The 45,289-nt window shown below is 74.0% G+C and carries 43 protein-coding genes, 1 tRNA gene and 1 pseudogene; 23 read left to right on the forward strand and 22 right to left on the reverse strand.

Translation table 11 applies throughout. The features are described from left to right. The 14 genes from AB0B41_RS25820 to AB0B41_RS25885 all read left to right on the forward strand — a co-directional run. Positions 1 to 754: alpha/beta fold hydrolase (locus tag AB0B41_RS25820; protein ID WP_358207675.1), on the forward strand; the 754-nt coding region annotated here is incomplete at its 5' end. A 228-nt stretch (positions 755 to 982) separates the two neighbouring features. Further along, positions 983 to 1,882, forward strand: a complete 900-nt coding sequence (locus AB0B41_RS25825) for an AAA family ATPase (RefSeq protein WP_358207677.1) — start codon at positions 983 to 985, stop codon at positions 1,880 to 1,882. Beyond that, positions 1,879 to 2,706, forward strand: coding sequence for a segregation/condensation protein A (locus tag AB0B41_RS25830; protein ID WP_358207680.1), 828 nt, complete (start codon positions 1,879 to 1,881; stop codon positions 2,704 to 2,706). Before AB0B41_RS25825 ends, AB0B41_RS25830 begins: the two co-directional genes overlap by 4 nt. Further along, positions 2,681 to 3,322 (forward strand): SMC-Scp complex subunit ScpB, encoded by a 642-nt coding sequence (gene scpB / locus AB0B41_RS25835; RefSeq protein WP_358207682.1) that lies wholly within the window; start codon positions 2,681 to 2,683, stop codon positions 3,320 to 3,322. Before AB0B41_RS25830 ends, scpB begins: the two co-directional genes overlap by 26 nt. A 40-nt stretch (positions 3,323 to 3,362) precedes the next feature. Further along, positions 3,363 to 4,142 (forward strand): pseudouridine synthase, encoded by a 780-nt coding sequence (locus tag AB0B41_RS25840; protein ID WP_358207684.1) that lies wholly within the window; start codon positions 3,363 to 3,365, stop codon positions 4,140 to 4,142. A gap of 10 nt (positions 4,143 to 4,152) precedes the next feature. Continuing rightward, entirely contained in the window at positions 4,153 to 4,515 is a 363-nt protein-coding gene (aroH, locus tag AB0B41_RS25845) for a chorismate mutase (RefSeq protein ID WP_037038527.1), read from the forward strand. 200 nt (positions 4,516 to 4,715) lie between these two features. After that, the gene (gene cmk / locus AB0B41_RS25850; RefSeq protein ID WP_358207761.1) at positions 4,716 to 5,390 is read left to right on the forward strand and encodes a (d)CMP kinase; all 675 of its coding nucleotides are present in this window, start codon (positions 4,716 to 4,718) and stop codon (positions 5,388 to 5,390) included. Beyond that, positions 5,387 to 6,064 carry a lysophospholipid acyltransferase family protein gene (locus AB0B41_RS25855; protein ID WP_358207687.1) on the forward strand — a complete coding sequence of 226 codons (678 nt, stop codon included), beginning with the start codon at positions 5,387 to 5,389 and terminating at the stop codon, positions 6,062 to 6,064. The genes cmk and AB0B41_RS25855 overlap by 4 nt, the downstream gene beginning before the upstream one ends. Continuing rightward, complete coding sequence (gene der, locus AB0B41_RS25860; RefSeq protein ID WP_358207689.1) at positions 6,064 to 7,518, forward strand: ribosome biogenesis GTPase Der; 1,455 nt, start codon at positions 6,064 to 6,066, stop codon at positions 7,516 to 7,518. The genes AB0B41_RS25855 and der overlap by 1 nt, the downstream gene beginning before the upstream one ends. Positions 7,519 to 7,575: 57 nt before the next feature. Then, complete coding sequence (locus AB0B41_RS25865; RefSeq protein WP_358207691.1) at positions 7,576 to 8,241, forward strand: response regulator transcription factor; 666 nt, start codon at positions 7,576 to 7,578, stop codon at positions 8,239 to 8,241. After that, a complete protein-coding gene (locus tag AB0B41_RS25870; RefSeq protein ID WP_358207693.1) occupies positions 8,242 to 9,441 on the forward strand; it encodes a histidine kinase in 1,200 nt (399 codons plus the stop codon). A 60-nt stretch (positions 9,442 to 9,501) separates the two neighbouring features. Then, a complete protein-coding gene (locus AB0B41_RS25875) occupies positions 9,502 to 10,374 on the forward strand; it encodes a (2Fe-2S)-binding protein (protein ID WP_358207695.1) in 873 nt (290 codons plus the stop codon). A gap of 239 nt (positions 10,375 to 10,613) precedes the next feature. Further along, positions 10,614 to 10,687 (forward strand) — tRNA-Pro (locus AB0B41_RS25880). Between the two features lie 399 nt (positions 10,688 to 11,086). Beyond that, entirely contained in the window at positions 11,087 to 11,938 is an 852-nt protein-coding gene (locus AB0B41_RS25885; protein WP_358207697.1) for a hypothetical protein, read from the forward strand. Positions 11,939 to 12,272: 334 nt separating this feature from the next. Here the strand turns inward: AB0B41_RS25885 and AB0B41_RS25890 are convergent, their stop codons facing one another. The 3 genes from AB0B41_RS25890 to AB0B41_RS25900 all read right to left on the reverse strand — a co-directional run bounded on the left by AB0B41_RS25890 (position 12,273) and on the right by AB0B41_RS25900 (position 16,463). Then, positions 12,273 to 14,237 carry a serine protease gene (locus tag AB0B41_RS25890; RefSeq protein ID WP_358207699.1) on the reverse strand — a complete coding sequence of 655 codons (1,965 nt, stop codon included), beginning with the start codon at positions 14,235 to 14,237 and terminating at the stop codon, positions 12,273 to 12,275. Positions 14,238 to 14,325: 88 nt separating this feature from the next. Continuing rightward, entirely contained in the window at positions 14,326 to 15,321 is a 996-nt protein-coding gene (locus tag AB0B41_RS25895; protein WP_358207701.1) for a DNA/RNA non-specific endonuclease, read from the reverse strand. A 329-nt stretch (positions 15,322 to 15,650) separates the two neighbouring features. Continuing rightward, positions 15,651 to 16,463, reverse strand: a complete 813-nt coding sequence (locus tag AB0B41_RS25900) for a hypothetical protein (protein WP_358207704.1) — start codon at positions 16,461 to 16,463, stop codon at positions 15,651 to 15,653. Between the two features lie 204 nt (positions 16,464 to 16,667). On the opposite strand from AB0B41_RS25900, the gene AB0B41_RS25905 reads away from it, so the two are divergent. Next, the gene (locus AB0B41_RS25905; protein WP_358207706.1) at positions 16,668 to 17,276 is read left to right on the forward strand and encodes a sigma-70 family RNA polymerase sigma factor; all 609 of its coding nucleotides are present in this window, start codon (positions 16,668 to 16,670) and stop codon (positions 17,274 to 17,276) included. Between the two features lie 8 nt (positions 17,277 to 17,284). On the opposite strand, the gene AB0B41_RS25910 is transcribed toward AB0B41_RS25905, so the two are convergent. Beyond that, entirely contained in the window at positions 17,285 to 20,050 is a 2,766-nt protein-coding gene (locus tag AB0B41_RS25910; protein WP_358207708.1) for a peroxidase family protein, read from the reverse strand. Positions 20,051 to 20,462: 412 nt separating this feature from the next. Between AB0B41_RS25910 and AB0B41_RS25915 the strand changes: the two genes are divergently transcribed. Continuing rightward, positions 20,463 to 22,175: a helix-turn-helix domain-containing protein gene (locus AB0B41_RS25915; protein ID WP_358207710.1), complete on the forward strand. Its 1,713-nt coding sequence runs from the start codon at positions 20,463 to 20,465 to the stop codon at positions 22,173 to 22,175. A 17-nt stretch (positions 22,176 to 22,192) separates the two neighbouring features. Here the strand turns inward: AB0B41_RS25915 and AB0B41_RS25920 are convergent, their stop codons facing one another. The 10 genes from AB0B41_RS25920 to AB0B41_RS25965 all read right to left on the reverse strand — a co-directional run bounded on the left by AB0B41_RS25920 (position 22,193) and on the right by AB0B41_RS25965 (position 32,024). Next, positions 22,193 to 22,867, reverse strand: coding sequence for a DUF6766 family protein (locus tag AB0B41_RS25920; RefSeq protein WP_358207712.1), 675 nt, complete (start codon positions 22,865 to 22,867; stop codon positions 22,193 to 22,195). A gap of 85 nt (positions 22,868 to 22,952) precedes the next feature. Beyond that, positions 22,953 to 23,312 carry a hypothetical protein gene (locus AB0B41_RS25925; RefSeq protein ID WP_358207714.1) on the reverse strand — a complete coding sequence of 120 codons (360 nt, stop codon included), beginning with the start codon at positions 23,310 to 23,312 and terminating at the stop codon, positions 22,953 to 22,955. 128 nt (positions 23,313 to 23,440) lie between these two features. Then, positions 23,441 to 23,977, reverse strand: coding sequence for a nuclear transport factor 2 family protein (locus AB0B41_RS25930; RefSeq protein WP_358207717.1), 537 nt, complete (start codon positions 23,975 to 23,977; stop codon positions 23,441 to 23,443). Further along, positions 23,974 to 25,254: a cytochrome P450 gene (locus tag AB0B41_RS25935; RefSeq protein WP_358207719.1), complete on the reverse strand. Its 1,281-nt coding sequence runs from the start codon at positions 25,252 to 25,254 to the stop codon at positions 23,974 to 23,976. Before AB0B41_RS25935 ends, AB0B41_RS25930 begins: the two co-directional genes overlap by 4 nt. Before the next feature lie 27 nt (positions 25,255 to 25,281). After that, the gene (locus tag AB0B41_RS25940) at positions 25,282 to 26,124 is read right to left on the reverse strand and encodes an SDR family NAD(P)-dependent oxidoreductase (RefSeq protein WP_358207721.1); all 843 of its coding nucleotides are present in this window, start codon (positions 26,122 to 26,124) and stop codon (positions 25,282 to 25,284) included. Between the two features lie 25 nt (positions 26,125 to 26,149). Continuing rightward, positions 26,150 to 26,725, reverse strand: a complete 576-nt coding sequence (locus AB0B41_RS25945; RefSeq protein ID WP_358207723.1) for a (2Fe-2S)-binding protein — start codon at positions 26,723 to 26,725, stop codon at positions 26,150 to 26,152. A gap of 1 nt (position 26,726) precedes the next feature. Then, entirely contained in the window at positions 26,727 to 29,042 is a 2,316-nt protein-coding gene (locus AB0B41_RS25950) for a xanthine dehydrogenase family protein molybdopterin-binding subunit (protein ID WP_358207725.1), read from the reverse strand. A gap of 410 nt (positions 29,043 to 29,452) precedes the next feature. After that, complete coding sequence (locus tag AB0B41_RS25955) at positions 29,453 to 30,430, reverse strand: LLM class flavin-dependent oxidoreductase (RefSeq protein WP_358207727.1); 978 nt, start codon at positions 30,428 to 30,430, stop codon at positions 29,453 to 29,455. Further along, the gene (locus AB0B41_RS25960) at positions 30,427 to 30,810 is read right to left on the reverse strand and encodes a limonene-1,2-epoxide hydrolase family protein (protein WP_358207729.1); all 384 of its coding nucleotides are present in this window, start codon (positions 30,808 to 30,810) and stop codon (positions 30,427 to 30,429) included. Before AB0B41_RS25960 ends, AB0B41_RS25955 begins: the two co-directional genes overlap by 4 nt. Continuing rightward, positions 30,807 to 32,024, reverse strand: coding sequence for a cytochrome P450 (locus AB0B41_RS25965; RefSeq protein WP_358207731.1), 1,218 nt, complete (start codon positions 32,022 to 32,024; stop codon positions 30,807 to 30,809). The genes AB0B41_RS25960 and AB0B41_RS25965 overlap by 4 nt, the downstream gene beginning before the upstream one ends. 217 nt (positions 32,025 to 32,241) lie before the next feature. On the opposite strand from AB0B41_RS25965, the gene AB0B41_RS25970 reads away from it, so the two are divergent. From AB0B41_RS25970 to AB0B41_RS25985, 4 genes are read left to right on the forward strand one after another with little or no spacing between them, the layout of a single operon-like run. Further along, positions 32,242 to 33,468: a cytochrome P450 gene (locus AB0B41_RS25970; protein ID WP_358207733.1), complete on the forward strand. Its 1,227-nt coding sequence runs from the start codon at positions 32,242 to 32,244 to the stop codon at positions 33,466 to 33,468. Continuing rightward, positions 33,465 to 33,689, forward strand: a complete 225-nt coding sequence (locus AB0B41_RS25975) for a (4Fe-4S)-binding protein (RefSeq protein WP_358207735.1) — start codon at positions 33,465 to 33,467, stop codon at positions 33,687 to 33,689. The genes AB0B41_RS25970 and AB0B41_RS25975 overlap by 4 nt, the downstream gene beginning before the upstream one ends. A gap of 13 nt (positions 33,690 to 33,702) precedes the next feature. Then, positions 33,703 to 34,449, forward strand: coding sequence for an SDR family oxidoreductase (locus tag AB0B41_RS25980; RefSeq protein WP_358207737.1), 747 nt, complete (start codon positions 33,703 to 33,705; stop codon positions 34,447 to 34,449). Between the two features lie 11 nt (positions 34,450 to 34,460). Then, positions 34,461 to 35,672, forward strand: a complete 1,212-nt coding sequence (locus AB0B41_RS25985; protein WP_358207739.1) for an MFS transporter — start codon at positions 34,461 to 34,463, stop codon at positions 35,670 to 35,672. Here the strand turns inward: AB0B41_RS25985 and AB0B41_RS25990 are convergent. Together AB0B41_RS25990 and AB0B41_RS25995 are read right to left on the reverse strand one after the other, a co-directional pair. Next, positions 35,669 to 36,700 carry an amidohydrolase family protein gene (locus AB0B41_RS25990; protein WP_358207741.1) on the reverse strand — a complete coding sequence of 344 codons (1,032 nt, stop codon included), beginning with the start codon at positions 36,698 to 36,700 and terminating at the stop codon, positions 35,669 to 35,671. The two genes, AB0B41_RS25985 and AB0B41_RS25990, sit on opposite strands and share 4 nt — an antisense overlap. Beyond that, on the reverse strand, positions 36,693 to 38,051 hold the full coding sequence (locus AB0B41_RS25995) for an amidohydrolase family protein (protein WP_358207743.1): 1,359 nt from the start codon (positions 38,049 to 38,051) through the stop codon (positions 36,693 to 36,695). Before AB0B41_RS25995 ends, AB0B41_RS25990 begins: the two co-directional genes overlap by 8 nt. 199 nt (positions 38,052 to 38,250) lie before the next feature. Between AB0B41_RS25995 and AB0B41_RS26000 the strand changes: the two genes are divergently transcribed. Together AB0B41_RS26000 and AB0B41_RS26005 are read left to right on the forward strand one after the other, a co-directional pair. Further along, on the forward strand, positions 38,251 to 39,051 hold the full coding sequence (locus AB0B41_RS26000; RefSeq protein ID WP_358207745.1) for an SDR family NAD(P)-dependent oxidoreductase: 801 nt from the start codon (positions 38,251 to 38,253) through the stop codon (positions 39,049 to 39,051). A gap of 60 nt (positions 39,052 to 39,111) precedes the next feature. Then, positions 39,112 to 39,993: a helix-turn-helix domain-containing protein gene (locus AB0B41_RS26005; RefSeq protein WP_358207747.1), complete on the forward strand. Its 882-nt coding sequence runs from the start codon at positions 39,112 to 39,114 to the stop codon at positions 39,991 to 39,993. A 12-nt stretch (positions 39,994 to 40,005) separates the two neighbouring features. Here AB0B41_RS26005 and AB0B41_RS26010 read toward each other — a convergent pair whose 3' ends face one another. The 4 genes from AB0B41_RS26010 to AB0B41_RS26025 are packed head-to-tail and all read right to left on the reverse strand — an operon-like array spanning position 40,006 to position 42,845. After that, a complete protein-coding gene (locus tag AB0B41_RS26010; RefSeq protein WP_358207749.1) occupies positions 40,006 to 40,497 on the reverse strand; it encodes an alcohol dehydrogenase catalytic domain-containing protein in 492 nt (163 codons plus the stop codon). A gap of 39 nt (positions 40,498 to 40,536) precedes the next feature. After that, entirely contained in the window at positions 40,537 to 41,295 is a 759-nt protein-coding gene (locus tag AB0B41_RS26015; RefSeq protein ID WP_358207751.1) for an SDR family oxidoreductase, read from the reverse strand. 1 nt (position 41,296) lies between these two features. After that, positions 41,297 to 42,157, reverse strand: coding sequence for a TIM barrel protein (locus AB0B41_RS26020; protein ID WP_358207753.1), 861 nt, complete (start codon positions 42,155 to 42,157; stop codon positions 41,297 to 41,299). Further along, complete coding sequence (locus tag AB0B41_RS26025) at positions 42,150 to 42,845, reverse strand: ThuA domain-containing protein (RefSeq protein ID WP_358207755.1); 696 nt, start codon at positions 42,843 to 42,845, stop codon at positions 42,150 to 42,152. The genes AB0B41_RS26020 and AB0B41_RS26025 overlap by 8 nt, the downstream gene beginning before the upstream one ends. A 229-nt stretch (positions 42,846 to 43,074) precedes the next feature. On the opposite strand from AB0B41_RS26025, the gene AB0B41_RS26030 reads away from it, so the two are divergent. Further along, positions 43,075 to 43,368 (forward strand): hypothetical protein, encoded by a 294-nt coding sequence (locus AB0B41_RS26030; RefSeq protein WP_358207757.1) that lies wholly within the window; start codon positions 43,075 to 43,077, stop codon positions 43,366 to 43,368. 6 nt (positions 43,369 to 43,374) lie between these two features. On the opposite strand, the gene AB0B41_RS26035 is transcribed toward AB0B41_RS26030, so the two are convergent. Continuing rightward, positions 43,375 to 44,760 (reverse strand): GAF domain-containing protein, encoded by a 1,386-nt coding sequence (locus AB0B41_RS26035; protein ID WP_358207759.1) that lies wholly within the window; start codon positions 44,758 to 44,760, stop codon positions 43,375 to 43,377. A gap of 131 nt (positions 44,761 to 44,891) precedes the next feature. Then, positions 44,892 to 45,289 (reverse strand): annotated as a pseudogene (locus tag AB0B41_RS26040) (hypothetical protein); the annotation flags it as partial.

Genomic DNA, 45,289 nt, shown 5'->3' on the forward strand with positions numbered 1-45,289 from the left:
CGACGAGCACCCAGGTCGCGCGCGCGGGGTAGTCCAGCTCGCCGGTGTCCGGGTTGGCCCCCGCACCCCGCGCCCCCGCCCCGACGCGGACCTGCTACTGGTCTGCCTGCCGCACGCCGGGGGCGCGGCGAGCGCCTTCCGAGGCTGGGCCGGGGCCGTCCCGGCCGGGGTGGAGCTGGTGACCGTGCAGTACCCCGGCCGCGAGGACCGGATCCGCGAGGAGCCGTGGACGGACGCCCTCGCGATGGCCGAGGCCCTCGTGGCACTGCTCGCCGCGGACGCGCGTCCCCTCGTGCTGTTCGGGCACAGCCTGGGGGGCACGCTGGCCTACGAGGTCGCCCGGCGGCTGCCGCGGCCGCCGGAGCGGCTCGTCGTCTCCGCCCGGATCGCCCCGACGGTTCCGCCCGACCCCGTCTTCCGCGGCGGGACCGACTCCGAGCTCGCCGCGGAGCTGTGCCGGCTGGGCGGCACGGACGCCGCCGTCCTCGCCCACCCGGAGCTGCGCGCCCTCGTCCTGCCGGCCTTCCGCGCCGACCTGAGGGCCGCCGACGGGTACGTCCACCCGCCCGGCCCCCCGCTGCGCTGTCCGGTCCGCCTGCTGCTCGGCGCCGACGACCCCGCCGTCGATCAGGCCGACGCCCTGCGCTGGGCCGAGGTCGCCCCCGTCGGCTTCGCCCACCGCGTCCTCCCCGGCGGGCACTTCTACCTGCACGAGCAGCGTGACGAGGTGCTCGCCGAGATCCTCCGGCCCTGATCATGGGCCCGTCGCCACCGGTTCCCGACCCACCCGGACGGACGCTGCTCCTTGTGGGCTAGCGTGCCGTGAGTTCGACCGGAAGTTCGACCCGCCCGGGCGTGGCGCGTTGCCGTGCCCGGAAGTGGTTCCTAGTCTGCGCCCGAGGTAGACCCGGCACGGGAGACGGCAGGAATCGACGCCCGAGGGATCGACACCGGATTTCGACACGAGGAGACCGGAGCCCGCATGGACACAGCACCCGACGGGGACGGTGCGGGGCCCGACTACGACCCGACCGTCGAGCCGGGCCTGGAGGACACCCCCAGGCCGGGCGGACGGCACCGGGTGGGCGCGCCGCAGCCGGCCCCGCTCACCGAGCACGGGCCCGCCCGCGTGATCGCCGTGGCCAACCAGAAGGGCGGCGTCGGCAAGACGACGTCGACGATCAACCTGGGGGCCGCGCTCGCCGAGTACGGGCGCCGGGTGCTGCTGGTCGACTTCGACCCCCAGGGCGCGCTCTCGGTGGGCCTCGGCGTGCAGCCCCACCAGCTCGACGCGACCATCTACAACCTGCTGATGGAGCGCGGCGTCGAGCCGGACGACGTCATCCTCAAGACCTCCGTCGCGGGCATGGACCTGCTGCCCAGCAACATCGACCTGTCGGCGGCCGAGGTCCAGCTGGTCACCGAGGTCGGCCGCGAGCAGGCGCTCGGCCGGGCGCTCAAGAGCGTGCTGGACCGCTACGACGTCGTGCTCATCGACTGCCAGCCCAGCCTCGGCCTGCTCACGATCAACGCGCTGGCCTGTGCCGACAGCGTGCTCATCCCGCTGGCCTGCGAGTTCTTCAGTCTCCGCGGCGTCGCGCTGCTCATGGACACGATCGACAAGGTCAAGGACCGGCTCAACCCCGACCTCGACCTGATCGGCATTCTGGCCACGATGTTCGACTCACGGACGGTGCACACCCGCGAGGTCCACCAGCGCGTGATCGAGGCCTTCGGCGACCTGGTGTTCGACGCCGTCATCAACCGCACGATCCGCTTCCCCGAGACCACGGTCGCGGGCGAGCCGATCACGACGTGGGCGCCCAGCTCCAGCGGCGCGGAGGCCTACCGCATGCTGGCCCGCGAGGTCATCGCCCGGTGACCCTGGCCGACGACCGACCCACCGCCGGGACCCCGGAGGTCAGGCCGCGCTTCACGGTGCGCCTGGTCAACTTCGAGGGCCCGTTCGACCTGCTGCTGCAGCTCATCGGCAAGCACGAGCTCGACGTCACCGAGATGGCGCTGCACAAGGTCACGGACGACTTCATCGCCCATCTCGCCGCGTTGGGGGACGACGCGGACCTCGACGAGACCACCGAGTTCCTCGTCGTCGCGGCCACGCTGCTGGACCTGAAGGCCGCGCGCCTGCTGCCGGCCGCCGAGGTCGAGGACGAGGAGGACCTCGCGCTGCTCGAGGCGCGGGACCTGCTCTTCGCCCGGCTGCTGCAGTACAAGGCGTACAAGCAGGTTGCGGGTCTGTTCGCCGAGCTGGAGAAGACGGCGCTGCGCCGGTTCCCGCGGTCGGTGGCGCTCGAGCCGCGGTTCGAGGGCCTGCTGCCCGAGGTCCTGCTCGGGATGGACGCCGGGGCGTTCGCCGAGCTCGCCGCGAGCGTGTTCCGGCCCAAGCCGCCCCCGGTCGTCGGCACCGACCACATCCACCAGCACGACGTCTCGGTCCCGGCGCACATGGCGATCCTGCGCGAGCGGCTCGCCGAGCTGGGGGAGGCGACCTTCGCGGCGCTCACCGCGGACTGCGTGGCCCCGATCGAGATCGTCGCCCGGTTCATGGCCGTGCTGGAGCTGTACCGGGAGCGGTCGATCGAGGTGGAGCAGCCGGAGCCGTTCGGGGAGCTGACCGTACGCTGGACCCCCGCCCAGTCCCTCCCGAGTGAGCCGATCAGTGAGCCTGCCGAACCCGGAACCTGACCCGGACGCCGACACCGCCGCCGACATCGCCGACCTCGCGGCCGCCGACCTGGAGGTCGACGCCCTCCCCGGGCTGTCCCGCGAGGACGAGCTGACCGCGGCGCTGGAGGCGTTGCTGCTGGTCGTCGACTCCCCGACGGACGAGCAGGCCCTCGCCGCCGCCCTCGACCAGCCCGTCGGCCGGGTGGAGCGGGCGGTGCGCCGGCTCGCCGAGAGCTACCGCGAGCAGGGCAGCGGCATCGACCTGCGCCGGGTGGGGGAGGGCTGGCGGTTCTACACCCGCGACCTCTACGCCCCGTACGTCGAGCGCTTCCTGCTCGACGGGCAGCGGGCCAAGCTCACCCGGGCCGCGCTCGAGACCCTGGCGGTGGTCGCGTACCGGCAGCCCGTCACCCGGGCGCGGGTCGCGGCGGTCCGGGGTGTGAACTGCGACGGGGTGCTGCGTACGCTGCTCACGCGCGGTCTGGTGGAGGAGGCCGGTGTGGACGGGCCCACCCAGGGGACGCTGTTCCGCACCACCGAGCTCTTCCTGGAGCGGCTGGGGCTGTCCTCGCTGGAGGACCTGCCGCCGCTGGCCCCGCTGCTGCCGGACATCGACGCGATCGACGAGCTGTAAGAGAAGGACCCGTGAGCAGGACCCCGAGAAGGACCCCCGCATGAGCCGCCCCACCGGCCCCGACTCCTCCGCGCAGGCCGAGGGGGTGCGGCTGCAGAAGGTGCTGGCCCAGGCCGGCGTGGCCTCGCGCCGCGCGGCCGAGGAGCTGATCGCCGCCGGCCGCGTCTCGGTCGACGGCGAGGTCGTGCGCGAGATGGGCCGCCGCATCGACCCGGACACCGCCGTGGTGCACGTCGACGGCTCGCGCATCCAGCTGCGGGACGACCAGGTGTACCTGGCGCTGAACAAGCCCGCCGGGATGCTCTCCACCATGTCGGACGACCGGGGCCGGCCCTGCGTCGGCGACCTGGTGATGCAGCGGACCGAGCTGCTCAACCAGGCCGGGCGGCTGTTCCACGTCGGGCGGCTGGACCAGGACACCGAGGGCCTGCTCCTGCTGACCAACGACGGGGAGCTGGGCCACCGGCTCATGCACCCGTCGTTCGAGGTGGAGAAGACCTACGTCGCCGAGGTGATGGGCCAGGTCGCGCGGGACGTCGGCAAGCGGCTCCGCGAGGGCATCGAGCTCGAGGACGGTCCGGTCCGGGTGCACTCGTTCCGGCTGGTCGACTCCCTGCCCGGCCGGTCGATGGTCGAGCTGGTGATCCACGAGGGCCGCAAGCACGTCGTCCGCCGGCTGCTCGACGAGGTCGGGCACCCGGTGCAGCGGCTGGTCCGCACCGCGATCGGCGAGGTCCGCCTCGGCGACCAGCGGCCCGGCAAGCTCCGCCCCCTCAACCAGAACGAGGTGGGTTCGCTCTACAAGGCCGTCGGGCTGTAGGGGGCCGGCGGTGGCGGTCCGGGCGATCCGCGGCGCGATCCAGGTCGACGGCGACTCGCGCGAGGAGATCCTCGAGGGCTCGGCCGAGCTGGTCGGCGCCGTGCTCAAGCGCAACGAGCTGACCAGCGACGACGTGATCTCGATCCTGTTCACGGCCACGCCGGACCTCACGGCGGAGTTCCCGGCCTACGCGGCCCGCCTCCTCGGGCTCACGGACGTCCCGCTCATGTGTGCCACCGAGATCGCCGTGCCCGGGGCGATGCCGCGGGTGCTGCGGCTGCTCGCGCACGTCGAGACCGACCTCGCCCGGGCCGACCTGCGGCACGTGTACCTGCGCGGGGCCGCGGCCCTGCGCCGCGACCTGCCCTCCTGACGGCCCCGCGGGGGTGCGCCGCGCCCCGCCAGGCACAATGGTCGGTGGCCCGTGCCCGGTCGTCAGCCGCCGGTGGAGGGTTTTCCGAACATCTGCGCGAGGGGTGAGGCATGACCGGGCCGACAGCGTCCACGGCGTCGACCGGGTCGACGGGGCCGACGGATCCGACGGGGGACGGCGTCCTCAACGACGTCGTCGCGATGGACGGGCCCTCGGGCACCGGCAAGTCGACCGTCTCGCGGCGGCTGGCCCGCACGCTGCACGCCGCCTACCTCGACACCGGCGCGATGTACCGGGCCGCCACGCTGGCCTGCCTGCGGGCCGGGCTCACCGCTGACAGCGAGCCCGGCCGGATCGCCGCGGTCGCGGTGACGGCGGAGCTGGAGTCGGTCACCGATCCGTCCGCGCCGCGGATCCTGCTGGCGGGCGAGGACGTCGAGGCCGAGATCCGGGACGAGCCGGTGACCAAGGCGGTGTCCGCGGTCTCGGCCGTGCCGGAGGTGCGGGCCGCGCTCGTCGCCCGGCAGCGGGAGCACATCGACCGCGCCCTCGCCCGGGGCCGCGGGATCGTGGTCGAGGGCCGCGACATCGGCAGCGTGGTCGCGCCCGAGGCGAAGCTGAAGGTCTACCTGACCGCGTCGGAGGAGGTCCGGGCCGCGCGCCGGGGCCGCCAGGACGCCAAGGCGGGCCGCCTCAGCGACCCCGCGACCACCCTCGCCGACGTCCAGCGCCGGGACCGGCTGGACTCGACCCGCAAGACCTCGCCGCTGCACGCCGCGGCCGACGCGCTCGTCGTCGACACGGACGAGCTGTCCGTCGACGCCGTGCTGGTGGAGCTCCTGCGGCTGGTCCGGGAGCGTGGGCTCGTCAGATGAGCACCACCCCGGTCGACGGCCCGGCCGACCTCCCCGGCGGCGCCGACCCGAGGCTGCACGACCTGGCCCGCTGGATCGGGACGTGGTGCTTCCGCCCCGTGCTCCGGGTCCACGTCCACCACCGCGAGCGGATCCCCGCGACCGGCCCCGTGGTGCTCGTCGCGAATCACAGTTCGCTGGTCGACGGGCCGCTGATCTTCGGACTACTCGGGCGGCGTTCGGTGTTCCTGGTCAAGGAGGAGATGTTCACCGGCATCCTGGGGAGGGGGCTGCGCGGGATCGGGCAGCTGGCCGTGCGGCGCGGCGAGCCCGACCGGGCGCCCCTGACCGCGGCGCTCGGCGTACTGCGCGGGGGAGGGCTCGTGGGGGTGTTCCCCGAGGGCACGCGCGGCAGCGGCGACGTCGCGGCGGCCCAGCAGGGCGCGGCCTGGCTGGCCCGCACCTCCGGCGCGCAGGTCCTCCCGGTCGTCTGCCGGGGGACCCGACGGCCGGAGGGGAGCGGGCGGCGGTGGCGCCCGCGGGTGGACGTACTGGTCGGCGAGCCCCTGCCGGCCCCCACCGGGAGGGGCCGCGCGGAGCTCGCCGCGGCCACCGAGACCGTCCGCGGCGCCCTCGTCGCGCTGGTCGCGGACCTCGACGCGATACGAGCCACGAACATTCGGAGTAGTGCCTGATGGACGACACGATCACCGGCGGCGACCGCGCCGCCATGGCGGAGCTGGGGCTCGACCCCGACGAGTTCGCCGAGGCCGACGACGAGTTCGGCGAAGGCGGCGACGGCGCCGCCGAGCAGGGTCCGGCGCCCGTCCTCGCCGTCGTCGGGCGCCCCAACGTGGGCAAGTCCACGCTGGTCAACCGCTTCCTGGGCCGCCGCGAGGCGGTCGTGCAGGACATCCCGGGCGTCACCCGCGACCGGGTCTCCTACGACGCGCTGTGGAACGGGCGGCGGTTCACCGTCGTCGACACCGGCGGCTGGGAGCCCGACCCGCAGGGCCTGCAGAAGGAGGTCGCCGCGCAGGCCGAGCTGGCCATGCGCACGGCCGACGCGATCCTGCTCGTCGTCGACTCGCGGGTGGGCGCCACCGAGGTCGAGCAGGCCGCCGCCCGCGTGCTGCGCCGCTCCGACCGGCCGGTCCTGCTCGCCGCGACCAAGGTCGACGACGAGCGCGCGGTCGCCGACACCGCGGCGCTCTGGCGGCTGGGGCTCGGCGAGCCGTACCCGGTGTCGGGCCTGCACGGCCGCGGCTCCGGCGACCTGCTCGACGCGGTCCTCGAGGCCCTGCCCGAGACCCCGCGGGAGACCTTCGGGGCGACCGCCGGCGGGCCGCGCCGCGTCGCCCTGGTCGGGCGGCCGAACGTCGGCAAGTCCTCGCTGCTCAACCGGGTCTCCGGCGAGCTGCGCTCCGTCGTGCACGACGTCGCCGGCACCACCGTCGACCCGGTCGACTCGCTCGTGGAGCTCGACGGCGAGATCTTCCGGTTCGTCGACACCGCCGGCCTGCGCAAGCGGGTCAAGACGGCGTCGGGCATGGAGTACTACGCCTCGCTGCGCACCCAGGCCGCGATCGAGGCGGCCGAGGTCGCCCTCGTGCTGCTCGACGCCAGCGAGCCGATCTCCGAGCAGGACCAGCGCGTGCTGACCATGGTCGAGGAGGCCGGCCGGGCGCTGGTGATCGTGTTCAACAAGTGGGACCTCGTCGACGAGGACCGCCGGCTCGCGATGAAGCGCGAGCTCGAGCGCGACCTCGTCCGGGTCCGCTGGGCGGAACGGATCAACATCTCCGCGCTCACCGGGCGGGCGACGTCCCGGATCGCGCCCGCGATGCGGACCGCCCTGGCCTCGTGGGACCAGCGGATCCCGACCGGCCGGCTCAACAGCTGGCTGTCCGAGGTGATCGCCGCGACCCCGCCCCCGGTGCGCGGCGGCAAGCAGCCCAAGGTCCTTTTCGCCACCCAGGCCGGCACCCGCCCGCCGACGTTCGTGCTGTTCACCAGCGGTTTCCTCGAGGCGGGGTACCGCCGGTTCCTGGAGCGGCGGCTGCGCGAGGAGTTCGGGTTCGAGGGCTCGCCGATCCGGCTGTCGGTCCGCGTCCGGGAGAAGCGGGAGCGCAAGGGCAAGCGGCGCTGACCGGCCCGGCAGGGTGAGTCCTCCCTCGGACGATCCCCGACCGACTACCCTCCTCCCATGGCCGTTGACTCCCCCAGCGGTCCCTCCGGACCCGTTCGCGTCGTCCTGGCGGACGACGAGTCGCTGCTCCGGGCGGGTCTGCGCACCGTGCTGGAGGCACGGGGGACCGTGGCCGTGGTGGGGGAGGCGGCCGACGGCGACGGGCTGATCGCCGCCGTCGACGCGCACCGGCCGGACGTCGTGCTGGCCGACGTGCAGATGCCGGGCCGCTCGGGGCTCGACGCGCTGCGGGTGCTCTGCGCGCGGCCCGACGCCGTGCCCGCGGCCGTCCTGACGACCTTCGACCTCGACGAGTACGTCACCGAGGCGCTGCGGATCGGGGTGCAGGGGTTCCTGCTCAAGGACGCCGAGCCCGACGCGCTGATCCGCGCCGTGCTCGACCTCGCGGCCGGGGGCGCGGTGCTGGACCCGCGGATCACCGCCCGGCTGCTGCCGCGGCTCGTCCCCGAGCCCGCGCCGCGGCCGCCGCGCCCGGCCGACCTGACCCTGCGCGAGACGCAGGTGCTGCGGCTGCTGGCCGACGGCGAGTCCAACGCGACCATCGGGTGCCGGCTGGGGCTGGCCGAGGCGACGGTGAAGAAGTACGTGTCGGCGCTGCTGGTGAAGCTGGGCGCGGAGAACCGGGTGCAGGCGGCGCTGCTCGCGCAGAGCTGGGGGGCGTGAATGCCGCAGGGGGGCGCACGGCGGGTGGTCCGGCGGGGTGGGCCGGCCTGGCGGGCCGGGAGCGAGGTCCTCGCGGTCGGGGTCCCGGCGGTGTTCGTGCTGCTCGCTGCGCCCGGCCCGTACGTGTGGTCCGTCACCGCGGGCCTGGTCGGCTGCGCCCTGCTGCCGCTGCGGCACGTGCGGCCGTGGCTCGCCGTCGTCGGGTCGCTGTGGGCGATCTGGGGCGGGCTGGGCTGGCCCGCACAGATCGTCGCGCTGTTCGTGCTCGGCCGCCGGACCCGGCTCGGCGCCACCGTGCCCTGGCTGGTGGTGGTCGTCCTCGCCGCGGTGGTGCCGGTGCTGCAGCGGGAGGCCCTCAGCTGGCAGTCGGTGATCCTCACGGTGGTGTTCGCCGTGCTCTCGGCCGGCAGCCCGCTCGGGTTCGGCCTGCTCACGGCCACCCGGGAGCGGCTGACGACGAGCCTGCGCGAGCTGGAGGACGCCCGGGAGGCCACCGTCGCCGCCCGGGAGAGCGCCGCGCGCGCCGAGGAACGGGCCCGGATCGGCCGCGAGGTGCACGACGCCGTCGGCCACCACGCCACCCTCATCGCGGTCGGGGCGGCCGCGCTGTCCGCTTCGACCGAGGAGCAGCGCACGCGCGAGGCCGCGACGCTGCTGCGGACGCACGCCAAGGAGGCGCTGGCGGAGATGCGCAGCGCGCTCGGGCTCGTCGGGCCGGCCCCGGCCGGTGCGGCCGGGCTCGGCGGGCTCGTCGACCGGGCCCGCGAGACCGGTCTCGACGTGGAGCTCGTCGCCCTCGGCACCGCCCGGACCCTGCCGGTGGCGCCCGACCAGGCCGTCTACCGCGTGGTGCAGGAGGCGCTCACCAACGCCGCCCGGCACAGCCCCGGCTCGGCCGTGCGGGTGGAGGTGGACTGGCGGGGCACCGACCGGATCCGCGTCGAGGTCGTCAACGGGCCGGCCGGGCGCCCGGTGCGGAGCACCTTCGGCACGGGTGGAGCAGGGCTCGCGGGTCTCGCCGAGCGGGTCGGCGCCGCCGGCGGGGAGCTCGCGAGCGGGCCCGACGCGGGCGGCTTCCGGGTGTGCGCGGTGCTGCCGCTCGCGCCGGAGACGCCGCCGACGGGGGAGCGCCGGGTCGAGCTGCCGGACCGTCCCCGGGCCGGGCGGGGCACGGACACGGGGCCGATCCCCATCCCCTGACCGGGTCGCACCCCGATCACCACGGCGCGTCGCGGCGGAGCGCGTGCCTACGCTGGCGGCGTGCCCGAGGACCGTCCCGCCGATCCCCTCGCGGAGACCGCCGCGCAGCTCGACGCCGTGCACCCCCGCTTCGGGTTCGACCCCGGAACGCCCGCGGGCCCGGAGTGGCACCGGTTCGACACCCTCACCGACGGACGGCTCGCCGGGTGGGCCGCCGAGCTGACCGGGGAGGGCCGGGCGCCGTCCGAGGTCGCGATGTCGCTCCTGAGCGGGATGACCGGGCCCGTCGTGCGTCCCCTCGCCGTGGCCTCGATCCTGTTCGCGCGGCTCCCGCTCGTGACGTCCGCCACGGTCTGGGTGCGACGCCGCGGGCGGATCACCGACCGCGCCGCGCTGACCTGCCCCGTGGCGGTCCTGGCCGACGACCCGCTGGCCGGCCGCACACCCGTCGTCGCCGATCTGCGGGCCGAGCTGGCCGAGCGGCTCGTCGGGCTGTGCGCCCCGGTGGTCGACGAGCTCCACCGGGCCACCCGGTACGGCCGCCGCAACCTCTGGGGCGGCCTCGGCGACGTCCTGTCCTCGCACTCGCTGTGGGCAGGGCGACACCGCGGCGACGACCCGGACGCCCTGGTCGACCTGTTCGCCGAGGTCCAGGGTGTGCTCGACCGGGTCCGGGACCGGATCGGGGTGAACTTCGACCGCCCGGTCCCGTTCCCGCTGCGGGGCCACGGGCGCGCGACGCTCGCCCAGGTCCGCGGCACCTGCTGCCTGCACTACCGGATCCCGAGCCGCACCCACGCCGACGGCAGCCCCCGCTACTGCGGCACGTGCCCCTTGATCGACGACGAGGAGCGCCGCGTCCGGCTGCGCCCCCTCGTCGAGCCGGCGGCGACCGCCGCCCGCACCGCCCACCTCGGCACGCCCACCGGCTGACGCGCTGGTCGGAACGTGGTTACCGGCGGGTACCCACGAAAGTCGCCTGCACGGGGCGACCGACGGCGGTGGTGTCGCCGGGACGTCCGAACCAGACTGACGGGGACCGTCACGGTGGTGCCCCACCGTGTGGCCCTCGGCGGGTTCGTTCGCGGACGAGTTGGGGGGAGCGAGGTCCGGGTCGGTGCAGGGAGTCGATCGGTGGTGCGGTAGGCTGATCGAGCCCTCACGGGGGCGGCCGGGACGTGGCGCAGCTTGGTAGCGCACTTGACTGGGGGTCAAGGGGTCGCAGGTTCAAATCCTGTCGTCCCGACGGTCGACGGAGGCCGGTGTCCATTCGACGGGGACACCGGCCTTCGTCGTTTCTCCCTGCGGCCTCGTGGCTGTCGGCCCCTGCTGAGCGGACGTGCGGGCACCCGCCGCCCGCGCTCAGATGATCGTCGACTGCATGCTCGAACCTCCGTGGTCAGTGTGCCGCTGATCTCGCATCGAGCCAGCAGCGATACACCTGTCCGGCGACGTGGGCGGACCGGCAAGTGCAAGCCAGGCGGGCCAGGCCGCGCGAGATCGACCTGCATCGCCGCGTCCGTCGATCGGGGGACAGCAGGACCCTCCGGCCAGAGGTCCGGTCGACCGACGGTGCGAGCGCACAGTGACGCCCATCCTTCAGAGGACCGGGGAGACGCCCCGGGAACCGAGGAGGAGAGATCCGATGGACGCAGCCACAACCCCCACCGACGACACCACCGCGACCAGCCAGGATGCCGAGCTCGGCGCTGCCACCACCGCTGTGGACCGCCTCACCGTCATGGCCGACCGGAGCACGGGTGAGCACACCCGCAGCGGGGACGTCTTCGGGCACGAGCAGCAGGAGCACCGCGCCGAACTGGACCGCGAGCGGGAGGAGCAGCGCGAGCGCGAGTACCGGGAGCGGGAGCGGGAGGAGCACCGCGAGCGCGAGTACCGGGAGCGGGAGCGCGAGGAGCACCGCGAGCGGGAGGAGCACCGGGACCGCGGGGAGCACCGCGGGCGCGAGTACCGCGAGCGGGGGGAGCACCGCGAGCGGGGGGAGCACCGGGACCGCCGGGAGCACCGCGGGCGCGAGGAGGGCCGCGGGCGCGAGGAGTACCGCGGGCGCGAGGAGGGCCGCGGGCGCGAGGAGTACCGGGACCGCGGGGAGCACCGCGGGCGCGAGGAGCACCGCGAGGGGTTCCGGGGCGAGCGCCAGGACCGTGGGGAGCACGGCCGGCACTTCGAGGGCACCCGGCGTGAGGGCGACGAACACCGCGACCGTGACGAGTACCGCGGCCGCGACCGTGACGACCAGCGGACCCGGGACGAGCACCGCGACGGCACGCGCCGGGACGACACACGCCGGGACGACATGCACCGCGACGACATGCACCGCGACGACATGCACCGCGACGACCAGCACCCTTACGAGCACCAGGACGTCCGCTCCGGGCACGACGAGCGCTACGACCAGCCCCGGACCGAGGACCGTGGTCACGAGGAGCACCGCGGCATGGAGGGGTCGCACGACGTCGGGACCGAGCACGTCTGATCCGTAGGTAGCTGGGGTTCACGGGGGCGCAGGTTCACATCCTGTCGTCCCGGCGGAGGCCGGTGTCCGTTCGACGGGGACACCGGCCTTCGTCGTTCTCGCCTCCCGGCGGTCGTTCACCTCCGCTCGGCCGGGTGATCGACCGTTGTGGTCACGCCCGGTTCACCGGCCGTCGAGCGCTCCCTGCGGACCCGGGTGCCGGCCGACGCCGAGGGTGCCCTCGGCCGCGGAGATCCCGCCCCGTCCGCCGCCCCGGCCCCGCAGGACGTACGCGAAACCCTGCGACCAGGGTCAGGCCGGCAGGGGAAGTCAACGAACCGGCACGCCGGCTCCGCTACCTCACCGATTGGCCGATCATCTCCGCCACCGCGGGGTCCGCCAGATATTCGGCGATGTCGTGCGCCCGGTCCTTCGGGTTGCTCGTCCGGACGTCGTGCACAGCGGGCCAGTCGTCGTTCAGGGGACAGCCGATCGACACGGCGTCGGCCGCGGCCCATGCATTGACCCATGTCCCCACACGCTGCGGACGCACCGGGCCACCGGCGAGCAGCCGCTTCTGCACGGCGTCGAGGCCGAGTGGACTACCGGCGGTCACGAGGAGCGGCACGTCGACCCGGTCGGGGAGCTGCGTGAGCAGGTCCATCGCGACGACGCTGCCGAGGCTGTGGCTGACCAGCACCCACTCACCGTCGACGGGCAGGTCGGCTCTGACCGCATCGAGCACCGCGGAGCGGACCGACTCGCGGTCGAGATAGGCGGCGACGTCGTGGAAGAACGCCGCGATCGCGAGGTCGTCCAGACCGCTGCGGTCGGCGAGCCAGGACAGCGGGCCCTGCAGCGCGGCAACCAGGCCGCCGAGGAACCCGGCTTCCTGTGCCGCCCGGCGCTCCTCGGGTGGCATCCCGGCACGGGCGGCGGCCTGGTCGATCAGCTCCGCGTAGACCGCCCGGGTCGAGGCCTGCACGGGTGCCAGGGCCTCGGCGGCACACGCCGCGGACGCGGCAGCGTCGGCGCGCTCCGGCTTGTCGAGGGCGGCGACGAGCGCGTCTCCGTAGACGGGGAACCACGCAGCGGTGGCGTCGAGCGGAGCCTGCTGACCGATCGCGAGACCGCGGGCGAGTCCACCCGCCCACGCCGCACGCAGCTGAACGGGATCGTGGCCTTCCTGACCACGGCCGTGGAGGAAGACGACGGCCCGCTGCCCGATGAGCCTGCCGGTGAGACCGGCCGTCCTCGTCTCGTTCGGTGCGATGCGCGTCGTGCCGAGCGCGCCGGGGCGGGGGCTCACGACGACCGGGGGCACCTCACGGCGGATACCCACCTCGACCGGAGCGACGTCGCTGGGCATCGCCTGGGAACCGAGTTCGGTCAGCACGGTGCGCTGGGCCGGGGACAGGTCCGACCCGGCGAGATGAGCGAGAAGCACGCTGACACGCACGCCCTCGTTGGCGATCCAGCTCTGCCCGTCCGGACCGGGCACGCCGGCGTGGTGCAGGGCCACGACCTCCCACTGGTCGTTGAAGACCGGCGAGCCGGAGTTCCCGGGCTCGGTGTCGGTGCGGTAGTGCAGAAAGTCCGGCAACTGGTTGAGCAGGGCGTTGTCGCGGACCGCGACTTCCTTGGCCCTGCCGTTCGGATGCCCGACGATGTTGACCGGCTCCCCGATGACGATCTTCCCCTGGTTGGCGATCAGCCGGTGCCAGCCGTGCACCGAGCCGGGCCTGCGGCCTCCGTCACCGTGCGCGACCGCCACGAGGGAGAAGTCGAGATCGACGTGTGTCACGAACAGCGTGGCAGGGTCCAGGTCGTACCGGTCGGTCCGCTTCGTCACGCCGTCGACGTCGAGCTCGAGATCGAACTCGACGAACGACGACGTCGCGGTGTCGGGATCCGGGAGGACGTGGTTGTTCGTCAGGAGGAGCCGCTCGCCCACGAGGAAGCCCGTGCCGAAGCCGGCGAGTCGCCCGGACTCCAGGATGGAGATCCGCCCGACGGCGCGCGCCGCGCGCTCCCCTCGGGCGAGGAAGTTGACGCTCTGCAGTTCGCTCGCGACCCCGAGGATCCGTTCGAACAACACCGTGGGCCGCAGTGCGTGCCCGTCGGAGAGGGCGTGGGAGAGCGCGCTCGCACCGACCTCGCCGTTGGCCAGCAACCGGGAGGCGCGGGCGCGAAGCTGCTCCTCGTCGTCGACGACGACCGGAGTACCGGCTTCCTCCTGGCGGCGCCGGATCTCCTCCCGTTCGGCGGTCGTCCGCCGGTATCGCTCCGCCACACGCTCCTGCTGCTGTCGCACATCCATCGGTGCCTCCCGAACGGACAGGAGCCGGTGAGGCCACACCGGCCTGACGATCCCGGTGGCGCCCGGCGCAGAAGCGGGGCGCCCACTCCTAGAGGACGACGTTGCTGAAGTCCTCGTGAATACGTACGCGCTCCGGAGCGGTCTCCCAGCCACCGGAGGCGAGGGGCAGCTCGTGCGCCTGCAGGTGGGCGAAGTCCAACCCGGTGCTGCCGACGAGGTGGCTGAGGCGGACCCGGTAGACGCCGGCGTCGAACGCCGCCTCCCTGCCGAGCATGTCCTCGATGAGACGGGTCTGGTCGAGCAGATACCCCGCAGCGGCGAGGCCGTTCCGGCCCTTCAGGTAGACGAGGATCTTCCAGAACGCGAGGGGCAGCCGGACACCCTTGTAGAGGGGGTCCTGTTCACCGAGCACCGGCCCGGTGAACACGGTGACCTTCCGCTCCTCGGCGTCGGCGTGCTCGAGGATGTAGTCCTCCAGACCCTGCCACAGCTCGTCGGACTGGTTGAACCGCTCGTGCTGAGGGGAGCAGTTGGTGAAGTGGAAGGTGTCGTCGTTGCCGCGACGTGCCTGCGGACCCCACACGGGGTCGAGCCGGCGGACGAGGTGGCCGCGGTCCAGCGCGTTTCGCGCGTACAGTCCTTCACCGATCTGCTCGGACTCGGCTATCCGCGGGTCGAAGTACCATTTGTCACGGCCGCGCTCGAGCTTCTCGGACTGTGCACCGTCGATGTTGACCGCTGTGTAGTAGGCGAGCTGTCTCCGTCGATTCATGACCAGGCTGAAATGCGTGTACGGCAGGACCGCCGGATCTGCCCCGTCAGTGGCGAGGACGTTCTCGGCTGCGTTCTGCCGCTGCTCGGAACTCAATGTCGGCAGTGGCACCGGCGTCCCGAGGAAGTCCGCCGCGTAACCGATGTAGCCGGTGTAGTAGTCCAAGGGACGTGCGGCCTCCAGGCCGGCCGGCGCGATCTCCGGAGCGACCCGGATGCTGTCGACGACTCCGGCGGTCTCCGCCGGATCGGGCGGACCGAGCCGAACCGAGACCTGCAGGGGGATCGACAGCGTGATCTCGTGGGTGGTCATCGGGCCACTGCTTCGCTCGTCCGGTCCGTGTGCTGACCGCTCCCGTGTTCGTTCCTGTCGATCGACAGCATGCTGCACCGTCGTTCTCCTCGTGCGGACCCGCCTCGTCATTCCTGCACGATCTGCGCCGCGGACGTCTCGATCCATTGTGCCCGGCGCTCGGGGAGCCGCCTGTACGCACGTCTACGTATTGACGTCGTGGCGCGCCGTCGATCGGAAGCGCTGCTCCCCCTGCGCGTCCAGTGCGATCACGCCGCGGCGTGGAGACGGTGATCGGAATTCGTCGAGGCGGCCGGCGCGTCGATTGTGCCACGCATTCCGCGATCCATTCACGAACCGGGCTCGGCGAGGTTTTCCGCGTTGAGGAAGAGAGTGGGCATCATCGCACGGATCGCTCCCACGACCACGCTGTCGCCGGACGAGAGGCTCGCCACCGCCCCCATCGCCATGCCTCGCACCCTCGCTCCGTCCGCGACGGCGTTGAACATCTCGGCGACGTCGAGCCAGGTCACGCCGGGGCGCAGGCGCAGGTCGTACCGGGCCGCCAGCTGCTCGTAGGTCGACGCCCACGCGGCGATCCACTGCTCGTACCGGGCCTTCAGATAGCGCTGGACCCGCGGATGGCTGGGCAACGCGACCCAGACGATGGTCTGCAGACTCCAGAGCGGGTCCCGCATCGTCGCTGTCATCACGGCGTCCGCCAGGTGCCGTGCGAGCAGCGGGAACGGCAGGTCCGAAGGCAGGTTCAGCGCGGCCTCCCGGAGCTCGTTCATCGTCGTCTCGGTGAGCGACGGCCGCATGAGGTAGGCGATGAGGTCCTCGGTGTACCGGCTCTTGTAGCGCCACCGGTCGCGGAACATCCCGACCGTGAGCATCGCGGGTCGGTCCTCGCCGGCCGCGATCCGCTCGGCGCGCTCGATCAACCGTGCCTGGGAGAGCCCGGCGAACAGCCGGGTGCCGGCGTCGTGCTCGTCGAGCATGTCGGGGCCCCGGTGGTCCAGGAGGTCGTCCCGCAGCAGCTGCAGGCCGATCTCGAGGAACGCCCGGGTCTCCGGGCTGTTCGCGATCTTCGCCCGGGTCGTCGGACGGGCGTCCGCCGCGACGTTGGACAGGATGGTCGACAGGTCCTCGTCCCGCTGCATCGTCTCCTCGCACGAACCTCCGGACCGCCACCTCCAGCGTAGGACCTCCAGGTCTGGAGGTACCAGGCTCGACCGCACGGTCTCGCGGTTCCGCGCCCGCGTGGACGCTCTCGCCCCCGCTCCCGAAAGGGCTTGGACGTGCTCCTGCCCGGGCTCCGAAAGTGGTCCTGACCAGCACTTCCGGCACCTGAGAAGGGCAACCCGATGCCCCCACGTGACGTGTACCCGCCGTCGACCTCCCCGCCGGGTCCTCCCGCGCCGGTCCCGGACGTCCGGTCCGTGGTGATCGCCGCCGCGGCCGGTGACGAGGCTGCGTGGCGCGCCCTGGTCGAACGCTACGGCCCGGTGGTGCGCCGCGTCGCCCGGGGCTACCGGCTCGACGAGCGCGACACCCAGGACGTCAGCCAGACGGTCTGGCTGCGGCTCTGGGAGAACCTGACGTCGATTCGCGAGCCCCGGGCCCTGCCGGGGTGGATCGCGACGACGACCCGCCACGAATGCCTCCGCGCCCTGCGCGGCCGCCTCCGGATCGTCCCGCTCGACGAGCCGGGCACCGAGGCACCGGCCGACCATCCCGATCCCGACGACGCCCTGCTCCGGGCCGAGGCCGCGGAGGCCGTGCGCCACGGGCTCGCCGAGCTGCCGCCCGTCCAGCGTGAGCTCCTGGCCCTCCTGGCGGCCGAGCCCGACCTGACCTACCGGCAGATCGGCCGGCGGCTGGGCATGCCCATCGGCAGCATCGGTCCGACACGGGCACGCGGGCTGGCCCGGCTCGGGGCCACGACGGCCGTCCTGCGGTATCGGACGGGCTGAGGACGGGCTCACGACCAGGGCGCGAACACCGCCCTGCCCTCCGGCACGGCGCCGATCAGCTCCGGGCAGTGCCGCCGGATCACGTCCGCCATGCCGCCCCGCTCCACCCAGTCCAGGCCGAGCTCGGTGTAGATCTCGGGCCGGTAGTCCACCGTGAGGAAGCGGTCGCTCTGGAGCCGTCGGGAAGCCATGAGGAGGAAGATGCGGAACGCCGTGTCGCTGAAGCCGAAGCCGGCCGGGGGCTGCTCGGCGAGCAGCCCGACCACGGTGTCCACCTGGTCGACCTCGCCGTACAGCTCGGCGAGGGCGGTCCGGGTCGAGTGGTCGTCCGTCAGCTCGGCGAAGCTGCGCACGGGCGGCATGTGCAGGGCGGCACGGAACTCGTTGTACCGGGGAACCCGACGGGTCCGGGTGCGGACGACGTCGACCACCGCGAGATCGACCATCTCCCCGTCCCGCTCGAACGCCCGCAGCGCGTTCGGGAAGTTGTGCAGGGAGACCGCTCCGGGGCTCGCGTTGCCGAACGAGAACACCGCGTCCGGCAGGCCGATCCGGCGGTGGACCTTCTCGGCACCGAGCCCCTGGATGTCGAGGAACTCCGTGCGTTCCCGCTCCCGGCCGGACGCGTGGTCGAGGAACACGTAGTCGTCCGGGATGAGGGGGTGCATGCGATAGACGGTGACGAACTCCTCCGTGAGCGCGAACGGCACCCCGTCGTGCCCGGGCGCCGAGCCGGGGATGCCGTGGACCGCGCGGGGATCGAGCAGCCGCAGTCCGAACCGGGTGAGCAGACGGTTCTGCGCGCCCCGCCAGTTCACGTTCAGCGCCTGGTCGATCACGTCGGTCGCGAGGACGGCCGGGGTCCACTCCACAGTGTGGATCTTGGCGATGAGCGCGGAGACCACCAGGCGGGCGATCTGGTACGTGCGCTCGGGCCCGAGGCCGGGGTACTCCTGTTCGAGCGCGTCGCACACCGCGTTGTGCTCACGGGCGAACAGCGTCTGCACGATGCTGAGCCCGAGCCACCAGCTGTCCGAGAAGCCGGTCAGCGGGAGGCCGCGGTCGAGCGGCAGGTGGCCCCCGTCGAGGACCAGGCGCGCACCCGCGCCCCCGTCCTCCCGCAGCTCGTGGGCGCGCTCCGCGTTCGCGCCGTAGACCTCCGAGCCGTCCCACCAGTGCGAGGTGTCGTTGATCCCGGCGTCCGCGTCCCGGGCGATCAGCATCTCGCGATCGGGCGGGCCGTCACCGGGGCGGTTCCGCCACGGCCGGCCGGGAGGGAGGGGAAGCCTGATCGGGTCGTCCGTGAGGGGCCTGCGCCGATGGTTGACCCAGTCGTGGACCTGGAACTGGATCCAGGCGGCGGCCAGGACGTTCAGCGAGGGTGCAGGGATGAACCGTGTGCGGGCCATCAGCCGATCGGCGACCGTGATCGGGTCGGGCGATCCGAGTACCCCCGGCCCGTCCGGCATGTTGCGGCCGAACACGGTGCCTGTCGAGCCCATCGCGGGCTCGGACAGATCGTTGTCCCGCCCCGTGTAGGTCCGTCGGCGGCGGGCCTCCGCGGACGGGTTCGCGGGCGCCCGCACCTCCACCGAGTCCGGTGCTGCCGGGTCGATCAGGTTGTGCTGCCGTAACCGCCGTCGCATGAGCGCGAGATTCAGCAGGGCGAGCGGCGTCGGGAGTCCGTGCCACGGTCGGACCCGGTCCACCAACCGGAACACCGTGCCCGCCGCCGCGGCGGCGACCGCCTGCACCGGAGGCTCGTCCTCGGGGTACCGCTCCGCCGAGCGGTACGCGCTGCTCGCCTCGTAGGCCGCCCGCCGGGCTCGGTTGAGGTTCCCGAGGGGGCGGAAGTCGGCCGTCGTGTTCCAGGGGTTGAAGGCGAGGCGTTCGACCCGGTGCTCGGCCAGCACGGACCCGGCGCTCGCGCACTCCCGGCGCGGCAGCACGAGCCGGGCGACGGGTTCCCACGGTGCGTCCCAGCGCTTCGCCGTGTTCTCGACCGGGGTCCGGCGCTCCGAGACGTACCGTTGGACCTCGAACGCGAACACCACCTCGCCCGCGCTCAGCCGTCGGACGAGGTCTCCTCGCAGCCGAGCCGGACCGTCGACCTTCGGTGTCGGGGGTGAGGCGAGCGGTCGCAGCCGGTACCGGACCGGGCGGGCCGTGCCCCACGCGATCGCCCCGCGCGACCAGTAGGTCTCCTCCGCGAGGCTGTCGACGGCGCGGTTCGATCTCGCGAGGTTGCGCACGATGCGCACGGTCGCCCGCAGCCCGACGCGCAGCGGCAGCCTCGTCACGAGCCCGACGAGTTTGCCGGCTCGGGAGGTCCGGCCGGCCGTGGCGACGGCCATCGCCACGAACTCGCGTGCGTTCGCCGCCGGGGAGACCTCGAAGTTGGTCATGAGCAGGTCGTGGCTCACGTCGTCCGCGTGCACCCTGAGCGCGATGCCGTACAGGTCGGGCTCGGTGTCGGGATGCGCTATCCCGCTCGCAGCGGACAGCCTGACCGTGACCGGCCACGTGGCACCGGGAAAGAAGCAGCCCTGGCGTAGGCCCGGGTCGAGATCCGGCGAGACCTCCAGACGGGCATCCTCGACGCCCAGCAGTGCGCGGGAGTGGAAAGCCCGACGCACCGACCGGTCTCCGGCCCGACGCCGGTTCCGTTCCTGGACCCGCATGATCTCCCGGGCCATCGCCTCGAAGACCGGGATCTCGGCGGCCGGAGAACCGCCCTCGTACCGTTCGTAGCGGCTGGTGCGCACAGTGTCCATGAGGCGGTCCTTCCGATCGGAGCCCGTCTCCCGGTGGGAGGCAGAGCCGTTCGGACCTGATACCGCCGGACGTGCGGACGGCTGCGGACTCGCGCTGGACATCGTCCCACGAACGGGTCCACACGACGAGGCGCCGGCCGGTCGAAGGGCGTCCCGACCGGCCGGCGCCTACCTGGCTGCCTGGCGAGTATCTCGACGGACACCACCTCCTCGCGGGGGCCGGCGGCCCGGGTACGGCCGCGACACGACAAGGGTCGCCCCGGCTGTCCCGGCCGGGAACCGGCCCCGCGACGCCAAACCGCGGACCGGGCCTGGGCCCGGCGGGACGGTGCGCGATCCCGGCCCGCGATCCGCGCATGATCCGCCCCGCCCGGGGGTAGGCGGACCTGCTGCCGTGGTGAGGAGGCGCGAGATGCCGTGCTGCCGTACCGACCGGGCGTTGCGCCGGGAGAACGCGAACCTGCGGCGGCTGATCACTTTCTCCTCGGCCCTGACGGAGCTGGTCGACGTGGGCGAGATCGTCGACCGCGCCATGGCCGCGGTGGCCGCGCTGACCTCCTGCAGCCCGGTCGTGACGCTGCTCGACGCGGGCCGCGGGGGCGTGCGCTCCCCTGACGGGCGCCGCGTCGACCGGCCGGACCTGGCCGCTCGTCTGGCCGAGCTCGGCGACGCCGACGGCGACGTCGCGGCCCAGGCGGGCACCGGCTGGGCCAGGGCGTACGCGTTGCGTGCCAGAAACATTCACGAGGGGCACCTCGTGGTGGCCTGCGGCCACGCCCCACCCCGGGAACACCTCGTGGTGCTGCGGATCCTCGTGCAGCAGATGAACCACGCGCTCGGCACCGCCCGGTTGCGCGGGCGCGAGCACGCCGCCGCCAGCGAGCTGCGCCGGGCCAACGCGTCGCTGGCGGAGGCGAACGCCGGGCTCACCGCCGCCGTCGCCGATCTGCGCCGCCGTCGGGACGCTCATGAGCGGCTCGCCGCCGCGGTCGCCGCGGAGTCGGGGGAGGCGGGCATCGCGGCCGAGGTCCACCGGCTGACCGGCCTGCCCGTGGCCGTCGAGGACGCCGTCGGCGGGCTGCGGGCCTGGGCCGGGCCGGGGCGTCCCGAGCAGCCCTGCCGTGCCGAACGCCGACGGCGCGCCGCCCTCCTCGACGCGGCCTCCCGCAGCCCGACCCCGGTGCGCGACCGCGACCGCCTGGTGGCCGTGGCCCGGCCGCGCGACGAGGTGCTGGGCGTGCTCGCGCTGGTCGACCCCGACGGCGGCGCGGGGGAGTACGAGGCCTTCGTCCTGCAGCACGGCGCTCTCATGCTGACCGTCGAGCTCAGCCACCAGCGCAACCTGGTCGAGACCGAGCTGCGGCTGCGCCGCGACCTCGTCGACGACCTGCTCGCCGGGACCGACGACGCCGGTGCCCGGGCCCGGGCCGAGGCCCTGGGGCACGACCTCACCAGCCCGCACCGGGTGCTGGTGCTGCGCTGGCCGGCCGAGGAGGGCCTGGTCGGCGCCGTGGAGCAGGCCACCCGGGCCGCCCTCGGGGATACGGCCCTGCTCACCCGGCGCCCGGACGGCATCGTCCTGGTGGCACCCGAGCCCGAGGAGCCGAACGGGCGGTGTCCCTGGGAGGAGCTGCACCGGGCCGTGACCGACGGGCTGCCCGCAGGTTCCGGGAGCGGCGTAGGCGCGATCGGCGTCGGCGCGGTCTGCCGCGACCCGGCGGGACTCGCCCGCTCCTTCCTGGAGGCGCAGCGAGCGCTCACCGTGCGCCTCGGCTCCGGCCGGCCCAGCGGGGTGACCCGGTACGAGGACCTCGGCATCTATCGCGTCCTCACCGTCGACGGCGACGACGGCGAGGTGCGCGGGTACGTCCGGGAGTGGCTCGGCCCGCTGCTCGACTACGACTCCACGAACGGCGCCGAGCTGGTCCGCACCGTGTGGCAGTACCTCGAGCAGGGCGGAAACTACGACGCCACCGCCCGCGCGCTCCTGATCCACCGGAGCACGCTGCGCTACCGGCTCCGGCGGATCAGGGAGATCAGCGGGCTCGACCTGGGTGCCGTGGACACGCGGCTCAACCTGCACGTGGCCGCGCGGGCGTGGCACCTGCTCCACGGGGTCGTGTGAGTGGCCGGGAGGACCGCTCAGCCGCTGTCGGCGGTGGCGTCGTGCGCCGCGCCCACCCGCTTCGACTCCGGTGAGCCGCGCTCGCGCAGGAAGACCGCCAGCACGGCGAACGACCCGACGGCGAGCAGCTCGGACTGCCAGTTCTGCAGCGTGCGGTTCCAGAAGTCCGGCTCGACCAGGTAGCCGGCCCAGGACACGGTGTCCTGACGCTCCGCGAGCTGTTCGGCGTTGAACGCGGCCCACCCCGCGACGGACTGCGCGGTCCACGAGGCCAGGAACACGAGCCCGACGACCAGGCCGAGCGAGCGGGAGTACAGCCCGGTGCGCAGGCCGCCTGCCGCGGCCGCAGGGGGTGAGTCGTCCCGGGTGTGCCGGCCCACGGCCTGCTCCTCGTCCGACTCGCGGCCCGCGTCCCCGAGCGGCTTCGACTCCGGCGAGCCGCGCTGCAGCAGCCACACCGTCGCCATGGTGTAGAGGAAGAACTGCAGGTACTCGGACTGCCAGTTCTCGGCGACGTCCACCCCGAAGCTCGACGACGTCACGTACGTCCCGAAGCCGACGGCCTCGCCGCCCGAGCTCAGCTGCTGCTGGGTGAAGTCCGCGTACCCGACGACGGCCTGCCCGCCGAGCACGAGCAGGAACCCGAGGCCGAACGCGAGGCTCAGGGCGTTCTCCCGGAGGAAGCGCATCATCGGTGGAGCACCCCCGCGGCCGTGAACCAGGCCAGTCCGAGGGCGAGGAGCAGCAGGTAGGTCAGGAAGATCGCCCGGGTGCCGCTCATGGTCCCTCCAGGGTGCAGACGTAGGGCGCCTCGCCGCGCGGGACGCACCCGGCGGCGGCGACGCGCCAGCCGCCGGACGTCCGGGTGAGGAAGAGGGTGTCCGCGGTCGTCCGGACCTGCGCCCGGTCGGCCCACTCCTCGGCACCCACGACCGTGCCACCCGGCAGCGCGACGCGGGCCAGCGCCGTCTCGCACGGGCCGCCGCGCTGGTGCTCCAGGGTGTCGCGCGTCGCGGGCGCCAGCAGGTCGCACTCGGTCCGGACGTCGCCCGCCACCGACGCGCCGACGAACTCCCGGGCGACGGTCTCCGCGCCCGAGGACACCGTGCGGCACCCCATCAGGAGGAGCGGAGCCACGATCAGGGCCGGCACCGCCGCCGCGGCCCGGGGACCGACCCGCCCGGCACCCGCCGGCGAGCGAGACCTCATGGTCCGGTGTACCCGCGGGCGTGCCGTCCACACAGGAAGTCGCGAGCGGCCGACACCTACAGCGACATGCGGTGCCGCTCCCCGGTCGCCCACCCCTCGGCGAGCGGCACCGAGTACCAGATCTCCAGCGTGACCGAGGCGAAGAGCCACTCGCCGTCGACCCGGGCGTAGGTGTCGGCGAACCGGCCGGAGAACAGGAAGCTCGTGCCGTGGTAGATCGGGGTGGCGAACAGGTGGCTGGTGCCGGTGGCCGTGTCCCCGGCCGCCCCGTCCACCTCGACCGAGTGCCCGTGCACGAACTGCCGCACGAACGGCGCCCCCGCGTCGGCGGGGAGCAGCCGCGGGATCGCGGCGAAGAACTCCCCGACGGCCGCGCGGCCCGACGCGCGGCCCAGGTAGTCGTAGTCGAGCTCGGCGTCCTCGGTGAACAGCCCGCCGATCTCCGCCCACCGGTCCGTGTTGACGAAGTCGTGGAAGCTGTTGCGCAGCCGCCGGATCCGGTCCTGGGACTCCAGGACGTCGACCCTCCGCCGCAGGGCCGCGAGCTCCGCGACGAGGTCCGAGGCGACGTCGGGGGCGAGGTCGGAGCTCATCGGGCCCGGAAGGTGAGCGGCAGCGACTGCATCCCGTGCATCACGTAGCTGGGGTCGTAGCGCGGGACGAACCCGGGCTCGGCGAGCGCGATGTCGTCGAGCCGCTCGAGGAGCACCTCGAACCCGATCCGGGCCACCGCTCGGGCCAGCGGTGCGCCGATGCAGGAGTGCGGCCCGTGCCCGAACGCCTGGTGCGAGCGGAGCTTCTCCCGGTCGGCGTCGTACTCGTCCGGGCGGTCGAAGACCTCGGAGTCCCGGTTGCCCGAGGCGTAGACGACCCAGACGTGCGCGCCGGCCGGGATGGGGACCCCGCCCAGCTCGGTGTCGGCCGTCGCGACCCGGAACAGGCCCTGCACCGGCGACTCCAGCCGCAGGCCCTCCTCCAGGCACCGCGGAAGGTCCTCGGGGTGCTCCCGCACCCGCGTCATCAGCGCCGGGTCCTCGCAGAGCATCAGCATGAACGACGAGATCAGCTTGGTGGTGGTGTCCGCGCCGGCGCCGATGAGCTGGCTGAAGAACCCGACCATCTCGTTGGGCGTGAGCGGTGCGTCGCCCTCGTTGCGGGCCTGGACCACCGCGGTGATCAGGTCGTCCTTCGGGTGGAGCCGGCGGTCCTCGACCTCGTTCTCGAAGAACGTCCAGAACTCGATCTGCGTCTCCAGCGTGCCGAGCAGCTCCTCGTCCGTCATGGAGGTGCCGATCGTGGAGTTGATCGCGTCCGCCCAGCGCCGGAAGTCCCCGGAGCTCTCCACCGGCACGCCGAGCAGCGTGGCCAGCGCGTGGATCGGGGCGGGGGAGCAGAAGGCGGGGACGAGGTCGACCTGCCCGTCGCCGGCGAACCGGTCGACGAGGGCGTGGCACATCTGCCGGATCTGCGGCTCGATGCGGGCCACGGACCGCGGGGTGAGCGCCTTGTTGAGGATCCGCCGGTGCCGGCTGTGGTGCGGCGGGTCCTGGGTGAACAGGACGTCGCCGCGGCTCATGACCACCCGGACCCGCTCGGCGAACTCCGGCGTCACGTCCGTCATCGCCCGGGTGATCGCCGCGATCGCGCCGGACACCGTGGGCCCCATGGGGTTCTGGCTCGAGAACAGCCGGGGCCGGGTGTTGACCTTCTCGATGTCCGCGTGCCGGGTCACCACGTAGATGTCGTACTCCGGGTCGTGGAAGACCGGGGCGGTGCGCCGCAGCTCCGCGTAGTGCGGGTACGGGCAGCGCATCGCCTCCTGGTCCTGGTCGAAGACGGGCTTTGTGGGTCGGTTCTCCGTGGTGGTCATGCGCGTCCCCCGACTGCGGTGGTGGTCCTACTTGGCTCCCTGACCCGCGTCGACACGCAGGACGTGGCCGGTGATCTGGTCGGCGTTGTCCGACGCGAGGAAGAGCACCGCGTCGGTGATGTGCTGCACCTCGGTGCGCCACTTGGCGCCGGGCATGTTGCCCGCGGCGGAGAACATCTCGTACGCGTCGTCCGGCGTCATGTCGACCTCGCCCGCGAGCCCGAGCACCATGCCGGACCCCTGGCCCTCGCCCGGCCGGATGGTGGCCGGCGCGATGCAGTTGACGTTGATCCCGAACTCGGCGAGCTCGAAGGCCCACGCCGAGGTCAGGCCCTCGATCGCGTGCTTGGCCGCGACGTAGTGCGAGAGCTGGGCGTGCCCGGACCCGGTGACGCCCGACGAGATGTTGACGATCTTGCCGGCGCCCCGGCCGATCATGTTCGGGACCACGTACTTCGCCACGTACATGTGGCCCTTGACGATGGTGTCGATCACGGCGTCCAGGACGTGCGAGCGCATGCCCTGGATCGAGTCGAGCGCCGCGACGCCGGCGTTGCACACCAGGACGTCGATGCGGCCGTCGAAGAAGTCCAGCGCCTTCGCGACGGCGGCCTCGACCTGGGACTCGTCGCGGATGTCGCAGGGCAGCGGGATGATCCGCCGGTCCTTCTCCTCGATCGCCCGCACGGTGTCGTCGAGCATCTGCGTCGTGGCCAGCGGGTAGATGTCGGTGATCGGCTCGGTGATGTCGAGGGCGGCGATGTCGGCGCCGGCGTCGGCGAAGGCCTTGGCGTGGCTGAAGCCCTGCCCCTTCGCCGCTCCGGTGATCAGCACGTTCTTGCCCTCGAGCCCGCGCAGGACTGCGGCCATGGGGTCCTCCTCAGGTGACGGGTCGTCAGGGGGTGACGACGGGGGCGGGCTGCGAGCCCGACGGCGCGGGTCCGGCGTCGTCGGGAGCGAGGGCGCCGCCGCCGTGGAGGTGCCGCGACGCGGCCTCGCCCGCGCCGCCGTTCGCCGCCGCCCACCGGACGGAGTCGACGATCATGTCGTAGCCGGTGCAGCGGCAGAGGTTCCCCTCGATGCCCTCGCGAATCTCGGTGTCGTCGGGTGCGGAGTTCTCGAGCAGCAGCCCGGTGGCGGCCATGACCATGCCGGGGGTGCAGTAGCCGCACTGCAGGCCGTGGCACTGCCGGAAGCCCTCCTGCACCGGGGACAGCTCACGGTCGCCGGCGAGGCCCTCGACGGTGAGGACGTCCGCGCCGTCGGCGGCCACCGCCAGCACGGTGCAGGACTTCACCGTCCTCCCGTCGAGCATCACCGTGCAGGCCCCGCAGTTGGAGGTGTCGCAGCCGACGTGGGTGCCGGTGAGCCCGCGCGTCTCGCGCAGGTAGTGCACCAGCAGCAGGCGGGACTCGATCTCGTCCTCGCCCGCGGTGCCGTTGACCGTGATCCGGACCTTGTGGTGGGACATCTCAGCTTCCGTTCTGCTGGAGGACCCGCCAGACCTTCTGGGGGGTGCACGGCATCTCGACGTCCCGGACGCCGAGGTGGGACAGCGCGTCGACCACCGCGTTGACCACGGCCTGCGGCGCGGCGGTCGCCCCCGACTCGCCGAGCCCCTTCGCCCCGAGCGGGTTGAAGCTCGTCTTCGTCACGAGGTGGTCGGTCTCGTAGTGGGGGAGGTCGACGGCGCTGGGCAGCGTGTAGTCGACGAGCGTGCCGGCCAGCGGCTGGCCGTCCGGGCCGTAGGAGACCTCCTCGAGCAGGGCCTGGGCGATGCCCTGCGCGACGCCGCCGTGGATCTGCCCCTTGGCCATCAGCGGGTTGATCACCGTGCCGCAGTCGTCGACGGCGACGTACCGGGCGATCCGCACCTTGCCGGTGTCGCGGTCGATCTCGACCACGCAGCAGTGGGCGCCGGACGGGTAGGAGAGGTTCTGCGGCTCGTGGAAGGCCGTCTCGTCGAGGCCGAGGTCGAAGCCGTCGGGCAGCAGGTGGGGCTTGAACGCCCGCACCGCGACCTCGCCCATACCCACCGACTTGCCGGGGGCGCCCTTGACCCGGAACGTCCCGTCGACCAGCTCGATGTCGGACTCGTCCGCCTCGAGCATGTGCGCGGCGATCCGCGCCGCCTTGTCCCGCACTTTGATCGCGGCCTTCATCACCGCGGAGCCGCCGACGGGCACGCCGCGGCTGCCCATCGTGCCGATGCCCTCCTGCACGGTGGCCGTGTCGCCGTGGATCAGGGTGATCCGGTCGAAGTCGATCTGCAGCTCGTCCGCGACGATCTGTGCGAAGGCGGTCTGGTGGCCCTGCCCGTGCGGGCTGGTGCCGACCTTGATCACCGCGGACCCGTCGACGTTGAGCCGGACGTTGGCCGACTCCCAGCCGCCGACGTAGCCGAACTGCTCGAACAGCGGGGTGGGGCCGAAGCCGCCCATCTCGACGAAGGTGGAGAACCCGATGCCGAGCAGCGGCGCCGAGGGGTCGTCCCGCCGGACGGCCTGCTCCTTGCGCAGCTGCGGGTAGTCGACGTGCTCGAGCACCTTGTCGAGCGCGCCGGGGAAGTTCGCCTCGTCGTAGACGATGCCCTCGAACTGGGTGGCGAACGGCATCTCGCCGGGCTGGACGAAGTTGCGCCGCCGCACGTCGAGCGGGTCCAGCCCGAGCTCGGCGGCGACGTGGTCGACCACCCGCTCGATCATGAACGACGCCTCGGGGCGGCCGGCGCCGCGGTACGAGCCGACCGGGGTGGTGTTGGTGACGACCGAACGGAAGCTCGGCGCGATGACGGGGATCTTGTAGCAGCCGCCGGACATGAACGAGGTGAGCGTGGGCAGCCCGATGCCGGTCGCGTCGGGCCAGCCGCCGCAGTCCTGGGTGATCCGCACGCGCAGGGCGAGCAGCCGGCCCTCGTCGTCGAAGCCGACCTCGACGTCGTGCTCCTGGGCCCGGCCGTGGACCATCGAGGTGAGGTTCTCGCTGCGGGTCTCGACGTACTTGACCGGGCGCCGCAGCCGCCGCGACAGCTCCGCGGTGAGGATGAACTCGGGGTAGCAGGAGGCCTTGGCGCCGAAGCCGCCGCCGACGTCCGGCGCGACGACCCGGACCTCCTGCTGGGAGAGCCCGAACATCTGCGCCATCTCGTTGCGCATGTGGTGCGGGGTCTGCGTGGTGGCGTAGATCGTGAGGCCGGAGCTCTGCCAGTCCGACAGGCACACGGTCGGCTCCATCGGCACCGCGGCGCAGCGCTGGTTGCGCAGGTGGATCGCGAGCCGGTGCGGGGCCGCGGCGAGCTCCTCCTCGGCGTCCGTGGCCGAGAGGACCTGCTCCAGCACCACGTTGGAAGCCGTGCCCTCGATGATCGGCACGGCGTCCTCGGCGGTCGCGGCCGCGATCGACGCCATCACCGGCAGCTCCTCGTACTCGACGAGGACCGCCTCGGCGGCGTCGGCGGCGAGGTAGCGGTCCGTCGCGACGACGACCGCGACGCACTCGCCGACGAAGTGCACGCGGTCCTTGGCCAGGCACGGCCGCTCCATGCCGGGCACGGAGCGGTTCGGCGGCAGGCCCTCCAGGTCGGCGTTCGTCCACACGCCGAGCACACCGGGCATGCCCGCCGCCTCGGTGGTGTCGACCGAGAGGATCCGCGCGTGCGCGAGGTAGGAGCGCACGAAGGCCATGTGCACCGTGCCGGGGAGCCGGACGTCGTCGACGTACGTGCCGCGCCCGGTGAGCAGGGCCGGATCCTCCTTGCGGACCACCGCCGCGCCGACCATCGAGCCCATGATCCGGACCTCCTCGTCCTGTGCCTACCGGCCGTGCGGTGGGTGGCCGGGAGCATGTGCCCCCGGTCACGATCGACCGACGCTAGGAACCTAACGTCGGGTGCCCGCCGTCGCAAGGGGATCGGCACGCCGGCCATCCGCCGTCGTCCAGCAGGTGGACACCCGTGACGAGCCGCGCCATGCCCGCCCCGAGCCGGATGCCGCGCCCGTGACCAGCGCTCGCACCATCGCGACTCTCCTGTGGTCGTCAGCAGGCTAACGCCGCTCGGACCGGTCGAGGCATCTCGCTTCGGCCGCGGTGGCGCCGTGCGGTCGGGTCGAAGGTGACCCGGCTCTGCCCGAGCAGGTGGTGGGTGCGGCGACGCAGTACAGGGCCATCACGTCGGCGATGGCGGCCCGGTCCTCGATCCTCACGCGCCCTCCCGGAGCCGGGGCAGGATCTCCCTGCCGAACGTCGCGAGCCGCTCCCGCTGCACCTCCAGCGGCTCGGGGAACAGCAGCCGCAGGACGAGGTGCACGTCCGGCCAGCCGCGCAGCGCCGCGAGCACGCCGCGCAGACCGGCCACGACGGCGCCGGCGTCGCCCGAGACCTGCACGTACGCGTCCACGTCCGCCCCGACGGCGACCGAGCGCGAGTACACCGCGCGCCCGGCCTGGATCGCCTCGTAGGCCCGTTGCTGGATCGCGAAGGCCGCGCGGGCCGAGTCGGCGCCACCGCCGGGGGCGTCCAGCACGCAGGCCACGGTGACGGCCCGGGTGAACCCGGGGCGCGGGCTCCCGAGCTGCGCGGACGCGGCATCGACGATGGCCGGTTCGCCCCGTCCGACGAGGTGCCCGTCGGCGATCCGGCCCGCCCGGTCCACTGCGGCGGCCGCGTACCCGCCGAGCCAGATCGGGATCCGACGCCCGGGGGCCGGGGTGACGCGGACGTCCTGCAGGCCGAGGACGGGGCAGGAGAACGGCTCGCCGGTCCACGCCTGCCGCAGCGCGCCGACCAGGGCCTCCAGCCGCGCGCCGCGGGTCGCCGGGTCCACGCCGAACGCCCGGTACTCGTGGGCGGCGTACCCGAGGCCCAGCCCGAGGACGAGCCGTCCGCCGCTGAGCAGGTCGACCACGGCGGCGTCCTCGGCGAGGCGCAGCGGGTGGTGCAGCGGGGCGAGGACCACGCCGGTGCCGAGCGTGATCCGGCTGGTCACGGGGGCGAGCGCGGCCAGCACCGTGAGCGGGGAGGGGAGGTAGCCGTCGGGCAGGCCGTGGTGCTCGGTGACCCAGAAGGTGTCGAAGCCGGCCCGCTCGGCCGCCACCGCGAGCTCGGCGACCTCGCCGTAGCTCTGCCGGGCGTCGGCGCCCTGGCCGCTCCACAGCCCGACGCCGACCTTCGGCGTCATCCCAGCACGTCCCCGAGCCGCTCCCGCCAGACCTGCAGGTCCACGTAGTCCCGGAAGGCCGTGATGAGCCCGGTGGCCGGGTCGACCTCCACCACGCCGTTGCACTCGATGGCGTACTCGCGGCCGTCGATGCGGAACCGGTCCACCCGCTCCAGCCAGGCCCGGTGCTCGGCGTAGCTCGCCGTGACGATCTCCCACTCCACGTACTCGGACCGGTCGAGGATCGGGGCGAGCAGCCGCCGCACCCCCTCCGGCCCGCGGACCGGCGGATGGGGCATGTTCGCGTAGGTGGCGTCCGGGGCGAAGCAGGCCGCGGCCGCCTCGGCGTCGCCCGCCCCCACCGCGGCGAGGAACCTCTCGACGACCGCCCGCGCGCTCATCCCTCGAAGACCACCGGGTACGACGCGAAGTGGTCCCGCGCCGAGTGCGGGTCCCGCTGCGGGGCGGCGTCCGGATCCGGCCGTCCGCCCGCCGCGAGCAGCGCCTCCAGCATGAGGGTGACGGTGCCGAGCACCCGCTCGGACTCGCTCACCGGATGACCCTCGGGCGCGGGCACGCCGCCGGCCAGCTCCGTGCCGATGCAGGCGTGCATGCCGCCGCCGAAGGCGTGGCCCCATCGCGGCACGTCCGCGGGCACCTCGCGCAGCGGGTCGTAGACCTCGGGCCGGTCGAAGACCTCCGGGTCCCGGTTGGCCGCCGCGATGTCGAGGACCACGAACGAGCCCTCCGGGATCTCGGTCCCGCCCCGCAGGCTGATCGGGGCGAGCGCCCTGCGCTGCGCGACGGGGCTGGCCGGGTGCAGCCGCAGGGTCTCGTAGACGCAGCGCTGCAGCAGCGCCGGGTCGTGCCGGGCCTTGTCCGCCGCAGCCGGCTCCCGCTTCGCCCAGGCGAAGAAGTCGTCCGCGGCGTGCGTGAACGCGTCGGCGGTCGAGTGCGAGCCCGCCTGCAGGTAGAAGGCGCACTCGCGGCGCACGACGTCCCGGTCGATCCCCAGCTCGTCCTGGTTGCGCAGCAGCGCGGTGAGCACGTCCCGGGGCAGGTCGTCCTCGGTGATCTCCCCTGCGGCGAGCTGCGCGAGCAGGGCCTCGCGTCGCGCGATCGAGGGCTGCAGGAAGAGCGTGTCGAACTCCTCGAGCGCCGCTGCGACCTCGCCCCGGACCTCCTCGGGATCGCGCGTGGTGTGCACGATCGTGGCGCCCTCGGAGAACTTCTTGGCGAAGCGGTACAGCGCGTCGACCGCGGTGTCGATCGACTCGGCGCTGCCCGTGGGCTTGTCCAGCCCGGCCACCATCGCGGTGAGGTTCATGATCGTGCGGTAGCCGAGCTCCAGCAGGTCGGCGCGGCCCGCGGCGGCGAACGGGGCCAGGGTGTCCGTGACGACGTCCCGCAGGAACGCCCGCTCCCAGTAGCGGAACGTGCCGCGGCGGAACAGGCGGTTCTCCACCCGGCGACGCCTGCGGTGGTCCGCGCCGTGCAGCACGAGGAGGCTGTCCGCCATGACCACGCCGCCCGCGTCGTACAGGGCCTGCTCGAGATCGTGCTGACGGTAGGCCTCGCGGACCTCGGCGTAGCCGTCGAGGGTGATCGTCTGCATCGGCGTTCCCCGGTTCACCTCGGCGTGATAGTCCTAACGACGCTAGCACCGGAGTCGTCCGGGTTCGAGGGGGTCCGACGCGGAGTTCGGTCCGTTGACGAGGGAGCCGGTCACCTCCGTGACCCGACAGCGAGACCGGCGTCGTTAGGGGCTTGACGCCGCCCGGGCCACACGTCAGGGTCGGACCGTCCCCGGGGACCTCGTGAAAGGCGGCACCGTGGCCGGACCCGTACGCACCACCGCCACGCCGATCGTCCTGAGTACGTTCGCCGACGCGCACGACGCCTACCGCAGCAAGGACCTCCGCCAGGCGCTGTACGACGCCGGCGAGGTCGTCATGTCCGGGGTGCTGGTCAACCTGCACGGGCAGGAGCACCGCGACCGGCGCCGCGTGGAGAACCGGATGTTCCGCCGGGAGGTGTTCGAGCGCTACGAGCGCGAGCTGTTCCCGCGGGTCACCGACGGGACCCTGGCCCGGTACGAGGCCGCGGGCGGGGTCGACCTCGTGCACCTCGGGCACGAGCTGATGCTCAACCTGGCCGCGCTCACCGCGGGGATCGACCGGCCGCTGGGCACCCCGGAGGAGACCGGGCGGCTCTACGACTACAACGCCCGCTTCATCGAGGGCGCCACGATGGTCCACGCGACCGGGGACCGGGAGGCGCTGCGCACCGCCGTCGCGCAGGCCCTGGAGGACTGGGACGCCGAGTTCCTCGCCCCCTCCGCCGCCCGGCGCCGCGACCTGCTGGCGCGCGAGGCCGCCGGCGAGGAGGTCGACGTCCCGCGGGACGTCCTGACCACCCTGCTGCGCCACGCGGACGAGCTCGACCTGCCGTGGGAGGTCATCCGCCGCGAGGTCGCGTTCTTCCTGCTCGCTGGCGCGCACACCAGCGCCACCGCCTTCGTGCGGACGATCGACCATCTCCTCGGCTGGCTCGAGGAGCATCCCGAGGACGCCGGAGCGGCGCGGACCGACGCGTTGTTCGTGCAGCGCGCGGTGCACGAGACCGTGCGGCTCAACCCGTCCAGCCCTACGGGTATGCGCCGGGCGCTCGCGCCCGTGACCCTGCGATCCGGCGTCGAGATCCCGGAGGGCGCCACGGTCGTCATCGACCTGCAGGCCCTCAACCGGGACCCGGAGCTCTTCGGCCCCGACGCCGCCGAGTTCCGCCCGCACCGCACCCCGCCGCCCGGGGTGGCGCCGTTCGGGCTGAGCTTCGCCGCGGGCATGCACGTCTGCATCGGGCAGGACCTGGCCGCGGGCGTGGTGGCGCGGCCGGGCACGGACCCGGACGAGCACCTGTTCGGCCTGGTCACCGGCGCGGTGCAGCGGATGTTCCGGGCCGGGGTGCGCCGCGACCCCGAGCACCCGCCGCAGCGCGACACCGCCACCGCACGGCCCTACTGGGGCACCTATCCCGTCCTGCTGGGGGAAGGCACATGAGCTACCGGATCGACGTCGACCGCGACGTGTGCATGAGCTCGGGGAAGTGCGTGGCCGAGGCCCCCGACCTCTTCCGGTTCGACGACGAGGAGATCGCCACGCCGGTGCCCGGCGCCCCCGAACCGGGCGACGCGCGGGCGCTCGACCTCGCCCGGGCCTGTCCGTCGGGGGCGCTGGTGGTCCACGACGCCGACACCGGCGAGGAGATCGACATCTTCTGAGGGAGCCCTGCTGATGGATCTGGGCATCGAGGGGAAGCGCGCCGCCGTCGCGGCCGGGACCGCCGGGCTGGGCTACGCGAGCGCGGCCGCGCTGGTGGCGGAGGGCGCCCGGGTCACGATCTGCGGGTCGGACGCCGGACGCGCCGAGGCCGCGGCGCGGGCTCTGGGCGGCGGGACCGAGTGGCGGGTCGCGGACCTGTCCGGGCCGGAGGGCGCGGAGCAGTTCGTCCGCGAGGCCGGCGACCCGGACATCCTGGTGGTGAACGGGCCGGGGCCGGTGCCGGGGACCGCGCTGGCGGCCACGCTCGAGGACTACCGGTCCGGGGTGGAGCGCAGCCTGCTGGCCGTGATCGCCATGTGCGGGGCCGCGGTGCCGGGTATGCGGGAGCGGGGCTGGGGACGCGTCGTGGCGATCACCTCGCTGGGGGTGCGGCAGCCGTACCCGAACCTCGCGCCGTCCAACGCCGCGCGGGCGGGCGCTACCGGCTTCCTCCGCACGTTGGCGCGGGAGGTCGCGGCCGACGGCGTCACGGTCAACTCCGTGCTCCCGGGCCTGCACGAGACCGCCCGGGTCCGCTCGGTCTACGGCGAGGACGGCTCGCCCGCGCTCGCCGACGCACTCGCCACGATCCCGGCGGCCCGGCTGGGCCGCCCGGCCGAGCTGGGCGCCGTCGTCGCCTTCCTCTGCTCGGTGCACGCGGGCTACCTCACGGGCGCCGCGGTGCCGCTCGACGGCGGGGCGTACCAGGCGTTGCTCTGACCACCGGGACCGTGCCCGGCGACGCGGTCCTGGCCACCACCCTCGCCGCCGTGTTCTTCCCCGCGGCCGACCCGACGACGGGGCTGCTGTCCTCGCTCGCCGTGTTCGCCGTGGCCTTCTTCGCGCGGCCCCTCGGCGGGTTCGTGTGGGGCGCGCTCGGCGACCGGATCGGCCGCAAGCGCACGCTCGCGCTCACCGTCCTGCTCATGTCCGTCGCGACCACGCTGATGGGCGTGCTGCCGGGGTACGCGACGATCGGCGTCGCGGCCCCGATCCTGCTGATCGCGCTGCGGTTCCTGCAGGGCGTCTCCGCCGGCGGCGAGATCTCCGGGGCGGTGTCGTTCATCGCCGAGCACTCGCCGTTGCACCGCCGCGGCCTGTACGTCGGGCTGATCTCTGTCGGCTCGGTGGTCGGCACCCTGCTGGGCAGCCTGTTCCCGGGGATCCTGCTGCTGGTCCTGTCCACCGAGCAGATGCAGGCCTGGGGCTGGCGGCTGCCGCTGCTCGTCGCGCTGCCCATGGGTGTCATCGGGCTCTACATCCGGCGCCGGCTCGACGAGACGCCGCACTTCCTCGCGCTGAAGGAGGAGCGGGCGCGCGAGGCCAACCCGATCGGGGCCGCGCTGACCGGCCGGGAGAACGTCCGGCTGCTGGTGAAGTCGTTCTTGCTGATCGCGGTGAACGCGTCGTCGTTCTACATGATCGTCGGTTACCTGCCGAGCTTCGCGTCGAAGAGCCTGCAGCTCACCGGGTTCCAGGCCTTCGCGCCGTCCGTGATCGCACTGGCCGCGTGCCTGCTCGCCGAGGTGCTCGGGTCCTGGTGGTCGGACCGCGTCGGCCGGCGGCCGGTGCTGCTGATCAGCGGCGTCGGGCTGCTCGTGCTGTCCTGGCCGGCGTTCCTGCTGATCACGTCCGGTTCGTTCGGGCTGATCTCGGTCGGGCTCGTGGTGTTCGGCTTCCTGGCGGGCGGCTACGCGGCCGTCACCAACTCGACGCTCACCGAGATGTTCCCGACGAAGGTCCGCGTGACCGGCCACGGCATCACCTACAACCTGTCCGTGGCGCTGTTCGGCGGATCGGCCCCGTACCTGCTGACCTGGCTCGGCGGGGTCACGGGCAGCACCATGGTCGGCGCGGTCTACGTGATGGTCCTGGCCCTGGTCTCGCTGCCGGCGGTGCTGGCGGTCCGGGAGACCGCCGGCCGCCCGCTGCGCACCGTCTAGAACCGACCGGAGCCGACTGGAGCCGACTCGAGCCGGAGCAGGCGGGCGGCGTTGCGGGTGAGCGTCTGCGCGAGGGCTCCGGCGGGGTGGTCGTCCCCGCCGGAGTCCCAGCCCGCGAAGTTGGTGCCGAGGACGAGGCGGTCGATGCCCGCGTGGGCCACGAGGAGCTCGAGTGACAGTTCGTCGTGCACGTGGGTGTCGAACCAGATCCGCCGGTAGTAGTGGTCGAACCCGTTGTCCCGCAGCGCCTGGCTGACCCAGGCCCGCTTCGCGACGGCCCGGGCGAAGCGCCCGGACAGGAACGCCGCGGCGCCCCCGCCGTGGGACACGCACGCGTCGAGCCCCGGGTGCCGCTCCAGCACCCCGCCGAACACCAGCGCCGCCACGGCGAGGGTCTCGTCGTAGGCGAAGCCGAGCATGAGGTCGAGATCGAACCGGCGCAGCCGTGGGTCGTCCGCGGGCCCGTTCGTACCCAGCGGCGACGGGTGGACGAACAGCGGGACGTCGAGGTCCACCAGGGCCTCGTACAACGGGTCCAGTGCCGGGTCGTCGAGCGTCCGGCCCGCCGGGTCGGTGTCGATGTAGACCCCGGACATCCCCAGGTCCCGCACGGCGCGCCGGGCCTCCGCCACCGCCGCGGCGACGTCCTGCACCGGCAGCTGCGCGGTCGCGAGCAACCGCCCCGGGTGCTTGCCGACGAGCTCGGCCAGGGCGTCGTTGTGCGCGCGGGCGTACGCCGCCGCGTCGGCGGCGGGCAGGCCGTCGAAGTAGGTGATCGGGTTGGGGGACAGGACCTGCAGGTCGATCCCGGCGGCGTCCATGGCCGCCAGCCGCACGTCGACGTCCATGAACGGGCTGCCCACGTACTTCACGCCGTGCAGCCGGTAGTCGCCGACGCGGTAGAAGGGCGTGCCGTCCGGGGCGGTGCCCAGCTCCGGTCCTGCCGGCCCCGCCGCGCCCTCCGTCATGGCGAGCACGGCGTGGGCGTGGACGTCGATCACGCGGGTCCCGTCGACCGGCTCAGACATGCGACATCCGCTCGAGCTGCTCCTCGGTGAGGGCCAGCGAGCGGGTCAGCGGGCAGGCGGCGAGGAACCGCACCTGGTCGGACGAGCGGGGCTTGTGCTCCGGGATCGGCGCGGTCAGGTCGATCCGCCTCCCGTCCTTGACGACCTCGTGGATCCGGGTCCTGTCCTGCAGGATCCGCACGTCGGCGAGCGGGTCGCCGTCGATCACCAGGACGTCCGCGATCTTGCCCTTCTCGAGCGTCCCGACGTCGTCCATCCGCATCGCGAAGGCGCCGTTGCGGGTGGCGGCCACGATCGCCTCCATCGGCGACATGCCCATGTACTCCACGAACATCTCGAGCTCGCGGGCGTGCCACTCGCCGACCGGGGTGACCGCGAAGCCCGTCTCCGAGCCGGTCAGGAACGTGACGCCCGCGGCGTGCGCCTTGGTGAGCTGCCGGGCCGTCACCTCGATCTCGGCCCGGAACACGTCCAGCAGCTCCGGCGCGGTGCCGACCTTCTCGCCGTAGTCGGCGAGGTTGCCGAGCAGGGTGAAGGTGGGGCACATGGCCGAGCCCGCCTCGACGACGGCCTCGATCGCCTCGTCGTCCAGGTAGGAGGCGTGGTAGATCAGGTCGACGCCCGCCCGCGCCGCGTCCCGGGTGGAGTCCGAGTTCCGGCAGTGCGCCACGACCTTGGTGTTCAGCTCGTGCGCGGTGTCGCAGACGGTCCGCAGCTCGTCGAGGTTCCAGACCTTGACCTCCGGCCCCTTCATCGACGGGATCAGCCCGGTGACCATGATCTTGATCCAGTCGACGCCGTACTTGATCTGGCGGCGGATCTCGTTGATCATCACGTCCCGCCCGGTGACGACGGTGGCGTAACCGGTACGGCCCTCGTCCTTGATCATCCGGCCGGCGGTGCCGCCCAGCATGGTCATCAGCGCCTGGCCGCCCGCGCGCATCCGCGGGCCCTCGACGATCCCGGCCTCGATGGCGTCCCGCAGCTCGCAGCCGATGTTCCACAGGCAGTCCGCGTCGAGCACGCTCGTCACGCCCGCCCGCAGCACCTTGCGCGCGTTGTAGGCGGAGAGCATCGAGCTGTAGGCCTCGGTGCGGTGGTGGAAGAGCTCGTCGTTGCCGGTGGGCTCGCCGAACGTGAGATGGGTGTGCGCGTCGATCAGGCCGGGCATGACGGTCTTGCCGGTGGCGTCGACCCGCTCGTCGACGCCGCTCGCCTCGGCCTCCGCCAGTGCCTGCGCGCCGAGGGCCGTGACCCGGCCCTCCCGGATCAGGACCGCCTCGTCCGGCCGGGCCGCCGTGCCGGTGCCGTCGACGAGCGTGCCGCCGCTGATCAGGATGCTGCCGCCCACGGGGCCTCCCGGAACGTCGTCGTGTGGGGGACGTCCCGCACCATACGCCGTCAGAAGCATGACGACTACGCGCTCGGGGGCGCTTCCGGCCCGGAAACGTGGACGTGCGGGCCGCCCGGGGGCTAGCGTCGTCAGAGAACCAACGCCGCATCGACGCCGCGCGCGGCCCGGGCGGACGTCCGACGAGGGGAAGTGTGCCGTGACGCGTGGATGGGCCGTGGTCACCGGGGCCGGCAACGGGATCGGTGCCGTCATCACCCGGCACGCCGTCAAGGAGGGGTACCGGGTCGCGGCCTGGGACGTCGACGCCGCCGGCCTCGACGCGCTGGCCGCCGAACTGGGCTCGGCCTGCGTGCCGACGGTCGTCGACGTCGCGGACGAGGACTCGGTCGCCGCGGCCGTCGCCGCGCTGCCGGAGGCGCCGTCGCTGCTCGTGAACAACGCCGGCATCGCCCGCTTCGGCCCGCTGCTCACGCTGCCGGCCGCGGAGTGGCGGGCGGCGGTGGACGTGAACCTGACCGGCACCTTCCTGGTCGGCCGGGCGGTGGCCGCGCGGATGATCGAGGCCGGCGGCGGCGCGATCGTGAACATGGCCTCGATCAACGGCATCGCGGCGGCGCCCAACGCCGGCGCCTACACGGCGTCGAAGGCCGGGATCGTGAAGCTCACCGAGCACATGGCGCTCGAGTGGTCGGGCCAGGGGGTCCGGGTCAACTGCGTGGCGCCCGGCCTGATCAACGCCGGGATGTCCGACGCCATCTACGCCGACGAGGAGGTCCGGCGGCTGCGTCAGGCGCGGGTGCCGCTGGGCCGGCTCGGCACGGCCGACGACGTGGCCGACGCCGTGCTGTTCCTCGGTTCGCCCAAGGCCGGCTACATCTCCGGGCAGACGCTCGCCGTGGACGGCGGCATCACCAAGACGGCGCTCGCGTCCATGCCGCGGCCGAAGTCGGTGGACTCGGTGGGCGTGGACGACGACGCCGCGGCCCCCGAGGATTAGCAGCACATCATGGTCGCGGGGCAGTCCCGGGCCGCACGGTCCGGATGGGACGATGGCCACATGTCCCAGCAGAGCGTGGTCGAGGAGCTGCAGCGCCTCGGGATGTCCGGCTACGAGGCGAAGGCCTATGTCGCCCTCGTCGCGGCGGGGACCCCGCTGAACGGCTACGAGGTCGCCAAGCGCTCCGGCGTCCCACGCTCCACGGTGTACGAGACGCTCGCGAAGCTGGTCGCACGGGGTGCGGCGTACGAGGTGCGGGCGGGGGAGGGCGTCGGCTACATCTCGCTGCCGCCGTCCGCGCTGCTGGACCGCCTGCGCCGCGAGTTCGACCAGTCGATCGACGCCCTGAGCTCTGCCCTCCCGCAGGTCGCTGCCCCGTCGCAGGTGCGGTTGGTGCACAACCTGTCCGACCGGGAGTCTCTGCTCGCCCGGGCGGAGGACGTCGTGGCCGCGGCCCGCACCGACCTGTTCCTCTCCGGCTGGCCCGCCGAGATCGCGCCGCTGAAGAGCACGGTGCGCCGGGCGGACGCCGAGGGCGTCGAGGTCACCGTGGTGGCCTTCGGCGAGGACCCCGAGCCCGTCGGCACGACCTACCCGCACCGGTTCTCCTCGCCCGAGGTGGTCCTGGAGAACCTCGGCTGCCGGCTGCTGGTGGTCGCCGCGGACCGCGAGCAGGCGGTGATCGGCGGGGTCGTCGACGGGGACGCGTGGGGGGTCTACACCGACGACCCGGCCGTGGTGCTGGTGGCCGTCGAGTACGTGCGGCACGACATCGCCATGCACCTGATCGCGGAGAAGTTCGCGCCGGAGGACTTCGAGACCTTCTGGAAGTCCGATCCCGCGCTGCGCAAGCTGCGCGCCGACCACGGCATCCCGGCGGCCCTGCTGGCCCGCGGGCCGGGCGGGGCGTCGGCCCCGCCGCGCCGGGGGCGCCGCGCCTGATCCCGTGATCGTCTAGGGCGTCACCAGGACCTTCACGGCGTCCTCCGGGTGCTCGATCGCGTCCCCGAACGGCTCGACGAGGGCGGCCTCGACGGCGGTCAGGCCGTCGGCGCCGTGGAGCTGCCTCGCGGGGACGACGAGCCGGTCGGCCAGGCCGCCCGGCAGCGCCACCCCGAGCGCGCGGAAGGCGGTGCAGGCCGGCCAGGCGCCACGCGTGCAGGGCCGGCAGCGCCCGCAGGGGATCGCGGGATCGACGGCGACGGTCTGCCCGACCCGCAACGGGCCGTCGTAGCCGCGGGGGAGCGCGGCGAGCGTGCCGCCGACCTCGTGGCCCTGGCGGAGCGGGAAGCCGGTGTCGTGCCGCTCGCCGAGGAACATGTGCAGGTCCGTGCCGCACAGCCCCACCGCGCCCACGTCGACGACGGCGTCGCCCGGCCCGGGATCGGGGTCGGGCACCTGCTCGACCGCGATCGAGCCAAGGGCGGTGGTCACGGCGGCGCGCATCGGCGGGCCTCCTCGGGAGTGTGCGGCGCGGGGCGGTGGCTACGCGTTCGTGACGCCCAGGCTCAGGCCGCCGTCGATGGTGAGCACCGCGCCCGTGGCCCACTCCGCGGCGAGCAGGTACTCGACCGCCTCGGCGACCTCGTCCGTGGTGCCCGGGCGGCCGAGGGCGTGGGCAGGGCCGAGGGATTCCATGCGTTCGGCGGCCTGGGCGTCGTCGAACAGGCCGGCGCGCTGGTTGATCTCGGTGAGCACCCCGCCCGGCCGCACGCACCCGACCCGGACGCCCTGCGGCCCCAGCTCCGCGGCGAGCACACCGGTCAACGTCTCCAGCGCCCCCTTGGTGGCGGCGTAGGGGGAGGCGCCGGGGAAGGCGCGCTGGGTGTGCACGGACCCGAAGAACACGATCGCGCCGCGGGACTCCCGCAGGTGCGGCAGGGCGAGCCCGGTGAGCAGCATCGGGCCGATCGTGTTGGAGGCGAAGACGGCGTGCAGCTCCTCCTCGGTGAGCTCCTCGAGCGCGCCGCGGTACATGTTGCCGGCGCCGTGCACCACGGCGTCGAGCCCGCCGCCGTGCGCCACCGCCGCGGCCACCATGGCTGCCCGGTCGGCCGCCACGGTGACGTCGCCGACGACCCCGTGCGCGCCGGCGGCGGCCGCGACCGCCTCGACCTTGGCGGCGCGGCGCCCGGAGAGCGTGACCCGCGCGCCGGCCTTGGCCAGCCGGTGCACCACGGCCTCGCCGATACCGGAACCACCCCCGGTGACCAGCACGGACATGCCGTCGATCGGGCGACCCACGTCAGCTCCCTCCGGTGACGACCGCGGACGCGGCCTTGCGCAGCAGCACCGCGCGGTCGAGCGGCGCGTGCTCGGCCGCGAGGACGTCGGACTGCACCTCGACGGCGAGCGGCACTCCCGCCGGCAGGGCGGCGAGGAACCCCGCCAGGTCCAGCACGCCCTCGCCGGGCGGCACCCGGTCGTGCCGCGCCTCGTGGGCGAGCAGCTCCGTGCCGCCGGGGTGCGCCGCCGGCCCGACGTCCGTCAGCTGGGCGTAGCCGACGAGCCCGGCCGGCCACGGCGCGTCGAGGGGTTCGCGCATGCGGTGCAGGTGCAGCGCGTCGGGCAGCACGACGGTGCCCGGTACGGCGCGGGCGATCCGCTCGGCGGCCGCCCGCGAGCGGACGGCGGTGAAGGCCATGGGCTCCAGGGCGATCCGGGTGGCGGAGCCGGCCAGGACCTCGGCGAGCGCGGCGACCGACGCCGTGGTCCGGGCCTCGTCGGGGTCCTCGGAGACGGTCAGCAGGAAGGCCGCGTCGAGGACGGCCGCGGTGTCGGCGAGCCGGCGGTCCGCGTCCGTGACGCCGGCGGGGCCGAGCCGCACGACCTCGACGTCGAGCAGCCGGACGCCGGTGCGTCGCACCGCGTCGGCGACCGCGGGCGCCTGGGCGCGGGGATCGGTGAACCGCACGCCTGCCAGCGGGAACCCGGCCTCGGCGGCGCACCGGACCACGCCGTCGGGCGTGAGCTCGAGGACGCTGCCCGCCGAGAGGGACAGCGCCGAGAGGGAAAGCGCCGGGAGGGACGGCGCCGGGAGGGACGGCGCCGGGAGGGACGGTGTCGGGAGGGACGGCGCGGCAGACGGCTCGGCGGGCTCAGCCACGGGTGGTCCAGCGCAGGGCGCGGCGCACGATCTCCCGGTGCGCGGGGACCTCGTAGGAGGGCGGGTGGTGGCCGAGGGCGTCGTAGACGACCCGCCCGCCGCCGTGCTCGCGGGCCCACAACAGCGGCCGCGGCGGCCCGTCCGTGCCCGGCGTGGCCGCGTGCAGCAGGCCGGTGACCTGCCGGGTGCGCAGGTCGCCGTACACCTCGTCGACGATCGCGAAGTCGTCGACGCCCGCGACGAGCGGGTGCTCCGCCGCGACCGTGACGGCGACCTCGGGACCGAGCGGCGGGTGGTGCGAGTGCCCCCACTCCCAGTGGCCGCCCAGCGCGTCCCCCCACTCCGGCCAGTCGTCGAAGCAGATGGCGGCGGTGTGCATCCCGAGGACACCACCGCCCGCGGCGAGGTGCGCCGCCAGGGCCTCCCGGGCCGCGGGGGAGGGGCTCGCGCCCTCCTCGGCGGCGCGGTCCCGGTAGCGGTCCGGGGTCCCGGGGCCGGTCATCGACCACCGCAGGGCGTTCACGACGAACAGGGCCGCGCCGGGCAGCGCCTCCAGGGCCGAGTCGACGCCGGCCGTGCCGGTGTGGATCTCGACGGCGAACCCGGCCTCGTCGAGCAGGGTCTCCAGGCAGGCGGTGGTGGCCGGGAAGTCGTGGGTGAGCCCGCCGGACAGCACCACCGCGCGCACGGTCCACCTCCACGACGTCGTCGGCCCGTCGTCACAAGGCTGACGACTACTGCGACCCTAGCGGGGCGACGGCCCCGGATCCAGCGCGGCGGCGCTCTCCCCGGGGCGTGCCCGGGTACCGGCTCAGGGTCCGCCCGGCCCTGCCGGGAGGGCCGGTGGTCCCTGTCGTCGGCCTGCCGCGTCGGTCAGGCTTCCGCCGTCTGCCGCAGCGGTGGCGGGAGGAGGTCCGATGCACGAGGTGTCCGAGCCGGTACGTCCGAGCAGGGTCGGGGCCGAGCGGGCCGCCCTGCTCGTGCGGCTCTGCCTGGACCTGGACCGGCGGGGCGCCCCGCCGGCCACCCGGCTGGCCGCCCTCGACCAGGCGCGGGCGGCCGTCGCGACGGTGCCGGCCGGGCGGATCCGGGACCGGCTGGCCACGGTGTGCGACATCCTCACGGACCTGAACCGCGACGACACGGCCGAGGCGGTGCGGGCGGCGATCGTCCGGGCCCGGGCGGCGCTCGGCCAGCCCGCCGCGGGCTGACCGCCGTCAGCCGACCCGGGGGTCCTCCGGCCGGTCGAGGTCGAACACGCTCGACCCGATGCCGCGGGCCACGCGGTCGAGGCGGTCCGCCTGGGCCAGCAGCTTGGCGCGGTGCACCGACGAGGTGACGCTGCCCGCGAGGCCGGTGAGGTCCGTGGCCACGGCGAGGAGCTCGGTGATGACCGAGGTGTTGAGGTCGTCGGCGATCCGGTCGCGGTCGTCGAGCCTGCGACGCAGCTCCTGCTCCACCCGCACACGGGCGTAGGCGGCGACGAGGCCGGCGTGCCCGGCCAGCGAGGCGACGGCGTCGAGGTCCTCCCGCCGGTAGGGCTCGCGGCCGCGGCGCCGGCACACCGCGAGCGCGCCCCGCGGGGCGCCGGCCGCGGCCAGCGGCGCCACCAGCGCGGGACCGACGTCGAGCCGCTCCAGCGGGACACCGACGAGCCGCGGGTCCGCCGCGGCGTCGGAGCTCGCCACCACCCTCCCGGCCATCAACGCCCGGCCCGCCGCGCTGTCCCGGGCCCGCAGGCGGGTGTTCTCGACCTCGGTGAGGGAGTCGCCCTCGGCCACCGCCACCAGGAACTCGCCGGCCCCCTCGGCCGGCACCAGCAGGGCCGCGCCGTCGCTGTCGCTGAGGTCGCGCAGCGTCGCGACCAACCCCTCCAGCACCTCCGCGGGCTCCTCGCCGGCGAGCAGGTCCGTCGCGACCTGCGTCGACGCCGCCTGCCAGGCCTGCCGGCGCCGGGTCTCGGCGAACAGCATGGCGTTCTCGATCGCCACCGCGGCCGAGGTCGCCAGGGCCTGGACCAGCTCCTCGTCGTCCGCGCTGAAGCCGCCGCCGGACTGCCGGTCGGTGAGGTAGAGGTTGCCGAACACCTCGCTGCGGACGCGGATCGGCACGCCGAGGAAGCTGGTCATCGGCGGATGACCGGGCGGGAACCCGGCGAAGCGCGGGTCGTCGTGCAGGGCCGCGAGCCGGATGGGGTGCGGGTCCTCGATGAGCGCGCCGAGCAGGCCCTCGCCGCGCGGGGGCCGGCCGATCGCCCGGACCGCCTCGTCGTCCATGCCCTCGTGCAGGAACTCGACGAGGTGGCCGTCGGCGCCGAGCACGCCGAGCGCCGCGTAGCGGGCGCCGACCAGCGCGCGGGCCTCGGTGACGACGCGCCGTAGGACGACCGGTAGCTCGAGGTCCGCGCCGACCGCGCGGTGGGCGCGCAGCAGGCCGCGCAGCCTGCCCTGGCTCGCCATGACCTCCTCGGCGCGCTCGACGATCTGCTCGAGGAGCTGGTCGAGCTCGAGCCGGGGCACGTCGATGAAGCCCAGGTCGGCATCCGGGTCGTCATCGCCCGGCCCCCCCAGGCCGTTGCCGTTCTGCGGCCGCACCTGCACCACCGGCCGTCACCACCCGTTCGCTCGAGGGGCTCCCACCGACCGCTCGGGGGGCACGGCCCGGGCGGCGAGACGTCCCACTATGGGCCCGGTGGCGGGCGCTGTCCAGGAGTCCGACCGGCGCGGCGCCGGGCTCAGGACCAGCGGTCGGCCTCCCACGCGTCGTCACGGTGGGTGTCGGCGTACCGGTACTCGCCGTCCGAGTCGTCCCCCGAGTCGTCCCACGTGTCGTCCCACGTGTCGTCCCACCGGTCGTGCCGGTCCCGGTCCCAGGTCCGGTGCCGGGTGTCGACCTCGGTGCCCGGATCGTCCGCATCGGCGCCGGGAGCGGGTCCGGGGGCGTCGGCGGGCGGGCACGGCGGCGGCTGCGGGACGCCCCGGGAGGCGGCGTGCGCGGAGGCCCGCAGGACCCTCGTGGCCTGGGCCTGCGCGCCTGCCGCGGCCTCGGCCAGCACCGGGACCGTCACGGGCGGCGCGGGCAGCACTGTCGCGTCCCGGATGCCGGCCGACGCCGGCTCCGCCGCCCCCGCGG

The sequence above is a fragment of the Pseudonocardia sp. NPDC049154 genome (assembly GCF_040648315.1).
Classification (GTDB): domain Bacteria; phylum Actinomycetota; class Actinomycetes; order Mycobacteriales; family Pseudonocardiaceae; genus Pseudonocardia.

What these genes read in the sequence shown, in the direction of transcription:
- AB0B41_RS25825 (WP_358207677.1), top strand. Translation starts at nt 983, where the DNA reads ATGGACACAGCACCCGACGGGGACGGTGCGGGGCCCGACTACGACCCG.
- AB0B41_RS25840 (WP_358207684.1), top strand. Translation starts at nt 3,363, where the DNA reads ATGAGCCGCCCCACCGGCCCCGACTCCTCCGCGCAGGCCGAGGGGGTG.
- cmk (WP_358207761.1), top strand. Translation starts at nt 4,716, where the DNA reads ATGGACGGGCCCTCGGGCACCGGCAAGTCGACCGTCTCGCGGCGGCTG.
- AB0B41_RS25855 (WP_358207687.1), top strand. Translation starts at nt 5,387, where the DNA reads ATGAGCACCACCCCGGTCGACGGCCCGGCCGACCTCCCCGGCGGCGCC.
- der (WP_358207689.1), top strand. Translation starts at nt 6,064, where the DNA reads ATGGACGACACGATCACCGGCGGCGACCGCGCCGCCATGGCGGAGCTG.
- AB0B41_RS25865 (WP_358207691.1), top strand. Translation starts at nt 7,576, where the DNA reads ATGGCCGTTGACTCCCCCAGCGGTCCCTCCGGACCCGTTCGCGTCGTC.
- AB0B41_RS25870 (WP_358207693.1), top strand. Translation starts at nt 8,242, where the DNA reads ATGCCGCAGGGGGGCGCACGGCGGGTGGTCCGGCGGGGTGGGCCGGCC.
- AB0B41_RS25885 (WP_358207697.1), top strand. Translation starts at nt 11,087, where the DNA reads ATGGACGCAGCCACAACCCCCACCGACGACACCACCGCGACCAGCCAG.
- AB0B41_RS25890 (WP_358207699.1), bottom strand. Translation starts at nt 14,237, where the DNA reads ATGGATGTGCGACAGCAGCAGGAGCGTGTGGCGGAGCGATACCGGCGG.
- AB0B41_RS25895 (WP_358207701.1), bottom strand. Translation starts at nt 15,321, where the DNA reads ATGACCACCCACGAGATCACGCTGTCGATCCCCCTGCAGGTCTCGGTT.
- AB0B41_RS25900 (WP_358207704.1), bottom strand. Translation starts at nt 16,463, where the DNA reads ATGCAGCGGGACGAGGACCTGTCGACCATCCTGTCCAACGTCGCGGCG.
- AB0B41_RS25905 (WP_358207706.1), top strand. Translation starts at nt 16,668, where the DNA reads ATGCCCCCACGTGACGTGTACCCGCCGTCGACCTCCCCGCCGGGTCCT.
- AB0B41_RS25910 (WP_358207708.1), bottom strand. Translation starts at nt 20,050, where the DNA reads ATGGACACTGTGCGCACCAGCCGCTACGAACGGTACGAGGGCGGTTCT.
- AB0B41_RS25915 (WP_358207710.1), top strand. Translation starts at nt 20,463, where the DNA reads ATGCCGTGCTGCCGTACCGACCGGGCGTTGCGCCGGGAGAACGCGAAC.
- AB0B41_RS25920 (WP_358207712.1), bottom strand. Translation starts at nt 22,867, where the DNA reads ATGATGCGCTTCCTCCGGGAGAACGCCCTGAGCCTCGCGTTCGGCCTC.
- AB0B41_RS25930 (WP_358207717.1), bottom strand. Translation starts at nt 23,977, where the DNA reads ATGAGCTCCGACCTCGCCCCCGACGTCGCCTCGGACCTCGTCGCGGAG.
- AB0B41_RS25935 (WP_358207719.1), bottom strand. Translation starts at nt 25,254, where the DNA reads ATGACCACCACGGAGAACCGACCCACAAAGCCCGTCTTCGACCAGGAC.
- AB0B41_RS25940 (WP_358207721.1), bottom strand. Translation starts at nt 26,124, where the DNA reads ATGGCCGCAGTCCTGCGCGGGCTCGAGGGCAAGAACGTGCTGATCACC.
- AB0B41_RS25945 (WP_358207723.1), bottom strand. Translation starts at nt 26,725, where the DNA reads ATGTCCCACCACAAGGTCCGGATCACGGTCAACGGCACCGCGGGCGAG.
- AB0B41_RS25950 (WP_358207725.1), bottom strand. Translation starts at nt 29,042, where the DNA reads ATGGGCTCGATGGTCGGCGCGGCGGTGGTCCGCAAGGAGGATCCGGCC.
- AB0B41_RS25955 (WP_358207727.1), bottom strand. Translation starts at nt 30,430, where the DNA reads ATGACGCCGAAGGTCGGCGTCGGGCTGTGGAGCGGCCAGGGCGCCGAC.
- AB0B41_RS25960 (WP_358207729.1), bottom strand. Translation starts at nt 30,810, where the DNA reads ATGAGCGCGCGGGCGGTCGTCGAGAGGTTCCTCGCCGCGGTGGGGGCG.
- AB0B41_RS25965 (WP_358207731.1), bottom strand. Translation starts at nt 32,024, where the DNA reads ATGCAGACGATCACCCTCGACGGCTACGCCGAGGTCCGCGAGGCCTAC.
- AB0B41_RS25975 (WP_358207735.1), top strand. Translation starts at nt 33,465, where the DNA reads ATGAGCTACCGGATCGACGTCGACCGCGACGTGTGCATGAGCTCGGGG.
- AB0B41_RS25980 (WP_358207737.1), top strand. Translation starts at nt 33,703, where the DNA reads ATGGATCTGGGCATCGAGGGGAAGCGCGCCGCCGTCGCGGCCGGGACC.
- AB0B41_RS25990 (WP_358207741.1), bottom strand. Translation starts at nt 36,700, where the DNA reads ATGTCTGAGCCGGTCGACGGGACCCGCGTGATCGACGTCCACGCCCAC.
- AB0B41_RS26005 (WP_358207747.1), top strand. Translation starts at nt 39,112, where the DNA reads ATGTCCCAGCAGAGCGTGGTCGAGGAGCTGCAGCGCCTCGGGATGTCC.
- AB0B41_RS26010 (WP_358207749.1), bottom strand. Translation starts at nt 40,497, where the DNA reads ATGCGCGCCGCCGTGACCACCGCCCTTGGCTCGATCGCGGTCGAGCAG.
- AB0B41_RS26030 (WP_358207757.1), top strand. Translation starts at nt 43,075, where the DNA reads ATGCACGAGGTGTCCGAGCCGGTACGTCCGAGCAGGGTCGGGGCCGAG.